Origin of the sequence: Amycolatopsis sp. NPDC051128 (genome assembly GCF_040682715.1) — a bacterium.
Lineage (GTDB): Bacteria > Actinomycetota > Actinomycetes > Mycobacteriales > Pseudonocardiaceae > Amycolatopsis.
The window spans coordinates 175,197-232,867 of sequence record NZ_JBFBBN010000003.1 but is presented as its reverse complement, the minus strand read 5'-3'; the positions used below and the strand labels follow the sequence as shown (position 1 = coordinate 232,867).

Here is a 57,671-nt window from a genome sequence, read left to right as displayed (position 1 = left end):
CCACGGGCGGTCGGGGGACCGCCCGCCGGAACGGGATCGGGCAGCCGGTCGGCGATCGTGTCCAGCAGGCGGCGGGTGACGGTCGGCGCGACGACGGCGTCGCCGCGGGCGACCGCGCGGATCGCCGTCAGCAGGTCGTCGGGTGGCACGTTCTTCAGCAGGAACCCGCTGGCTCCCGCCTTCAGGCCGGGGAAGGCGTACTCGTCGATGTCGAACGTGGTCAGGATCAGCACTCGCGAGCGGGGCGAGTCGCGCACGATCTCGCGGGTCGCGGCGATCCCGTCCACGCCGGGCATCCGGACGTCCATCAGCACGACGTCGGGGTCGAGCTCGGCCGTGCGGGTCACGGCCGTCGCGCCGTCGGCGGCCTCGCCGATCACCTTCAGGTCCGGCTGGGACTCCAGGACCAGCCGGAAACCCAGGCGCAGCAACGGTTCGTCGTCGACCAGCAGGATGGTGATCACGCGCCGCTCCCGAATTTCCCCAGCACCCGCCAGCCGCCGCCGGGCCGTGGCCCGGCTTCGACGTCGCCTCCGGCCACGCCGGCTCGTTCGCGCATGCCGCTGAGCCCGTGCCCGCCGCTGGTGACCGGGACCGGCGCCGGGCGCCCGTCGTCGAGCACCTCGAGGGTCACCAGCGGCTCGTCGTAGGTGAGGTGGATCTTCGCCGACGTCGGCGCCGCCGCGTGCTTGAGCACGTTGGTGAGCGCCTCCTGGGCGACCCGGTAGACCGCCAGCTCGACGGTCGGCGGCAGCGGGAACCGGCGGCCGGTCACCGTCCACGTCGCGGGCAGCCCGGTGGCCCGGACCTGGTTGACCAGTTCGTCGAGGGCGGCGATACCGGGCTGCGGCGCGCGCGGGCTGTCGTCGCCGTTGCTCCGCAGCACGGTGAGCAGCCGGTGCATTTCGTCGAGCGCCTGGCGTCCGGTGGCGGAGACGTGCTTCGCGGCCGACTCCGCCTGGGCGCCGTCCGTGCGGGCGGCGAACGCGGCACCGTCGGCGAGCGCGATCATGACCGACAGGTTGTGCGCGATGATGTCGTGCATCTCGCGGGCGATGCGGGCCCGTTCCCGCGCGGCCGCGATCTGGCTCTCCTGGTCGCGTTCCCGTTCGGCTCGCACCGCCCGGTCGTGCAGCGACGCCAGGTACGCCCGCCGGGTCCGCACGTTCACCCCGAGCGCGAAGGCCGCGGTGACGATCGCGGCCGCGAACACCAGGCGTGCGACGAAAGTCCCGAACCCGGTGTCCTCGCCGATCCCCACCGCGGTGAGCGCGACGACCGTCGACACCGCCGCCGCGACGCGATACCGCTCGCGGTACGCGGCGACGGTGTAGACGGCGATCAGCACGGCGGCCGTCGTCGGCGGGAACTGCGGGCCCAGCAGGTCCTGGACCACGCCGAGCGCGGCCGTGAACACGAGGACGGTCAGCGGGAACCGCCGCCGGAACCCCAGCGCCGCGACCAGGGCGAGCGACGAGTGCGACGGCGACGTAGCCGCAGAACCACGCGAAGCCGGTCCAGGGCGCGAGGCTGAGCGTCGACGGCCGTACCGTGATCAGCGCCTGTCCGGCGTTGCTGGGCAGGTAGGGCACGACGTGGGGGACCCAGCTCTCCGGCAGCACGCCCGCCAGTCCCGGGACGACCATGACCAGGGCGACCAGTGCCGCGATGGCGCCGGCGGTGTGGCGGACCAGCCAGCCGAGCGCGACCCCGAGCAGCCCGATGCCGGTCAGGTAGAGCCCGGCACCGGCCACGGCGCGGAAGACGCCGGGTTCGGCCAGGCTCGTCTCGATGTCCTGGGAGGACAGGAAAGCCTGGCCGCCGAGGAACGCCGCGAACGCGGCGACCTCGCCGACCACGAACGTCACCGCGGCGAACACGGCCGCCTTCGCCGCCAGCACCGGCGTGCGGGCGGGGACCGCGGAGAACGTGGAGCGGATCTGCCCGGTGGTGTACTCCCCGGAGACCACGAGCACGCCGAGCACCCCGAAGGCGAGCTGGACCAGGACGTAGCCCTGGAGGCTGAGCGCGGTCGGTTCGAGGCGCGCCCGGCTCTGCGCGGTCATCACCGGCCAGCGGCTTGCGTAGAGCGCGCAGGTGAGCCAGCCGAGACCGATCATGCCGGCGAGGGCCGCGGTGACCGTGATCGGCGTGGACTGCAGGGAGCGGAACTTGACCCACTCCGAACTCGCCACGCGGGGGAAGGTGACGCCGGTCGTCATGCGGGGTGTCCTTCGGTTTCGTGGACGCGGTACTCCAGCGCGTCGTCGGTGAGCTCCATGAACGCCTCTTCGAGCGACGCCTGGACCGGCGCGAGCTCCTCGAGCGGGATGGCGTGGCGGCAGGCGAGGAGGCCGACCTCGGCGCTGCCGACGCCGTGCACTTCCAGGAGCCCGGGCTCGGTGCTGGTGACGTCGATCCCGGGGCCGGTGAGCAGCTCGCGCAGTTCGGTGGCGCGCGGGGTGCGGACCCGGACGACGTCGGCCGAGGCGCGCTCGATGAACTCGCGCACCGACGTCTCGGCGATGACCCGGCCGCGCCCGATCACCACGAGGTGGTCGGCGGTCAGTGCCATCTCGCTCATCAGGTGCGAGGAGACGAACACGGTGCGCCCTTCGGCGGCGAGCCGTCGCAGCAGGGTGCGGATCCACCGGATGCCCTGCGGGTCCAGGCCGTTGACGGGTTCGTCGAGGATCAGCGTGGCCGGGTCGCCGAGCAGTGCGGCGGCCACGCCGAGCCGTTGTCCCATGCCGAGGGAGTATCCGCCCGCCCGGTGGTGCGCGACGCCGGTCAGGCCGACGAGGTCGAGCACCTCCTCGACGCGCCGCCGCGGGATCCCCGTCGTGAGCGCCAACGCCAGCAGGTGGTGGTAGGCCGACCGGCCCGGGTGGATGGCCTTGGCCTCGAGCAGCGCGCCCACTTCCCGCAGGGGCGCCGCATGATCGGCGTACGCCTTGCCGTTGACCGTCACCGAGCCCGAGGTGGGCGCGTCCAGGCCCATGATCATCCGGATCGTGGTGGACTTCCCGGCCCCGTTCGGGCCGAGGAACCCGGTCACCGCACCGGGGACGACGGTGAACGTCGCCCCGTCCACCGCGGTCCGCCCGCCGTAGCGCTTGGACACCGCACGTGCCTCGATCATCTGTCTCCTTTCGTCGCGGCCGAAAGGTAGGCCCGCGCGACGGCCGGATCGACCGGCTGGCGGGCGATCTTGACGCGGGGGAGGGTCCGACTCGCGGCGTAGGCGCTACGCCGGAGGTCGTACGCGCCCGGCCGTTGACCCCGCGTCCACGAGCGAGCTATTCTCGATATACGAAAGAATGATTCCGGATAGTGAAATTTGAGGTCTCGATGACCGAAGACCGGCACTCCCTGCCGTACGTCGCCAACCTGTCGATCCTGTTCAAGGAGGTCCCGCTCCTCGAACGGGCGGCGGCCGCGCGGGCGGCGGGCTTCACCGACGTCGAGTACTGGTGGCCGTTCGAGTCCGCGGTACCCCCGCGGGACGAGGTGGACGCCTTCGTGAAGAGCCTCGACGGGGTGCGCCTGCGCGGGCTGAACTTCTACGGCGGCGACCTGGCCGCGGGGGAGCGGGGCCTGGTCTCCTGGATCGGCCGCGAGTCCGAGTTCGCCGACAGCCTGGTCGTCGCCCTCGCGATCGCCGAACGCACCGGTTGCCGCAGCTTCAACGCGCTCTACGGCAACCGGCTCGACGGCGAAGACCCGGCCAAGCAGGACGACCTGGCGCTGGTCCACCTCGCGACCGCCGCCGAGGCCGCCGCGAAGATCGGCGCGCAGCTGGTCGTCGAACCGCTCTCCGGCGTGGCCCGCTATCCGCTCAAGACCGCCGCGGACGTCGTGGCCGTGCTCGACGCCCTCGGGCGCGACAACGTGCGGCTGCTGGCCGACCTGTACCACCTGGCCGTCAACGGGGACGACCTCGACGCGCTGGCGACCGGCCACATCGCCCGGATCGGGCACGTCCAGATCGCCGACGCGCCCGGGCGCCACCAGCCCGGCACCGGGTCCCTCGACCTCGACGGCCATCTCGCGAGGCTGCAGCAAGCCGGCTACGCGGGGTTCGTCGGGATCGAGTACGTCCCCGAGCCGGACACCGTCACGTCGCTGGACTGGCTGCCGATCACCCGAAGGGGACGAGCATGAAACCGGAGGTGTGACATGCCCGGAATCCCCGCGATGCAAGCGGTCGTCGACGTCCTGGAGAGCGAAGGCGTCGACACCGTCTTCGGCTGTCCGGGCGCCGGGATCCTCCCGCTGTATAACGCCCTACACGGCCGAACGGCAACGTCGGCGTCGCGATCGGCACGTCCGGCGGCCTTTCCGCGCGCACGGACGCGGTTGTCGGAAAGCACAAACCGGGGCCGTGAATTCACCCGTCTTTCAGGGGTTTTGCCGTGGTCACGGCGACACCCCAGCGTGTGTACTTCAGGCCGAAGCAGCCCGAAAGGACGTCCATGACCACGTCGATTTCCGCCGAACAGGAATGGCTGGACGAAGCCGTCCGCATCGCGGAGACCAACGTCGCGAACGGCGGCGGCCCCTTCGGCGCGCTGATCGTGAAGGACGGCGAGATCGTTTCGACCGGCGTCAACCGCGTCACCGCCAATCTCGACCCGACCGCGCACGCCGAGGTCGTCGCGATCCGCGCGGCCTGCCAGGCGCTCGGCACGTTCAAGCTCGACGGCTGTGTGCTCGTCTCCAGCTGCGAGCCGTGCCCGATGTGCCTGTCCTCGGCGCTGTGGGCTCGCGTGGACAAGGTGATCTACGCCGCCGACCGCGACGACGCGGCCAAGGCCGGCTTCGACGACCGGGCCTTCTACGAGCTGTTCGACCGTCCCCGGGAGACCTGGACGGTTCCCGTGTCGCGACTGTCCGCAAAGGACGGTTTCGCGCCGTTCGCGGCGTGGCTCGGCAAGAGCGACCGCACCGACTACTGACCCTTTTCGCTGTCCAGGTGGTCCAGCTGGGCGGTGGCGTACCGGCCGCCCGCCGCGGCGCCGGCCGGAACCGCGGCCTCGACCTCGGCCAGGTCGGCGGCCGTCAGCTCGACATCGGCGGCGCCCAGGGACTCGGCCGGCCGTCGAGGGCGGCGTGGACCGTCGCGACCGATTCGGCCTCGTCGGCCGGGCCGTACATGTCGGACGAGTGCTACCCGCGTTTTGTTATCATCGGAACCATGGCGACGAAGACGGCGGTGGACACCCGCGAGCGGATCCTGGAGGCGGCGGCCGCGCTGCTCGCGGCGGAGGGGCGCGACGGCCTCTCGACCCGCGCGGTGAGTGCGGCCGCGGGTGTCCAGCCTCCGGCGTTGTACCGCCTCTTCGGCGACAAGGACGGCCTGCTCGACGCGGTCGCCGCGTACGGATTCGACGAGTACCTGGTGAGCAAGCGCGCGATGGGCTCGACCGGTGACCCGGTCGAGGACCTCCGGCGCGGCTGGGACACCCACGTGGAGTTCGGCCTGTCGCGTCCGGAGTTCTACGTACTCATGTACGGCGACGCCCGCCCGGGTCGCCAGTCGCCCGCGGCGCGGGAAGCGGAAGCGATGCTGAGGAGCATCGTTTCGCGGGTCGCGGAGGCGGGGCGCCTGCGGGTGAGCGTGGAACGCGCGGCGCGGCTGGTGCACGCGACCGGCATGGGTGTGGTGCTGTCGCTGATCGCGACGCCGGAGGACGAGCGCGACCCGGAGCTGTCGGAGACCGCTCGTGAGACGGTGCTGGCCCGGATCCTCACCGGTGAGACGGAGCCGGCCGGGTCCGACCTCCCGGAACGCGCGATCGCGCTGCGCGCCGGGCTCGACGGGGCGACGGCGCTCACCGGGGCTGAGCGCGTGCTGCTGGGGGAGTGGCTGGACCGCATCGCCGACGCCTGAGCCGGACTCGGACTGGATCGGTCAAGCCCGATCGGACATCGTCTGTCATCATCCCGGCGCGCAATATATTGCGGCTCGCAACATATTGACGACGACGTCGGAGGGTCCCGATGATCAGGTGGAAAGCAGTACTGGCCTGCGCCGGAGCGGGAATTCTGCTGGCCGGGGCACTCCACGGCACGGCACTGGCCGCCGGCACCGCGACCGACTGCTGCGGCGGCGGGGCCTCGTGGGCGACGGGCGACAAGTCCGCGCTCGGCACGTCGGCCACCACCGGGAGCCCCGTCTGGTTCACCGTCGCCGACGGCGTCACTTCCGAGGTGTTCTACCCCCGCGCCGACGTGCCCAACATGCAGGACATGCAGTTCGTCGTCACCGACGGGGCGAGCTTCGTCGACCTGGAACGCGACGCCACGAACCACGTCGTCTCGATGCCCGACGAGAAGGCGCTGCAGTACACGGTCACCAACACCGCCAAGAGCGGCAAGTACCGGATCACCACCGGCTACGTCACCGACCCGGCCCGCGCGACCCTCGTCACGAACACGCGCTTCCAGTCCCTCGACGGCGGAAGCTACCGCCTCTACCTTCTGGCCAACCCCTCGATGGCCGGCGGCGGCGCGAACGACAACGCCTGGTGGGACGCGGGCGCCGGAGCGCTGATGGCGAGCGGCACCGAAACGCTGTTCGGCGGGGCGGCCACCACGGTCGTCTCCGCCCTGCGCGTCTCGACCGGGTTCACCGCGCACGACAACGGCTACAGCGGCGCGGCCAGCGACTGCCTGACCGACCTGCGCGCCGACAGGAACCTGAACAACCAGTTCGACACCATCTCGGGCACCGGCAACGTCGTCCAGTGTGGACAGATCCCGGTCGGCGCCGACACGATGTTCACCGTCGCCCTCGGTTACGGCGGCACCGCGGCGTCGGCCGCGTCGGCCGCGAGCGCGTCACTCGGCAGCGGGTTCGCGAGCGTGTCGGCGTCCTACCGCGGCGGCTGGAACTCCTACGTCGGCGGCCTGAAACCCGCCCCGGCCAGCGTGTCGGGAGACACGCAACGGCGTCGCGCCTACTACGTCGCGGCGATGGCGCTCAAGACCGCCGAGGACAAACAGCACCCGGGCGCGAGCGTCGCGGGCCTGGCCACGCCGTGGGGCAACTACACCAACGGCGACCAGCTCAACGACGGCTACCACCGCGTCTGGGGCCGTGACCTCTACCAGCAGGCGACCGGCCTGCTGGCCGCCGGGGACGGCGCCCAGGCCAAGCGGATGGCCCGGTTCCTCTGGAACTCGCAGTGGGTCGGCAGTCCCACGGCGGGCGACGGCACGACGTACCCGGCGGGGTCGTTCCCGCGCTACAGCCCGGTTTCCGGCGTCGCCGGGGCGAGTGCGCAGCAGCTCGGCTGCTGCGAACAGCTCGACCAGGACGCCGACGCGATCCTGCTGGCCTGGCTGACCGGCCTCACCGACGCTTCGACCTACGCCAAGGTCAAGACGACGGCGAACCACATCGTCTCGTCCGGCCCCGACACCACCGAACGATGGGAAGAGCAGTACGGCAAGTCGCCGTCGTCGGTGGCGGCCGAGATCGCCGGTCTGGTCGCGGCCGGTGCCCTGGCCCGGGCGAACGGCGACACCGCGAGTGCGACGGCGTGGGAGTCCACAGCGGACTCCTGGCGGAACTCGCTGGCCGGCTGGACCGTCACGACGTCGGGCTACTGGGGCGGGCACACCTACTACGAACGGCTCGACCGCGCCGGGAACCCGAACGACGGTGCCACGATCTGCTTCGACGAGGGCTGCTTCTACGAGCACGACGTCACCGACTTCGGGTTCCTCGACCTGGTGCGGCTCGGGATCCGGCCGGCAGGCGACGCCACGATCGCGAACTCGGTCGCGCCGACGGCCGCCGCCTCCGACGGCAACTCGGCGGTACAGGTGACGCTGCCGAACGGCGACGTCTACTTCCACCGCTACCCGCACGACAACTACGGCGAGAGCACGGCGAACTGCGGTGGCTGGCCGGCGGGCGGCGGTCAGCGGTTCGGGCGGCTGTGGCCGGTGCTGTCGGGGGAGCGCGGCCAGTACGAGCTGGCCAACGGCCGCTCGGCGGCGGTGTACCTCAAGTCCATGGCGGACTCGGCCAACGACGGGTACTTCGTGCCGGAGCAGGTCTGGGACCGCGCGGACGTCGGCTGCTTCGGACTGGGCCGGCCGACCGGCAGCGCGGGCCCGCTGATGTGGGCCGAAGGCCAGTACCTGCGGCTGGCCCAGAGCATGGACGCGGGCCACAACCTCGACACGCCGTCGATCGTCAAGGCCCGCTACGGCACCTGAGCCGCACGGGCCCGGCCTCCTGGAGCTCACGGGCCGCACGACGACCCGCGACGGCGGCCTAGCTCTACCGGCGGGGCAAGGCGGAGCTGCTGTACCCGCCCATGCTGCGGGGCTGACGGCGCGCCTCCGGACCCCCCCAGCTCGCCGAACGCCCCAATGTGGCATTGGGTGCGTTGGACGCAACCAACGCCACATTGGGGCGCTTGTCTTCGCGGGTCAGGCGGCGCAGGCGGGAACCAGGCGGCGCGCGGCGGTGACCATCGGCAGCAGCCGCGTGCCGAGGTTGCGGGCGGCCAGGCCGCCGCGGGTGGCCGGGATCAGCAGGGCCGCGGCCGTGGAAACGTTGCGCAGCTTGGGATCCACGAGCTTCCGGTGCGTGGTTTCGTAGCGCCGGAACGCCGCGGCGGCGTCGTCCGGGGTGCGGCCCAGTTCTTCGGCGAGGGTGAAGGCGCCGGTCATGGCCAGCGTCGAGCCGTCACCGAAGAGCGACACGCACGACGCCGCGTCGCCGGCGAGGACGATCCGGCCGGCGGCCCAGGTGTCCATGCGCACCCGGCTCACGGAGTCGAGGTAGAGGTCGTCCGCCTCGCGCACCTGCTCGAGCAGTTCGGGCACGCGCCAGCCGGCGCCCGCGTACGCCTCGGCGAGCATCCGCCGGTGCAGCCCGGTGTCGCGGTGGTCGAAGCCCGGCAGCGCATCGCCGCGGAACATGAAGGCTGCGATGCCGCGGCCGCGGGACGGGTGCACGGCGACGGCGCGGCCGGGGGAGTTGTACATGACGACTTCGGTGCGGTCCGCCGTCGGTCCGGCCAGCGGCAGCGTCGCGATGTAGACACCCATGTGCTCGACGAACTCGCGTTCGGGGCCGAACGCGAGCCGCCGCACCGCGGAGTGCAGGCCGTCGGCGCCGATCACGAGGTCGAAGCGCCGCGGGGCACCCCGGTCGAACGTGACGTCGACGCCACCGTCGTCCTGGCGGAGCCCGGTGATCGAGTCGTGGAAGACGAACTCGGCGTGGTCGCGGGCGGCGTCGTGCAGGATCGCTGCGAGGTCGGTGCGCGGGATCTCGATGTCGCCGCCGCTGTTCATGGCCACTCGCCCGGTCCGGCGGCCCTTGCCGTCGACGAACCTGATCGCGGTGGCGTCGGTGCTCGCCTCGCGCAGCTTCTCGGTGATGCCCATCCGGTCCGCGACGCGCGCGGCCGGCCCGCGGACGTCGACCGGGCTGCCGCTGGAGCGCAGCCCGGCGGCGCGTTCCACCACGGTGGGCCGGAAGCCCGCGCGGGCCAGCCAGTAGGCGAGCGTCGGTCCGGCGACCCCGGCGCCGGAGATCAGTACGGTCTGCTCGGTCATGGCGTACCCCCATCAACGGTTCCTGACCATCGGTCAGTCGCGACCGTACACGCCTGTCCGCCGGTCAGGCAACCGGCTAGGCTCGCGTGATGACGGACGACACCCGCGCGCGGATCCTGCGCGCCGCGCTGGAGGAGTTCGCGGCGCGCGGCTACCACGCGACTTCGGTGCGGGAGCTGGCCGAACGCGTCGGCGTGACCAAGACCGCGGTGCTCTACCACTTCCCCGGCAAGGCCGACATCGTCACGGCGCTGGCCGAGCCGATGCTGGCCGAGTTCGAAACGGCGCTGGCGAAGGCGGCGGAGGCCGCCGACGCCCGGCGCGCGGCGATCGAAGGGTTGCTGGACGTCTGGCTGGCGCACCGGTACCTGCTGCGGATGAACCTGCGTGACCTCGGCCTGACCGCGTCGGCCGAGGCGTTCGAACGGTTCCGCGACGGCATGCTCCAGGCCAACGCCCTGGTGGCCGGGCCGGACGCGGACTTCGCGGGCCGGGTTCGCGCGGCGCAGGCGATCGCGATGCTCAGCGACCCGGTCGTGCTGTTCGCCGACGCCGCGGTCGGCGAGCTCCGCGCCGCGGTCCTCGATGGCGTCGCCCGGCTGTTCTCCGCCGCCGGATCCGAGGGCAAGGCCCGCGGCCGCCGCGGCAGGCCGTCCGTGATGAGCCCGGAGACGATCGAGGCGGCCCAGCGCCTCCACGACGCCGGCCGCGCGCCCGCGGACATCGCGGCCGAGCTCGGCGTCTCCCGCGCGACGATCTACCGTCACCTGCCGGGCGCGGAATAATGAGACGCTTTATGAGACATATTGAGACGGCGGCTCCGGAGGGCCCCGGCGGTCTCAGTTCGCGACACCACCCGCCACGGGCCGGAACCACAGCGTGAACTCGGTCTTCTGCGGCACGAGGCGGTACGCCGGCAGCACCCCGGGCCCGCAGGACGCCGACCCGAGCCCGTGCCGGGCCGCGTCCAGCGTCAGGTGCACCAGGTTCCCCGGCACGAGATCGCGCGTGTGCCGGGCTTCCTCCAAGGCCTCGGTCGTCCAGCGGCGGGCCGTGAAGGCGAACTCCGGGTCGCCGTCGACGCGGAGACCGGTTCCGTCCGGCGCCGTGAACAGCGCCCAGCGAACTCCCGCGCGGCTGCCGTTCTCCTGCGGGAAGACGTATGGCGTCTGCAGGCCGTCGACGCTGCTCGAAAACCGGCCGATCCGGGCCGCCTGGCGGCTGTCCGGGTACGCCTCGCCGGGGCCGCCGCCGAACCACTCGGCCGAGCCGAGCGCGCCCGGGACCGCCATCGCCAGGCCGAGCCGGGGGAGCGTGCCCGGCAGCGAACCGTCCGGCGTCACCTCCACCCGGAGCCGCAGGCGGTCGGCGAACGCCGTCCACGTGTAGTCCGCGAACAGGCCGAACGGCTGCGCCGGCGGGGCGACGCGGGTGCGGACCACGAGTTCGTCGCCGTCGGCGTCGACCTCGATGACCCGGTGCTGCATCCGGTGCAGGCCCGCCTCGCGCCATCGCGAAGCCTCGGGCGGGCCCGGGAACGCGCCGCGGTCGTTGTCGGTCGTCGCGCGCCAGACGTCCAGACGGGGGCCTTCCACGTCCTGACCGCCCAGCGCGGTCAGGCGGCCCGAGAACGGGTCGAACTCGCCGATGCCCAGCAACAGCCGTCCGGCGGTGCGGAACACCGGACCGCGCGCCGTGGGCGACGGCCGGGCCGGAGCAGCCGACACCGGCACCTGCCCCCACCCGACGACGTGCGCGGCCGGCGCCCACGAAGCCGCGGCGGTCAACGACGCCGAGACGGTCAGCCACGACTCACCCGTGGCCGGCGGCAGCGACGGGAACGGCACCGAAACACTCTGTCCGGAGTGGACGACCGGAACGTCGAGAGTGCCCTGGGCGACGGTGAGTCCTTCGACCTCGAGGACCCAGCCGAACGTCAGGTGCTCGGTGGTCAGGAAGTCGTAGTGGTTCGACACCTCGATACCGGACGAGCCGGACGAGATCCGGACCGGCTCGATGATCTTCGCGTACTCGGTCAGCGCCGGCGACGGCGTCCGGTCCGGGAAGACCAGGCCGTCGATGACGAAGTTGCCGTCGTGGATCTGTTCGCCGAAGTCACCGCCGTAGGCGAAACCGTCCGGAGTGGACAGACCGTGGTCGATCCACTCCCAGATGAACCCGCCCTGGCAGTTCGGGTAGCGCTCGAACAGCTCCCGGTATTCGACCAGGCCGCCCGGGCCGTTGCCCATCGCGTGCCCGTACTCGCACAGCACGAACGGCAGGTCCCGGCGGCGCGCGTTGCCATCCTCCCGGCGGCCGATCCGCTCGACCTCCTCGTGGGACGCGTACATCCGGCTGTGGACGTCCACATAGGAGCACTCTTGGTCGCCCTCGTAGTGCACCGGCCGGGTCGGGTCGCGGTGGCGCACCCACTCCGCCATCCGCGCCAGGTTCTCCCCGGTGTGGCTCTCGTTGCCGAGCGACCAGAGGATGACGCTGGGCCGGTTCTTGTCCCGCTCCACGGTGCGCCGCATCCGGTCGAGGTAGGCCTCGGCCCACATCGGCTCGGAGCTCGGGTTCCGCTCCCAGCCGAGCGGCCCGAAGCCGTGGGTCTCCAGGTCGCACTCGTCGATCACCCACAGGCCGTACTCGTCGCACAGCTCCAGGAACGCCGGGTCGGGCGGGTAGTGGCTGGTCCGGACGGCGTTGACGTTGTGCCGCTTCATGAGCAGGACGTCGGCGAGCGCGGTCTCCCGCGACACCGCGCGGCCGGTGCGCGGGTCGTGCTCGTGGCGGTTCACCCCGCGCAGCAGGAGCCGGCGGCCGTTGACCTTGAGCTGCCCGTCCTCGATCGTCACAGTCCGGAAGCCGATCCGCACCGGCACCCGTTCGGCCACAGTGGACAGCGTGCCCGCGTACAGCCGCGGCGATTCCGCGCTCCACGGCTCGACCGGCAGGGTCAGCGCCTCCCCGGCCGGGTGCCCGGCGACGCCCAGCTCGGGGATGTCCAGCACGACGCCGGGACCGGTCTCGACCTGGATCGTGCCCAGCCCCGCCTGGTGGTCGTAGTCCGCGCGGACCCAGTAGTCGCCGATGCCGCCGGACGGCCGGGCGAGCAGGGTGACGGCGCGGAAGATCCCGGACAGCCACCACATGTCCTGGTCCTCGAGGTAACTGCCCGCCGACCACTGGTGCACGCGCACGGCGAGGACGTTGTCCGCCGGCCGCAGCAGCGCCCCCACCTCGAACTCCGACGGCAGCCTGCTCCCCTTCGTGACGCCGAGCTCGGTGCCGTTGAGCCAGATCCGCGCGCACGAGTCGATCCCGTCGAAGCGGAGCACGGCGGGCCCGGCCGGCCAGCCGGCGGGCAGGGCGAACCGCAGCCGGTGGTCGCCGGTCGGGTTGTCCGACGGCACGTGCGGCGGATCGACCGGGAACGGGTAGTCCACGTTCGTGTAGGCGGGCCGGCCGTGGCCGTGCAGCTGCCACAGCGACGGCACCGGCAGCTCGTCCCACGCCGAGTCGTCGAAGTCGTCGCGTTCGACGCCCTCGGGAGCGGCGGCGACGCCCGGCGAGAGCCGGAACCGCCAGGTGCCGTTCAGCGACAGTGACGGCGCGTCGGAGCTGAAGGCCGCGCGCGGGGGCACCGAACCGTGGCCGGGGGCCGGGTCTTCGACGTACGACATGGGGGTCCCTTTCCGCCCGTGCGGGCCCTACCGTGACCGCGGCCGTGAACGTTCCCGTGAACGTTCACGGACCGTCCGGCAGTGTGCTTGGCGGCGTGCGCGGGTGTCAAGCGATCAGGCGGATTCCCGCAGGTGGAGCCCGGCGCGGACGATCAGCTCGGCGGGTTCGAGGGGCGTGGCCCCGGTCACGAGCCGCGCCGCCTGCTCGACGGCCAGCGCGCCGAGCGCGCGGGTGTCGAGCGCGACGCTGGAGAGCTCCGGTTCGACCAGGGTGCCCAGCGCCAGCCCGTCGAACCCGATCACCGCGAGGTCGGCGGGCACGCGCAGGCCGAACCGGCGGGCCTCGCGCAGGGCGCCGATGGCGATCACGTCGTTGAAGGCGAACACGGCGGTGACGTCCGGGTGGGCGGCGAGCAGGGTGGCCAGCGCCGCGCCGCCGCCGTCGACGGTCTGGGCGGCGCCGACGATCCAGCCGGGGTGCACCGCGACCCCGCACTCGGCGGCGGCCCGGCGGAACCACACCTGGCGGACGCTCGGCTCGGAGCGGCCGCTGTAGTCGAGCATCCCGATCCGCCGGTGCCCGCGGGAGACCAGGTGGGCGACGGCTTCGCGGACGCCGTCCTCGCCGTCGATCCCGATGCCGCTGAACCGCGGGGTGCGCGGCTCGCGGCCGATCAGCACCACCGGGATGCCCGGGGTCAGGCGGTCGAGGTCTTCGTCGGACCGGCTGAAGTAGCCGACGACCGCGTCGACCTGGGCGCCGATCACCCGCAGCGTGGCGAGCTCCTGCTCGGCGTCGCCGGCGGTGTCGTAGACGACCACGTGCCAGCCGCGGGCCCGGGCCGCCTCCAGCGCGCCGGAGGCGACCTCGGTGAAGAACGGGTTGAGCAGGTCCGGCACCACCAAGCCGATCGTCGTGGTCTCCGGCCGGACCAGGCCGCGGGCGAAGCGGCTCGGGCGGTACCCGAGCTCGCGGGCGGCGTCGAGGACGCGCTGCTTGGTCGAGCCGTCGATCTCGGCCTTGTCGTTCAGCGCCCGCGACACGGTCTGCCGGGAGACGCCGGCCGAGCGGGCGACGTCGTGGATCGTCACCCGCCGCGGTTCCGTGCTCGAAGACACCGCCCACCTCCTCCGCCGCCGAGGTCGAGTATGCCCGCCCGCGGCCGCCGCGCTACCCGGCCGGGATGCGTTCGCGACGAACCGCCGGCACCACCACCGGCACCGGGATCGAGGAGAAGGCGACACCGAGGACGTGAGTCAGCGCAGGTAGTTGTAGACGCTGGCGCGGGAGATCCCGAGCAGGTCGGTCAGCGCCGGCACCGCGTTCTTCAGCTCCAGGAACCCCCGCTCCTTCAACGACCGCACGAGGTCCTTCTTCCCGGCCGGCGGCAGGCTGCGCGGGGTGTGGCCGCGCTCGGTCGCGTAGTCCTCGACCAGCGCGCGCAGTTCGTCGCCGGTGCGGGCGCGCAGCGTCTCGGCCAGGGGAGCCGGTTCGTCGGTGCGGACCAGGCGGGTCAGGGCGCCGGCCGCCGAGCCGAGCAGGGAGACGTCGAGGTTGAGGCACAAGGCCGCGACGTACTCGCCGTCCGAGTTGCGGATGCCGATCGACGTGCTCTTCGCCGGCCGGCCGTCGGGGAAGCGGTTCGGGTAGTTCTGCAGCACGTCCGGGAACCCGGGATCGGCGATCCGGGCCAGGCCCAGCTCGGTCGCGGGGTCGCCGACGGCGCGCCCGGACAGCCCGCCTTCGATCGCCCGCACGGCGTGGGCCGGGTCGCGCAGGTCGTGCAGCACGACCTCGCACAGGCCGGGGAACATCCGGCCGACGGCGTGGGCGATCTTCTCGGCTTCGCGCAGCAGCAGCTCGTCCTCGGTCATCCGACCAGCTCCCGCAGCCGGTCGGGCGCCTTGAGCCCGGAGCCGGTGAGCACGACGATGGTGGTCTCGCCCGGCCGGATCGCGCCGCGGTCGCGGAACACGTCGATGGCCGCGGCGGCGGTCGCGCTGGTCGGCTCCGCGTAGAGGCCGAGGGACGCCAGGCGGCGGGCGGCCGCGGCGATGGCGTCTTCGCCGATCGCGACCGTGTCGCCACCTGATCGCCGGATCGCCGCGACGACCTCCGGCAGCCGGACCGGCCGGCGGATCGCCGTCCCCTCGGCGACCGTCGGGGCGAACGGCGGTGGCGGCCGGTCGTGGAAGGCCGCGTCGAGGGGGGAGCAGTTCCGCGGTTGCGCGACGAGCAGGCGCGGGCGCCGCGTGATCGACCCGGCGGCCAGCAGCTCGCCGAACCCGAGGTCGCAGCCCAGCACGATGCTGCCCGCGCCGGCCACCGTGACGACGGCGTCCGGCGCGCGGAAGCCGAGGTCCTCCCACAGCTCGTAGGCGAGGGTTTTGGTGCCCTGCAGGAAGAACGGGTGCCAGTTGTGGCTCGCGTAGGTCGTGCGGGCCGAGCGCCGGACGGCTTCGGCGGCGGTGTCGTCACGCGTGCCGGGCACCAGCTCGACGGCCGCACCGTACGCGCGGGTCTGCAGGACCTTCGCGGGCGACGTTCCCTCGGGCGCCAGGACGGTCGCCGCGATCCCGGCCGCGGCGCTGTAGGCCGCGACCGACGAGCCGCCGTTGCCGGAGCTGTCCTCCAGGAGGTGCCGCACACCGGCGCCGGCCAGCGCGGAGATCATGACGCTGGAGCCGCGGTCCTTGAAGCTGCCGGTCGGGCTGAACCACTCCAGCTTGAACCGGACCTCGGCGTCGCCCCAGGTCCGGGGGACCAGCGGGGTGCAGCCCTCGCCGAGCGAAACCGGACGCAGGTCGCCGGGCAGGGCGGCCCGGTACCGCCAGAGCGACCGGACGCCGGTGTCGACGTCGCCGGGGCCCAGCCCGGCCAGTGCGGCGACGGTCACCGGGGCGCCGTCGTCGCCGCGCCACCGCAACGGATCACCCGGGTAGCGCGTTCCCGAGCGCTCGTCGCTGTACCAGTACTCCACGCCCACCTCCGCCATCACTGGACAGTCAGTCGAAGCTTAGACGATGTGTCCAGGCTACTCGCAAGTACGCGAAACGCGTTCAGCTTCTTCTCAGCAAAGTCCGTAACGCCACGGGGGAAGATTTCGATCACCGTCACCTGATGGTGGGTCGGCAACCGACCGATGGTGTCCGTCCGAATACCGGTTGTCGTCGCCGGTCCGGCGTGGTGTGGGCGGTCCGCCGGACGCCGGACCTTCTCGGTGGTGGTCGTGTGAGCACGGAGAACACCGGCCGCCGCCGAATCCACAGTGGACCTCCGGGCCGGGCGCGGCCGGACCGGACGTTTCCGGCCCCATTCTTCGGGGCTTCTGAAAATTGCGGAGAAACTGTCGTCATGAACGGGTGGAAGGATATCCGAAAATCGTTCACGGATGGCCGATGGCGGTGCGGCCGGTTTACCGCCGGGACACGCCGTCGTGGCCCGCGGGAAACGAGGGCCCGCCGTTCGGCGTGGGCCGGCGTGGCCAACCGCACTGCGTCCACCGGGCGGGATGGCTTGCGCCGTCCGGTGGCGCGAGGCGGGTGGACCACCGGGCCACATCGGTCAGGCGGTGATCATCCGTCCGGACGGCAATCCACGCGCCATCCCGTCGTGCGGAACGTGACGCCGGCGTTAAATTCTTGCGTCCCCGGGCTGGTCGATCCCGATTTTTCTGAACCTCCGCTATGAAATCGTGTCGGGTTGTTGACGGCATGGAAGGAACCCGCTTAAGTACTCCCGTTGCCCATCACCCTTTCGTGCGTAGCGGGAGTTCCCATGCGTGTCTCGAAAGACGACCGCGTATCGGCCGCGCTCGTCGTTGCCGTGTCGCCACTCCGGTGGCCGTCGGCGCGCGGAGTCGCGGCCGCGGCCCGCGGGGGCGGGCTCGGCGTGCTCGACCTGACCGGCCCGGGCACCGCGGCCACGGACGAGCTCGCGCTGCTGGGGGAATGGGGCGTGCCGGCGTTCGGCGTCCGGCTCACGCGTCCGGTCACGGCCGCGGAGCTGCCCGAAAGCGCGACCACCGTCCTGCTGACCGAAGACTCCCCGTGCACGGCGCGGGACTTCCCGGGACGGCGCGTGCTGGCCGAGGTCACCAGCCGCGCGGGAGCAGCGCGGGCGGTCGACGGCGGCGCCAACGGCCTGATCGCGCGCGGTCACGAATGCGGTGGCCGGACAGGTGAACTGAGCACGTTCGTCTTGCTGCAGGCCCTGCTCGCCGACGAAGCCCTGGACGTCCCGGTGTGGGCGGCCGGCGGGATCGGGCCGCACACCGCAGCGGCCGCGGTCGCGGGCGGGGCGGCCGGGGTCGTCGTCGACACCCAGCTCGCCCTGCTGCCGGAGGCCGAGCTGCCGTCGGCGCTCACCGGCGCCCTCACCGGCCTCGACGGTTCGGAAACGATCGTCGCCGACGGTGTCCGCGTCCTGGCGCGGCGCGGTTCGGAGCCGCTCGAAGCCGGCCAGGACGTCTTCCTCGCCACCCGCTTCCGCGACCGCTGGGGCACGGTGACCGCGGCGGTGCGTGGTCTTCGCGAGGCCGTCGGCGAGGCGCTGCGCACGGAAATCCCGGTGCTGGGCCCCGGCAGCGCGGGCAGCCGCGCGCTCGGCACGACGCTGCCGATCGCCCAGGGACCGATGACGCGGGTCAGCGACCAGCCCGCGTTCGCCGCCGAAGTCGCCGCGGGCGGGGCGCTGCCGTTCGTCGCGCTGGCCCTGTCCGGCCCGGAGCAGACCCGCGAACTCCTGGAGCGCACCCGCGAAGCCGTCGGTGGCGCGCCCTGGGGTGTCGGCGTCCTCGGCTTCGCCGCCGACGACGTCAAGTCCGCGCAGCTCGAAGTGATCCGCGAACTGCGGCCCACCCACGCGATCATCGCCGGCGGCCGCCCGGCCCAGGCCGCGGCCCTCGAGGACGCCGGCATCGCGACCTTCCTCCACGTGCCCTCGCCCGGGCTGCTCAAGCAGTTCCTGCAGGCCGGTGCCCGCAAGTTCGTCTTCGAAGGGTCGGAGTGCGGCGGCCACGTCGGGCCCCGCACCAGCTTCCCGTTGTGGGAGGCCCAGCTCGGCGTCCTCGCCGATTTCCTCGCGGCGGCCCCGGATGCCGCAGCGGACCTGCGGCTGCTGTTCGCGGGCGGGATCCACGACGAGCGCTCGGCCGCGATGGTGGCCGCCCTCGCCGCGCCGGTGGCCGCGCGCGGCGCGGCGATCGGGGTGCTGATGGGCACCGCCTACCTCTTCACCCGCGAGGCCGTCGACGCGGGCGCCGTGCTCCCGCTGTTCCAGCGCCGCCTGCTCGGCGCCGAGCACACCGATCTCCTCGAAACCGCGCCGGGCCACGCCACCCGCTGCGTCCGCAGCCCGTTCACCGAGGAGTACGCGGCGATCAAGGCGGACCTCGCCGAGCGGGGCGTACCCAGCCGGGACGCCTGGGAGCAGCTCGAAACCCTGAACGTCGGCCGCCTCCGCCTGGCGAGCAAGGGCATCGAGCGCGTCGGCGCCGAACTGCGCGACGTCGGCGAGGACCGGCAGCTCGCCGAAGGCATGTTCATGGCGGGCGAAGTCGCGGTGCTGCGCTCGGCCGTCACGACGATCGCCGACCTGCACCACGCGGTGGGTGAAGGCGCGAACGAATTCCTGCGCGCCCGGGCCGCCGGACTCGGCGTCGCGACGCCGGAACCGCCCGCGCCCGCGCCACTGGACATCGCGATCGTCGGGATGGCCTGCATGTTCCCGCAGGCGCCCGACCTGGCCACGTTCTGGGCGAACGTGCTGGCCGGCGCCGACGCCGTCACCGAAGTCCCGCCGCAGCGCTGGGACACCGAGCTGTACTACGACGCGGACGGCCAGGGCGAGCGCACACCGTCGCGCTGGGGCGGATTCCTGCCGGAGATCGGGTTCGACCCGCTGCGCTACGGCATCCCGCCGTCGTCGCTGGCCAGCATCGAACCGGTGCAGCTGCTGGCGCTGGAGGCCGCGCGCCGCGCGCTGGCCGACGCGGGCTACGCCGACCGCGCCTTCGACCGGGCCCGGACGTCGGTGGTGTTCGGCGCCGAGGCGGGCAGCGACCTGTCGAACGCGATGACGCTGCGCACCGTGCTGCCGTCCTACCTGGGCGAACTGCCGCCCGCGCTCGACGAGCGGCTGCCGCGGATCACCGACGACTCCTTCCCCGGCGTGCTGGCGAACGTCATCGCCGGGCGGATCGCCAACCGGCTCGACCTGGGCGGCGCGAACTACACCGTCGACGCCGCCTGCGCGTCGTCGCTGACCGCGGTCGACGTCGCCTGCAAGGAGCTGACCGCCGGCACCAGCGACCTCGTCCTCTGCGGCGGCGCGGACCTGCACAACGGCATCAACGACTACCTCCTGTTCGCTTCCGCGCACGCCCTCTCGCCGACCGGCCGGTCCGCGACGTTCGACAGCGCCGCGGACGGCATCGCGCTCGGCGAAGGTGTCGGCTGCGTCGCGCTGAAGCGCCTGGCCGACGCCGAACGCGACGGCGACCGGGTCTACGCGGTGATCAAGGGCGTCGGCGCGGCATCGGACGGCCGCGCGCTCGGCCTCACCGCGCCCCGGCCGGAGGGCCAGCACACCGCGCTGACCCGCGCCTACCGCAACGCCGGCGTCTCGCCCGCGCGCGTCGGGCTGGTCGAGGCGCACGGCACCGGCACCGTCGTCGGCGACCGGACCGAGCTGGGCACGCTGACGAAGGTGTTCACCGAGGCCGGCGCCGCGCCGGGCGGGTGCACGATCGGCTCGGTGAAGTCGCAGATCGGGCACACCAAGTGCGCCGCGGGACTGGCCGGGCTGATCAAGACCGCGCTCGCGCTGCACACCGGCGTCAAACCGCCGACACTGCACCTTTCTTCGCCGAACCCCGCGTGGGATCCCGGCACCAGCCCCTTCGTGTTCCAGTCGGCGGCGCAGCCGTGGGCCGCGCCGCCCGCCGAACGGTTCGCCGGGGTCAGCGCGTTCGGCTTCGGCGGCACGAACTTCCACGTCGTGCTCGGCGCGCACGACAGTGTCCCGCCGGCGCAGGCGGCCGACGAGTGGCCGGCCGAGCTGTTCCTCTTCGCCACCGACGCGGCCGCCCGCGACCTGCTGGCGCTGGCCGAAGACGTGCCCGCCGGGCACCGGCCGTGGCGGCTGCGCGACCTGGCGCTGAGCGCGTCGCGGCGAGCCGAGGGCCGGCCGGTCCGGCTCGCCGTCGTCGCGTCCACTGTGGACGAGCTGACCGGGCTGCTGCGCCGGGCACTGGACGGGCGAGATGTGCCCGGGGTGTACCGCGCCGGCCCGGCCGAACCGGGCGAGGTCGCGGTGCTGTTCCCCGGCCAGGGCAGCCAGCGGCCGGGCATGTTCGCCGAGCTGTTCGTCACCTTCCCCGAGCTGCAGCGGTACCTGCGGCTGGACCCGCCGACCGCCGACGTCGTGTTCGGCCCGGCGGCGTTCGGGGAGCAGGCCCGGCAGAACGCCGCCGACCGCGTCACCGACACCCGCGTCGCCCAGCCCGCGCTCGGCCTCGCCGGGCTGGCCGCGTTCCGGCTGCTGACCCGCGCCGGGGTGCGGCCCGGGATGGTCGGCGGGCACAGCTACGGCGAACTGACGGCGCTGGCCGCGGCCGGCGCGCTCACCCCCGAAGCACTGCTGCACGCCAGTCACGCCCGCGCCGGGGCGATCGTCGACGCCGTCCCGGACGGGGATCCGGGCGCGATGGCCGCGGTCTCGGCGGGCGCGGCCGAGACCGGCAAGGTCCTCGCCGACGCCGGGCTCGCCGCCGTCGTCCTGGCCAACCACAACTCGCCGGAACAGACGGTGATCTCCGGGCCGACCGCCGACGTCGAAGCCGCCGTCGGGCAGCTGCGCGCCGCCGGGCTCGGCGCGAAGCGGATCCGGGTCGCGTGCGCGTTCCACAGTCCCCTGGTGGCTCCGGCGGGGGAGGCGTTCGGCCGCGCCCTCGGCGCGATCGGCGTCGTGCGCCCCGCCGTCCCGGTCTACGGCAACCGGACCGCCGGCCCCTACCCGGCGGATCCCGACGAGATCCGCGGCGAGCTGGCCGCGCAACTGGGCGCGCCCGTCCGGTTCGTCGAGCAGGTCGAGGCGATGTACGCGGCCGGCGCGCGGGTGTTCGTCGAGGCCGGGCCGGGTGCGGTGCTGGCCAGGCAGGTCGGCGCGATCCTCGGCGACCGGCCACACCGGACGGTCGGCTTCGAGCAGCCGGGCCGCCGCGGCCTCCCGGGCTTCCTCGGCGCGCTCGCCCAGCTGGCGGTGGCCGGGGTGGCCGTCGAGACGGGCTGGCTGTTCCGCGGCCGCGACGCGGTCGACGCGGCGGCCACCCCGCGTCCGAAGTGTCCCGGGTGGACGGTCGACGGCCACCTGCTCCGCACCGCGGACGGCACGATCCCGGCCGGCGCCCTGCGCCCGGCCGAGCGGCTCTCACTCGGCTTGGCCGCCCCGGCGCCCGAGGCGGCGACGGGGTCGGCGTCGGAGGCGCTGGTCGCCGACTTCCTCCGCACGAGCCGGGAAATGATCGCCGCCCAGCGCGACGTGCTCCTCGGCTTCCTCGGCAGCGACGCCCCGGTTCGGGCCGTGTCCGAGCGCCCCAATGTGGCGTTGGTTGCGCTGGACGCACCGAACGCCACTTTGGGTGCGCTGGACGCACCGAACGCCACATTGGGGCGCTCGGTGCTGGAGACGATCGTCGAGGTGATCGGGGAGCGGACGGGCTATCCGGTGGAGATGATCGAGCCGGATCTCGATCTGGAAGCCGACCTGAGCATCGACTCGATCAAGCGCGCGGAGATCGCGGGCGAGCTCGCGTCCCGGCTGGGGCTCGCCGGCGGTGACGTCGAGGAGTTCGCCAAGGCCCGGACGGCGGCGGCGATCGCGGAGCTGATCGGTGACCAGCGCCCCAATGTGGCGTTGGTTGCGTCCAACGCACCGAACGCCACATTGGGTGCGTTGGACGCACCGAACGCCACATTGGGGCGCTCTGTCCTGGAGACGATCGTCGAGGTGATCGGGGAGCGGACCGGCTATCCGGTGGAGATGATCGAGCCGGATCTCGATCTGGAAGCCGACCTGAGCATCGACTCGATCAAGCGGGCCGAGATCGCCGGGGAACTGGCTACCCGGCTGAACCTGGACACCGGTAGTGACGTCGAGGAACTGGCCAAGGCCCGCACGGCCGCGGCGATCGCGGACCTCCTCGACGCGGGATCCGCGAAGCCGGAAGTCGCAACGTCCGAACCCGCGCCGGAAGCCGGGCCCACGCCGGTCATCGTCGCGCCGAAACGCCTGGTCATGGCCGAGGTCGACCTGGCACCCGCCGGGACGCCCGAGGTCGCCGGCCGGAAGTTCCTCGTCCTCGGCTCCGGCCCGCTGGCCGAAGCCGTCCGGACCCGGCTCACCGGTCTGGGCGCGACGGCCGAGATCGCCGACGACGTCCGCGCCGGGTTCGACGGGGTGATCGACCTCCCGGCGGCCGGGCCGGTGCTGCCGGCCGCCTTCCCCCGTTACCGTGCCGCCCTCGCCGGGGACCCGGCCTGGTTGCTGACCGCCGGACCCGGCGACGGCCTGCGCGGGTTCCACCGCAGCATCGCCCGCGAGTACCCGGACACCCTGGCCAGAGTGGTCGAGCTGCCGCCGGGCGCCACCACCGACGAAAGCGCGGCCGCGCTCGTCGCCGAGTTGTCCACTGTGGACCGCGAACCCGTCGTGGTCCGCGAAGGCGGGGCCCGCAGGGGCTTCCGGATGACCGAGCGGGAACTCGGCCCGCTCGCCACCAGCGGCGCGGGCCCGGCGGGCGACGGCGCCGCCGAGGCGGCCGCGATCGGCCTGGACCGCGACTCCGTCGTCCTGCTCGTCGGCGGCGCCAAGGGCATCACCGCCCGGTTCGCCGCCACCCTGGCCGCGGCGGCCCGCTGCCGCGTCGAACTCCTCGGCCGGACGCCGGTCCCGGCCGCCGGCGACGAGTTCCCGCGGGCGAAGGACGCCAAGGAACTGCGCGCCGCCCTGATTGCGAGCGGGCTGAACAGTCCCGCCGAGATCGAACGGACTGTGCGCCGGATCGAGGGCGAACGCGAAGTCCGCCGGACGCTGCGCGAGCTCGAAGCCCTCGGCAGCCCGGTGCGCTACCAGTCCGTCGACATGCTCGACGCCGAAGCCGTGCACCGCGCGGTCAAGGAGATCCACGCCGAGCACGGCCGCCTCGACGGCATCGTCTACGCGGCCGGGGTGATCGAGGACAAGCTGGTCGCCGAGAAGACCCCGGAGTCGTTCAACCGCGTGTACGGCACGAAGGTCGACGGCGCCCGGACCCTGCTGGAGGCGACGGCCGACCTGCCGGACGAGCCGAAGTTCGTGGTGCTGTTCGGCAGCATCGCCGCGACGCTCGGCAACCGCGGCCAGTCGGACTACGCCGCCGCCAACGACGCGCTGGAGGCACTCGGCAGGCGGTGGCCAGCCGGACGCGCGGTGACCGTCCACTGGGGACCGTGGGCGCCGACCGGTGACCACGACGGCATGGTGACGCCCGCGCTGATGCGCGACTACGCCCGCCGCGGCATCGCGCTGATCGACCCGGAGGAGGGCGCCCTCGGCCTGCTCCGCGAGCTGGCGTGGGGCCGCCAGGACACCGCCGCCGTCGTCCACACCGCTTCGGGCTGGTGACGCGGATGCCGGACCCCGTGGCCATCGTCGGGATGTCGGTGCTGCTGCCCGGCGCGCCGGACCTGGCGACGTACTGGCGCAATCTCGCCGGCGGCGTCGACGCCATCACCGAAGTGCCGCCGGAGAAGTGGGACGGCGCGCATTACGCACCGGACGCGGAGCGGCGGGCCGATCGGGTCTACTGCCGGCGCGGCGGGTTCGTCGACGAACTGGCCGAAGTGGACGTCACCGGGTTCGGGATCATGCCGAACTCGGTGTCCGCCACCGAACCCGACCAGCTGATCGCGCTGCGGGTCGCGGCGCAGGCCGTCGCGGACGCGGGCGGCCAGGACCGGCTGCCCGCCGACCGCGGCCGGATCGGCGTCGTGCTCGGCCGCGGCGGCTACCTGACACCCGGGCTGGTCCGCCTCGACCAGCGCGTCCGCACCGCCAGCCAGCTCGTCCGCACGCTCGGCGAGCTGCTGCCCGACCTCGACCCCGCGCGCCTCGACGCCGTCCGGCAGGCCTTCACCGACCAGCTCGGCCCGGAGGCGCCGGAATCCGCGATCGGCCTGGTGCCCAACCTGGCCGCGTCACGGCTGGCCAACCGCCTCGACCTGCGGGGCCCCGCGTACACGGTGGACGCCGCCTGCGCGTCTTCGCTGATCGCCGTCGACCACGCCGTGCGGGAACTCGCCACCGGCCGCTGCGACGTCGTGCTCGCCGGCGGGGTGCACCACTGCCACGACATCACCCTCTGGAGCGTGTTCAACCAGCTCGGCGCGCTGTCGCCGTCCGAGCGCATCCGCCCGTTCCACCGCGACGCCGACGGCGTGCTGATCGGCGAGGGCACCGGCGTCGTCGTGCTGAAACGCCTCGCCGACGCCGAGCGGGACGGCGACCGCGTCTACGCCGTGATCACCGGCACCGGCGTCGCCTCCGACGGCCGGACCGCCAGCCTGGCCAGCCCGGACTCCGGCGGCCAGGTCCGGGCGGTCCGCCAGGCGTGGGCCGCGGCGGGCCTCGACCCCGCCGCCCCGGATTCGATCGGGCTCCTGGAGGCCCACGGCACCGCGACCCCGGCCGGCGACGCGGCCGAACTGGCCACCCTGGAAGCGGTGTTCGGCCCGGCGGGCAGCGCGGTGCTCGGTTCGGTCAAGTCGATGATCGGCCACACGATGCCGGCGGCCGGTGTCGCCGGGCTGGTCAAGGCGGCCTTGGCCGTGCACCACGGCGTCCTGCTGCCCACCCTGCACTGCGACGACCCGCATCCGGCGCTGGCGAAGACCCGCTTCTCCACTTTGGACACCGCGGCGCCGTGGGACGCCGCGGTGCGCCGCGCCGGGGTCAACGCGTTCGGCTTCGGCGGGATCAACGCCCACGTCGTGCTGGAACAGGCGCCGGACCGGGCGGTGCCGGCCGTCGTGGTGCGTGAGCCCGAACGCGTGCTGAGGCTCGCCGCCCCGACCGTCGAGGCGCTGCGTGACCTGTTCGACCGCCCCGGACCCCAGGAGACCGGCGACGGGCCGGTCCGGCTCGGCATCGTCGACCCGACGGAGAAGCGGCTGGCCCTGGCCAGGAAGGCACTGGCGCGGGGCCGGGCCTGGCGCGGCCGCAACGACGTGTGGTTCGCCGACCGCCCTCTGCTCGGGCCGGGCGGCGGCAAGGTCGCGTTCGTCTTCCCCGGCCTGGAGTCGGAGCTGACGCTGAACTGCGGCGACGTCGCCCGCCACTTCGGCCTGCCCTGGAAGCACGGCGACGTCGAGGTCGGTGACGTCGGCCGCCAGGGCGCCGCGGTGTTCGAGCTGGGCAGGCTGCTGCACGCCGCCCTCGGGCGGATCGGCGTCACCCCGGACGCCGTCGCCGGGCACAGCCTGGGTGAATGGACGGCGATGGCCGTGGCCGGCGTGCACGCCGAAGCGGAGGTCGATGCCTTTCTCGCCGGGTTCGACCCGGACGCCCTCGTCGTCCCGGGGCTCACCTTCGCCGCGGTCGGCGCACCCGCGCCCCGGGTGCTCGAGGAGCTGGCCGGGCGCACGGACGTCGTGCTCTCCCACGACAACTCGCCCAACCAGGCCATGATCTGCGGTCCGGCGGCGGCGGTCGGCACGCTCGTCAGCCGGTTCCGGACCGCGGGGATCGTCGCGCAGGTGCTGCCGTTCCGGTCCGGCTTCCACACCCCGATGCTGCGGCCGTACCTGGACCCGATCCGCGAGGCGGCCGCACGGTTCACCCTGCACCCGCCGGACGTGCCGCTCTGGTCGGCGACCACGGTGTCGGAGTACCCGGCCGCCGAAGCGGAGGTCCGCGAGCTGTTCGTCCGGCACCTGCTGGAACCGGTCCGGTTCCGCCCGCTCGTCCGGGCGCTGCACGCCGCCGGGTTCCGGGCGTTCGTCCAGCTCGGCGCGGGACAGCTCGGTTCCCTGGTCGGCGACACCCTGCACGGGGAAGAGCACTTGGTCGTGGCGGCGCACTCGGCGCACCGCCCCGGCCTCGCGCAGCTGCGCCGGGTCGCGACCGCGCTGTGGGCTGACGGCCTCGACGTCGACTTCGCCCGCCTGCCCGGCGGCGGTGGCCGCCCGGCCGCGCACCGGCTGGTCAAACTGGACCTGGGCGGCCACCTGATCTCCCTGGACGAAGAGGTCCGCGCGCGGATCGCGCTGCCGGCCACCCACCGGTCCACGGTGGGCGACCTGGCCGGAAAGGGACCGCTGGCCGCGGAGTTCGCCCGGCTGCTGGAGGACACCGCCGAGCTGGCGTCCACGGTGCTCGCCGGGCCGGCACGCCGCCTTCCGGCGCCAAAGCCGCTGGACACCACACTCAGCGTCTCGGTCGAAGCGATGCCGTACCTGCTCGACCACTGCTTCTTCAAGCAGCCACCGCAGGCCGATCCGGGCGACCGATGGCCGGTGGTGCCGGCTACCACGGTGATCGACCACCTGATGGGTTTCGCCGAGCAGGCCGCGCCCGGCCGCCGCGCGGTCGCGGTGCACGACGTCCGGCTCAGCCAGTGGATCACGGCGGTCCCGGCCGTCACGGTGCCGGTCCGGGTCCGGCCCCACGGCGCCGACCGGGTGCTCGCGGCCCTGGAGGGCTACTCCCAGGCGGTCGTGGAACTCGCCACCGCCTACCCCGCGGACGCCCCCGCGCCGTGGCGGTTCCCGGCGTCGGCGGAGCAGGTGCCGGAGATGACGGCGGCCCAGTTGTACGGCGACCGCTGGATGTTCCACGGCCCGCGCTTCCAGGGTGTCACCGAGCTGACGGCCGTCGGCGACCGGCACGTGCGGGCCGTGCTGACCACGCCGGCCGCGCCGGGCGCGCTGCTCGACAACGTCGGCCAGGTGCTCGGCTACTGGATCATGTCCCGGCAGCCCGAACGCACGACCGTCTTCCCGGTCGCCATGCGCGAAATCCGGTTCCACGGCCCGCACCCGGCGCCGGGGGAGCGGCTGGAGTGCCTGGTCCGGATCACCGCGCTGACCGACGAGTTCCTCGACGCCGACATGCAGATCGTCCACAACGGACAGGTCTGGGCCGAGTTCACCGGCTGGCGCGACCGGCGGTTCGACAGCACCCCGCACATCCGCCAGGCCGACCGGACCCCCGAGCGCTCGACGCTGTCGGTCGAGCAGCCGGGCGGCTGGGCACTCGTGCACGAGCAGTGGCCGGACCTGGCCACCCGCGAGCTGATCATGCGCAACTACCTCGCCGGCCCCGAACGCGGCGCCTACGAACGCCGTCCGCCGCGCGGGCGGCGGCAGTGGCTGCTCGGCCGGATCGCGGCGAAGGACGCGGTGCGCCAGTTCCTCTGGGCCCGGGGCGAGTCGGAGATGTTCCCGGCCGAACTGCGGATCGGCAACGACGACACCGGCCGTCCGTTCGCGACCGGCGCCTACGGCCGGGAGCTGCCGCCCTTGACGATTTCGGTGGCGCACCGGGCCGAGGCGGGGGTGGCGATCGCCCGGTTCGGGCTGTGCGGCATCGACGTCGAAGAGGTCGTGCCGCGTGCGGAGTCCACTGTGGACGCGGCACTCGGCGCGGCGGAGCTGGCTCTGTACGCGAGCCTTCCCGGCGATCCGGACCGCTGGTTCGCCCGGTTCTGGACCGCGAAGGAAGCCGTCGCGAAGCTGCGCGGCACCGGCCTTCGCGGCGAACCCCGGGACTTCGCGGTCGTCGCGGCCGCGCCGGACGAACTCGTCGTCCGCGTCGCCGGGCGCGACCACCACGTGTGCTGCGCCGACAGCGAGAACCCGCCCGGCGCGCCGCCGCGCCGCTACGTCGTCGCCTGGACCGAAGAGACGAAGGAGACTGCGGAATGAGCATCGAAACCACGGCTGTCCAGGGGGCGACCGACGAGGTGGCCGTCCTGGCTCAGCTCGGCGAAATGCTGCGGGCGCTGCTGGAAGAGTACGGCCTCGACGAGGACGACACCGGCGAAATCACCATGGACACGACCTTCCACGACGACCTCGAACTGGAGAGCGTCGACCTGGTGGCGCTGTCCGGGCAGCTGCGCGAGCACTACGGCGACCGCGTCAACTTCGCGACGTTCATCGCCGAGCGCGACCTCGAGGAGATCATCGCGCTGACCGTGGGCGAGCTCGTCCGGTACATCGTCGCCTCGCTGCGGGCGACGGCGTGAGCCGCGTCCGGGCGGGCGAGCTGGACGTGCACGTCCAACGGCTCGCCCCGGAAGTGCCGCTCGACGGGGACGCGCCGATCGTCGTGTGCGTCCACGGCCTGCTGACCGACAGCCTCGCCAGCTACTACTTCACGCTCGGCCCGGCCTTCGCCGCGCGCGGGCTCGACGTGCTGATGTACGACCTGCGCGGGCACGGCCGCACGACCCGGCCGGAGTCCGGGTACCGCCTGGAGCAGTTCGTCGACGACCTCGTCGCCGTCCTGGACGCCTGCGGTGTCACGCGGCTGGTGCATGTGGTGGGCAACTCCTTCGGCAGCTCGGTGGCCTTCGGGCTCGCCGCCGCCCGGCCCGACCGCGTCGCGAGCGTCGTCGTGATCGAAGGCGAACCACCGACCGAGGAGTGGACGCGGCACATGGCCGACGGTCTCGCCGACGCGAAGACCCGGCTGGCCATCGACGAGGTGATCGGCTGGATCGAAGACAACCACGGCGCGCACACCGCCCGGCTGTCGAAGGCGGCGAACCGGATCCTCCAGACCACCACGATCGCCGAGGACATCCCGCGCAGCGCGACCATCGCGGCCGACCTCTCGGCGGTGCGCTGCCCGGTGTTCGCCATCTTCGGCGGCGACTCGGGACTCGCCGCGCAGGTGCCGCACTTCGAGGCGCACCTGGAGCGGTGCCGCACCGTCGTGCTGCCCGACCAGGGCCACTCGGTGCTGGTCGAGCGGACCGACGAGACCATCGAGCTGATCTTCGAGTGGGTCCGTGACACCTCGCGCGTCGCGGCGCGGGTGCGCTAGTGGGCCGGTTCCTGTTCGTCGTCCCGCCGCTGGTCGGGCACGTCAACCCGGCCGCGGGCGTCGCGGCCGAGCTCACCGCGCGCGGGCACGAGGTCGCCTGGGCCGGGCACGCCGAGCTGCTGTGGCAGCTGGCCGGCCCGGACGCGCTCGTGTTCTCGTGCGCCCTCCCCGCCGGCGTGGCCGAACGACCGCCGGGGCTCAAGGGACCCGCCGCGCTGCGGTTCCTCTGGCAGGACTTCCTCGTCCCGCTGGCCGACGCGATGGCGCCCGGGGTGGACGCGGCGATCGACGCGTTCGGACCGCACGTCGTCGTCGCCGACCAGCAGGCCCTCGCCGGTGGCCTGCTCGCCGAAGCCCGCGGCCTGCCGTGGGTCACCTCGGCGACGACGTCGGCCGAGCTGACCGACCCGCTCGCCGGGATGCCGAAGGTCGCGGAGTGGGTCGGCGAGCTGCTGGCCGGCCTGCGCGCGCGGGTCGCCGGCGGCCGCGGCTCGGCGGATCCCCGGTTCTCGCCCCACGGCGTGCTCGCCTTCACCACCAGCGAGCTGCTCGGCTCGGCCGAGCTGCCCCCGCGCACCCGGCTCGTCGGGCCCGCGCTCGGCTCGCGTCCGTCCACAACGGACTTCCCGTGGGAGTGGCTCGACCCGCTCTGCCCGACGGTGCTGGTCTCCCTCGGCACGGCCAACACCGGCGCGGGCGCGGAGTTCCTGACCGCGACGGCGGAGGCGTTCGCCGGGCTGGCCGCGCGCGCGGTGATCGCCGACCCAGGCGGCGTGCTCGGCGAGGTCCCGCCGAACGTCCTGGTGTGCCCGCGGGTCCCGCAGCTGCCGTTGCTGCCGCGGGTGGACGCGGTGCTGTGCCACGCGGGCCACAACACCGTCTGCGAGACGCTGTGGCACGGCCTGCCGCTCGTGGTGGCCCCGATCCGCGACGACCAGCCGATCGTCGCCGCCCAGGTGGTCGCGGCGGGCGCCGGGATCCGGCTGCGCTTCGGCCGCGCGGACGCGCCCCGCATCGCGGCGGCGGTCACTGAGGTGCTCACGGAGCCGTCGTACCGCCGGGCGGCGGAAACCGTGGCGGCTTCGTTCCACGCGGCGGGCGGAAGTGCCGCGGCCGCCGGGCATCTGGAACAGCTCGCGTTGGAAAGCCTGGCGCGGCTGCGCCCGTGAAAGTCGAAATTTACTTCGAAAAAACACCGCGTTACGGTGCCTGACATGACCGTTTCCGTATGTGGCATCGAGGATGTTCCGGAACTGGTGAAGTCGGTCGCGGGGCTGTTCGCCGAAGACGCCGGGCGCCGTGACCCGTTCATGGACACCGGCTGGCCGGCCCGCGAAGGCGCGGCCTACTACGCGGGTCTCGTCGACGACCCGGCCTGCCTGTGCCTGCTCGCCGGCGACGGCGCGGGTCATCTGGTCGGCCGCCTGCGTCCACCCGATCCGCTCCGGCCCGGCGTGACCAGGGCGGTGCTCGAGAGCATGCGGGTGGCGCCGGAACACCGCCGGTCCGGTGTGGGCGGATCGCTCGTCGACGCCTTCGTGAAGTGGGCTCACGAGCGCGGGGCGAACGAGCTGACCGTGCAGGCGTACGCGCAGAACGAAAGTGCAGTCGCTTTCTACGCGACGTACGGTTTCCGGCCGTTCCTGGTGACCTTGACGCGCCCCTGATCTCCCGGGTCACACTGGTGACCATGGGCATCCTGGACGCTCTGACCACCGGGGATCAGCGGCGCCAGAAGTCGTGCGGGGTGCGGCCGGGCCGGAAGCCGCACGACTCGACCATGGCGGCCGCCTCGGCGAAGCCGTGGCCGACCAGACCGGGCTCGTGGGCGTCACTGCCGAAGGCGACCGCGTCACCGCCGACGTCGAACCACCAGCGGACCACATCGCCCGGCAGCGGCACCTTCGTGTTGACCTCCAGCGCGCGTCCGCTCGAAGCGAGGGCGCGCAGGACCGTGCGGAATTCCTCTTCGAAGTCCGCTGCCACGAACGGCGGACCTTCGGCCGGCCACGACCGCAGCGCGTAGTCGATGTGCGCGAGCACCGCGAAATCGGCCGTCGACTCGACGAGTCCCAGCACTTCGGCGAGGTAGGCCCGCAGGAGCTCACCCGGCGGGCGGCCGGAGATCACGGTGAGCTCGTGGTGGTGGCCGTCGCCGCCCGGCAGGGAGTGCACCGAGCCCAGCACCCGGTCGAAGTCGTGGGCCGCGAGCAGCGCGTCGGCGCGCGGGCGGTGCCAGTGCGGCTCGCTCAGCTCCACCCCCGACAGGATCCGCAGCGACGGAAACCGTGAGCGGCATTCCTCGACGCACGCCAGGTACCCCGAGACGTCCAGGTCCGGCGGCTCCAGGACGCCGTCCGGGCGCAGCCTGACCCGGAAGTGGTCCGGCAGCAGCGGCCGGGTCGGCTCGGGCATCAACCACGGCGTGAGGTCCGCGTGCTCGGTGAACGCCACCGACGGCAGCCCCAGCTCGAGCGCCCGTTCGCACGAGCCGAGCATCGACCCGGTGACCGTGTCCCAGGACCATTCGGTGTGGACATGACCGTCCGGCGGCAAGCTCACCAGCCCCACCGTAGCGCCGGTTTGGGCTAGCGTCTCACGCATGGCGCAGAAGTCGGCGGCGGTCGAGCTCGAGGTAGGGCACCGGACCGTGCGGATCTCCAACCCGGACCGGGTCTACTTCCCGGCCCGCGGCGAGACGAAGCTCGACCTGGTCAACTACTACCTTTCGGTCGGTGACGGCATCGTCAACGCGCTGCGCGAGCGGCCCTGCATGCTGCACCGCTTCCCGTCCGGCGTGGCGGGGGAGAAGGTGCACCAGAAGCGCGTCCCGAACGGCGCGCCGCCGTGGCTGGAGACGGTCCGGGTCGAGTTCCCCCGCTACGGGCGGCACGCGCACGAGCTGTGCGTCACCGAGTTGGCGCACGTCGCGTGGGCGGTGCAGATGTCCACAGTGGAGTTCCACCCGTGGAACTCGCGGCGCGCCGACACCGAGAAGCCGGACGAGTGGCGCATCGACCTGGATCCGATGCCCGACTGCGGCTTCGACCGCGTCCGCCGGGTCGCGCACGTGGCGCACGAAGTCCTCGACGAACTCGGCGCGGTCGGCTGGCCGAAGACCTCCGGTGGCCGCGGCCTGCACATCTACGTCCGGATCGAACCCCGCTGGGGCTTCACCGACGTCCGCCGGGCGGCGCTCGCCTTCGCCCACGAGGTCGAGCGCCGCGCCCCGGACGACGTCACCACGAGCTGGTGGCGCAAGGACCGGGACCCGCGCCTGCTCTTCGTCGACTACAACCAGAACGCGCGCGACCACACGATCGCCGGCGCCTACTCGGTCCGCGGGAACCCCGAGGGCACGGTGTCGACGCCGATCCGCTGGACGGAGATCGACGACGTCGAGCCCGGCGACTTCACGATCGCCACCGTCCCGGCCCGGTTCGCCGAGCTGGGCGACCTCCACGCGGGCATCGACGACGCCGTGTTCTCGCTGGACCCGCTGCTGGAATGGGCCGACCGCGACGGTGTCGAGGAACCACCCGACCCCGGCTGACGTATTTCAGGGTGGCCGGCGGCCCTGGCGCGTCAGTGCAGGCGTTCGATGATCGTCGCGTTGGCGAGGCCGCCCGCTTCGCACATCGTCTGCAGGCCGTAGCGGCCGCCGGTCTGCTCCAGCACCGACAGCAACGTGGTCATGAGCCGGGCGCCGCTGCCGCCGAGCGGGTGGCCGATGGCGATCGCGCCGCCGTTGACGTTGACCTTCGCGAGGTCGGCGCCGATCTCGGCCTGCCAGGCGAGGACGACGCTGGCGAACGCCTCGTTGACCTCGAAGGCGTCGATGTCCGACACGCTCAAGCCCGCCCGGTCCAGGACCTTCCGCGTCGCCGGGATGATGCCGGTCAGCATGAACAGCGGGTCGTCGCCGGCGACGGCGAAGCTGTGGATCCGGGCCCGCGGCCGCAGGCCGAGGGCCTTCGCCGTCTCGCCGCTGGTGATCAGCAGGCCCGCGGCGCCGTCGTTGATCGGCGAGGAGTTGCCCGCGGTCACGTGCCAGCCCAGGCCGGGGAACCGCTGCTCCCAGACGTCGGCGCGGAACGCGGGCTTCAGCCCGGCGAGGATTTCCGGCGTGGTGCCCGGTCGCACGGTCTCGTCGGTCGTGACGTCACGCAGGGCGCCGTCGGGCCCGGGCGCCTTGAGCGGGGCGACTTCGCGCGCGAACTTCCCGTCGGCCCACGCCTTCGCGGCCCGCTGGTGGCTTTCGGCGGAGAACTCATCCAGCTGGGCCCGGCTGAAGCCCCACTTGGCGGCGATGAGCTCCGCGCTGATGCCCTGCGGGACGAGGCCGTCCGGGTAACGGGCGGCGATCTGCGGGCCGAACGGGTCGCGCCCGGCCACCTGGCTGCCCATCGGCACCCGGCTCATCGACTCGACGCCGGAGGCGATCACGACGTCGTAGGCGCCGGCGATGACGCCCTGCGCGGCGAAGTGGACGGCCTGCTGGCTGCTGCCGCACTGGCGGTCGACGGTCACCGCGGGGACCGACTCCGGCAGGCCGGCGGCGAGCGCGGCCCAGCGGGCGGTGTTCATGCTCTGCTCGCCGATCTGGCCGACGGCGCCGCTGATCACGTCGTCGATCCGGGCCGGGTCGACGCCGGTGCGCTCCACCAGCGACCGCAGCGCGTGGGCATGCAGGTCGACCGGGTGCACCCCGGCCAGTGCGCCGGTGGGCTTGCCCTTGCCGATCGGGGTCCGTACCGCGTCGACGATCACCGCGTCCGTCATGACGTCTGCCTCCTCGCAGATCGGGATGACATCGGTATAGCCGGGTCAGTTGGATTCCACAACTGAGCTGTTCCTCAGGTCACATGCGATTGACGTGCTAGGTTGGATTTTCAACCCCATGGAGGTGGCATGGTCCGGCGTGGTCGCGAGTGCTCGGTCACCGAGGCCCTCGAGGTCGTCGGCGAGCGGTGGAGCCTGCTGGCCCTGCGCGAGATCATGCTGGGGGAGCGGCGGTTCAACCAGATCGCCGAGAACACCGGCGCCAGCCGGGACATCCTGGCCGCGCGGCTGCGCAAGCTCGTCGACGCGGGCGTGCTCGAGAAGGTCCAGTACGAGGCCCACCCGCCCCGCCACGAGTACCACCCGACGGAAGCCGGCCGCGCGCTCCAGCCGATCTTGCTCGGCCTGATGGCCTGGGGCGACCAGTACGTCCACCAGGGTGAACCGCCGACGCTGTGGCGGCACGCCTGCGGCGAGGAGCTGAGGCCGGTCAGCGTCTGCGCGCACTGCGGGGAGCCGGTCAACGCGCCGGGCACCCACGCGATCCGCCTCGGCGCCGTGCGCTGACGACCGCCTGACTCCCGGGACGTCGCGCCGTGCCAGGATGGCGGCGAGGCGGCTTTCGCGGACGGAGGTGGGCTCGTGCGGATCCTGGTCACGGGTGGGACCGGCCAGCTGGGCGGCGCGGTGGTGGCGCGGCTGCGCGCGGCGGAGGACGACGAGGTCCGCGTGCTGAGCCGGCGGGCCGGCCCGGACGTCGTCCGGGGTGATCTGCGGACCGGGCGCGGCATCGACAGCGCGGTGTCCGGGGTGGACGTGGTCGTCCACTGCGCCACCGACTTCCGGCACGAGACGGCGATCGCGCGCACGCTGATCGAGGCCGCGCGCTGGGCCGGCGGCCCGCACCTGCTCTACGTCTCGATCGTCGGCGTGGACCGCGTCCCGCTCGGCTACTACCGCACCAAGCACGAGACCGAGCAGGTCCTCGCCGCGTCGGGGCTGCCGGTCACGATCCTGCGGGCCACCCAGTTCCACGCGCTGGTCCGGACGCTCTTCGCGGGCGCGTCCCGGCTGCCGGTGCTGCCCGTGCCGCGCTTTTCGTTCCAGCCGGTGGACGTCCGGGACGTCGCGGAGCGGCTCGCGGACCTCGCGCTGGGCGACCCGGCCGGCCGCGTCGACGACTTCGGCGGTCCGGAGATCCTTTCGGCGGCGGAACTCGCCCAGGCGGTCGCCGAGGCGAGCGGACGGCCGCGGCGGATCGTGCCGCTGAGCGTGCCGGGGGAGATCTTCCGGGCGTACGCGGGAGGCGGCCACCTGGCGCCGGACCACCGCGACGGCAAGATCACCTTCGCGCGGTACCTGGCGGAACTGGCCGATCCGGGCGTGCTGCGCTACCGGAAGCGCTAGACCGGCTTTAGCCCGGGTAGCTGCCCGGAGACTTCGCTGCCCTGGCCGATCACTGCCTGGCGCAGCTTTCGCGGTCCTCGGCGCGCTCGGGCTGAGCCTGCGCCCGGGACGACCGGACGGCAGTCTGGCGGTGGGGCCGAGAGCCGGCCGACCGAATCGGGGGTGCGCGATGATCCGCTGGGTGACGTTCGACTGCTTCGGCACGCTCGTGGACTGGCGCCACGGCATCGGGACCGGCCTCGAGCTGCTGTTCCCCGGCCGCGGTGCCGAGCTGCTCGAGGTGTACAACCGATTCGAACCGCAGGTCCAGGCCGAGGTGCCGGTGCGGCGGTACCGGGAGGTCCTCGCGGAGTCGCTCCGCCGGACCGCGGCCGAGGCCGGCCTCGAGCTGGTCGCCGACGACGCGTCCGTGCTCGGGACCGGCCTGCCGTACTGGCCGGTCTTCCCGGACACCCGGCCGGCGCTGACCGCGTTGCGCGAAGCGGGCTGGCGGCTCGCCTTGCTGACCAACTGCGACCGCGACCTCATCGGGGAGACCCAACGACGGCTCGTGGTGCCGATCGACGCGATCGTGACGGCCGAGGACGCCGGCGGGTACAAGCCCGGCCACGGCCACTTCAAGCGGTTCGCGGCTTCCTTCGACGCCACCGCCGGGAACTGGGTGCACGTGGCCCAGAGCCACTTCCACGACATGGTGCCGGCCCGGGCGCTGGGCATCCCGCGGGTGTGGATCAACCGGCACGGCGACCCGCACGACCCGGCGGTGGCCGACGCGGTGCTGCCCGGCCTGGCCGGTCTCGTCCCGGCGGTCGAGCGCGTCCACGCGGCTCGTTAGCCGGGTGGCCGGCGGCGCGGCGACCGCCTGGTCGCAGGACACGACGGTGACGCCGTCGAGGGGCAGGCAAGGCCTGGCGGCATCCTGCCAGCCGGGTCCGCCGGCACGGTCGGGCCGGGTTTGCTGGAGTTTCGGGCAAAACGGTTGACCGTCCCCGGGCGGCCTCGCACGCTGAACCGGATCAGCGGACCCCAGCGACCGAACGAGGTACCCGATGGGCAGGGTGCGGGGGATGCCCCGGCAGGCCGACATCGCGCGGGTCGCCGGCGTCTCGCAGGCGACGGTGTCGGTGGTGCTGGGCGGCAACCGCACCGGCGTCCGGCTGTCGGAGCGGACGCGGCTGCGCGTGCTGGAGGCCGCCGAACGGCTGGGCTACGTGCCCGACCCGGTGGCGAAGCGGCTGGCCTCGTCGCGGGACAACCTCCTCGGCGTCTACACCTCGACCCCGGCGTTCGCCGGCTCCGGCGCCCCGATCCTGGCCGGCGTCGAGGCCGAGGCGGCCGCGCTCGGCAAGGACCTGATCATGTTCACCGCGTCCGGCGCGGCGCCCGACCACGCGCGGATCCGCCGAACGCGGCTCGCCGACGGCTGCCTGTTCCTCGGCGGGCACGTGCCGGCCGACGCGCTCGGCGAGCTGCTCACCGCCGGGTTCCCGATCGTCTCCATCGGACGCCGCGCGGAGCTGGGCGGCCGCGTTCCCCATGTGGGCGCGGACTACGTGGCCGCATCGGCGGAGGTGATCACCCGGCTGGCGCGCGCGGGGCACCGGCGCGTCCGCTACCTGCGCGAGCCGGCCGACGCCCCGTCGTCGGGCGACCGTGAGCGCGGGACGCGCGCCGCGGCGGCCGACGGCGGCCTGTCGGTGGTGGTGACCCGCACCGACGGCGCCGACCTCGGCGCGCCGGCGATCCGCCGTTGGCTCGACGACGGCGTGACGGCGCTGGTGGTCGAGGAGACCGAAACGGGCGCGGTGTTCCACGCGACGCGGCGAGCCCTGCGCGAGGCCGGGGTTTCGGTGCCGGGCGACGTCTCGCTGGCGGTGCTGGGCCGGCCACCGGGTGGCACGCCGGGCCCCGAGATCAGCGGCTTCGAGGTACCGGGGCGGGCACTGGGGCGTGCGGCGGTCCGGCTGCTGGTGTCCCTGGTGGACCCGGGCGCGGGCGAGCCCGCGCCGCACCGCCTGCTGAGCTGCCCACCGGTGATGGGGGAGACGATCGCGACGGTTTCCTGACAGCGCGGCTGACCGGACGTTCACTCCCCGGCGGGCGCGGGCTCTTCGGTGGCGGCCGTCGACGGCTGCTTCCACTTGAGCTTCACTTCGAACTGGCCCTCCAAACCGGTTTTCGCGATCACCGCACCGGCTTCGGCCGAGAGCTTCACGCCGAACTTGATCTCCACCTCGTCCGGTTTGCGGGTCATCGCCTGGAACTGGCCGAGGGCGGCGGACGCCGCGTCCTTCACCGCGCCCAGCGCCCGCTCGAACGACACCTTCGCGTCGAGCACGAGATCGTCGCGGCGGGACACCCGGGCGGTCGCCGGTCCGGTGTCGACCTCGACCACCACGTCGCCGCCCTGCTGCAGCTCGAACCGCGCCAGCTCCGTCACGCCTGCTCCTTCACTGTCCACACGGGATGTCCAGCCACTCGCCGGCCGGCACTCTCAGGCGGACGATGTCCAGGCCCTTCAGCAACTCGCCCAGCCGCGAGGGGTCGCTGAGGAACTCCAGCACCGCCCGGTAGAACGCCCCGGTCATCGTGGCCGGCATCAGGTCGGAGGCGTCGAAGCACAGCCGCTGCTGCGGCGACGTCAGTGTCGAGGAGACCTGGCGGCTCACCACGTCGTCGTAGACGCCTCCGACGTTCCGGTCGACCGAGAACACGCTGCCCCGGTGGATGCCGGGCCAGATGCGCTGCGCCTCGTCCGAGGCGAGGTACTTCATCAGCTCGCGCGCCTGCGGGGTGTCGTGGAACATCGCGGCGAGGTCGGCGGACACCTCCGACACCTCGGGCCCGGGGAAGGGGAAGAACGCGAACCCGCTGCCGGGCCGGGGCGTGCTGCCGTCGGCGCGCTTCATGCCGAGGTAACGGGCCATGACGAACGAAGCCTGGTGCTCCAGCACGCACCCGGCCGGCCGGGTGAACAGTCCCCGCCCGGCGTCGCCGAAGTCCGTCAGCAACGCCGCGGGTGCCCCGTCGCGGACCGCACCCGGCGCGGCGACCAGCGCGCCCCAGTCCTGCCACGCCTGGCGCACCTGCGGTGAATCCCACGGCAGCTTGCCCGCCGCCCACCGCCGGTAGGTGTCGGGGCCGGCCGAGTGCAGCAGGATGTCCTCGATCCAGTCCGTCCCGGGCCAGCCGGAGGTCGCCGTCGCGCCCATGCCGAGGCACCACGGCGTGCGGCCGTCGACGGTCAGCTGCCGGCTGAGCGCGAGCAGGGCGTCCCACGTGCCCGGCCGGGCACCGCGAAGGTTGGTGACGTCGTACCAGATTGCGCTCTTCAGGTCGGCCTTGACGGCGACGGCGTACTGCTGCCCGGTGCCGGCCTTCTCCAGCTCCAGCCACTGCTTGCCGAAGCCCGGCTGCGGGCCGAGCAGGGCGTCGAGCGGCTTGAGCTTCCCACGCCGGGCGTAGGTGGCCAGCGATCCCGGGTTCGGCAGCACCGCGACGTCGGGGGCGGTGCCGCGCTGGACGTCGGAGGCGAGCACCTGGTCGAGGGCGCGGGTGCCCTGGTAGTCGACCTCGATGCCGGTGTCGGCGGTGAACGCCCGGAGCACCGTGCGGAAGTCGTCCTCCTCGGCGCCGGTCCACGACGCCAGCACGGCGACCCGGCCGGCGCCACCCGTCCCGCAGGCGCTCGCGCCGAGCAACAGCACGACGAGCGCGAGCAGCCGCAGTTTCGTCCACAGTGGATTCTTCATGCGCGGTACCGGTATTCGTCGATGCGGCGCGACATGCCCCACGCGATCAGCCCGAGCGCGGCGATCGAGAACGCCGGGGCGAGGTACTCGATCCCGCCGGAGTCGGCCGCGTCGCGGGCGGCGGCGGCGACGCCCGTCGCGCCCTCGGCGACCTTGCGCTCGTGGGCGGCGGTCGCGGCGAACCGGGGCTGGGCCGTGAAGTCCGCGACTGTGCTGCCGCAGCCGGCCGCCGGGTCGCAGTAGCGGGTCAGCAGCGCCACCAGCCCGGTCCGCCCGGAGGTGTCGGCCACGGCGATCCCGGTCTGCCGGTCGGCGAGCACCGTGTCGGTCCGGGCCCGGACGTCGTCGAGCCGCAGCTGCAGTCCCAGCGCGACGGCGAGAGTGACGCCGACGCCGACGGTCAGCGCGGTGGCCCCCACCAGCGGCAGGTTGAACCGGCGGCGGAACCGGCGCCACAGGTACCACTGGGTGCCCACCAGCAGCGCGGCCGCCGCGGCCGGGGCGAGCAGCCACACCGGCAGCAGGCCCGGGCTCATCCCGTCGTCGAGCTGGTCGTCGAGCTCCGCCCGCTGCAGCCCCTGCAACGCCGTCAGCTGCGCGAGCACGCCGTCCGGGCCGTGCAGCAGCCGCGAGGCGTACCACAGGTCGGCCGCGCCCAGCACCTCGCTGGGCCGTGGCTTTTCGCCCGGTTGCGGGAGGTGCGCGTCCGGCGTCCCGACCGCCCGGAAGTGTGCGTCCGCCTGCCCGACGGCACCGGAGTAGGCCGCGACCAGTCCCTCCACCACCTGCAGGATGCCGGTGCCGGCGGCCCCGGCCTGGTTGGCCTCGGCGACCTTGGCGAGGCTCTGGCTGGCGCTGGCGAGGTTGTTCGCGTAGTCCTGGCCAGGACCGGTGAGCGTCGCGTGCGTGCGGAAAGCTTCGATCGCGGCCTGGTCGGCTTCGCTCAGCGCGGCGCGGGCCGCCGCCACCTCCAGCACCGCCTCGGTCGTGTGGTCGCGCACCGTCCGGGCGGCGTCGAGGACGCTGAGCACCGCCCCCAGCGACACCGCGAGCATCACCAGCGTCGTGGCGAGCAGCAGCACGAGCAGGCGGACCAGCCGGACCCGCGTGCGGGTCGGGCGGAGGGCCGGTGCCCCGGCGGGCGCGGTCACGCCGTCGCCTCGGCCAGCGGGGCCCGGCAGCCCGTGCAGAACCGCGCTCCCGCAGGGGAGAGCTTCCGGCACTTCGGGCAGGCGACCGGCGGCTGGCCCGGGGCAGGCTCCGGCTCACCGGCCGTCGGCTCCGGCCCGATCCGGGACACACGGGAGATCACCACGTTGAGGATCGCGCTGCGCCCGGCGTCGGGGCGCAGCCGGACCCGGCCGGCCCCGGCGTCGAGAACGTCGACCACCCGGCGCAGCCGGGCGAGGATCTCTTCGTTGCCCTGCTCGGTGGCGAGCCGGACCGCGGTGCCCCACGCCCGTTCGGCGTCTTCGGCCCGGTTCGCGGCCAGGGCGTTCCCGCCCGCGGTGAGCGCCTCCGCGAGTTCGGCCTGCGCGGTGTACTGCAGCACCATCGGATGCACGAGAGTGGGCTGCACCCGGTCGTGCGTCCACCGGCCGACCACCACGGCCTCGTCGTCCGCTCGCACGCCGGCCACCGGCTCGAAGGCGGCCCAGGCGAGCTGACGGTCCTCCTCGTAGCTGGGCTCCAGGGCCGGGTCGAGGTCGACGCGGACGTGGTAGTCCCGGGACTCCGCGCCGGAGAAGGAACCCAGCGACAGCACCACCTCGCCGTCGCCGGCCGGGCGGCAGCGGTCGGTGAGGTCGTACTCGTGGGGCCGCACCTGCTTGACGAACCGCAGCGAGCTGTAGCCCATCGTGCCGATCCGCAGCCGGACCTCGGGCAGCACCTTCGTGAGCGCCGCGCCGATCAGCTCCCGGAAGTCCCCGGTCAGCTTCCGGTCCTCGACGACCGAATCGGCGCCACCCCGCAGGACCTTCACGATCTCGGCGAGTTCGTCGGGCACCCAGCCGTCCCCGACCCCGCGGGCGTCGCAGACGAACCGCCCTTCGCACGAGTTGAGGGTGCTGACCAGTTCTTCGCGCGTCTCCGACTGGTTCTTGCCGTCGGTGAGCAGGATCGCGTGGCAGACCGCGCCGGCGTGGCCGGCGAACAGCCTTCTCGCGAGGTCGAGCCACCGGCCCATCGCGGTGCCGCCGTAGGCGCCCAGGTGCGCGACCTCCCGCCGCGCCGTGCGCCGGGTTTCCTCCGACGCCGCGACGAGGTGTTCGTCGTGCGGGTAGACCATGGTCGCGATCTCGGTGCCCCGCACCACGGCGAACAGCACGCCGTCGGGCAGGACGTCGATCGCGGCCGCGGCCGCGCGCTTGGCCTCCTCGATCTTCGTGTGCGGATGACGCATCGAGCTGGAACAGTCGACCAGCAGCACCTCCGCGGCCGTGGCGGGCGGCCGGGCGGGGCCGCCGCGCGCGGTCACCGACAGGATCGCGTGCATCGCGGTGTCCCCCTCGGCCAGGAACTTCTGCTGGTGCACGTCGATGCTCAGCTCCGCCCCGCTCATCGCCGCCGGCTCCCCTCGTGTCCGCTCGCTCAGATCCAGCTCGCCGGCCTGGTCGCGTTGGCCAGGTCGGTCAGCACGTCGTGCGCGTGCCTGCTGCCGGGCGCCCGCCACGCCAGGCCGCGCAGCGCCGCCGACAGCCCGGCGCGCAGCCCCTTCCGGGTCGGTTCCGCGCCGCAGAGCGGCTCCGCGAGCTCGCCGTGGCATTCGAGCGCCGTCTGCAGCAGGAGCGCCCGCAGCCGGATGGTGGCCGCTTCGCCGAGTTGCTGTTCCATGCCGGACAGCCGTTCGTCGGCTTCGTGGAGCCGGCGTTCGGACGGCGCGGCGCCCGGCAGCTTCCCCGCCAGCACCCGGATCCCGGCGATCCGGGCCGCCTCGTCGTGCCGCGAGAACTCCGGGACCTCGTCGAGCACGCGCACCGCGGCCGCCCGGTCGCCACGCGCCAGCGCCACCCTGGCCAGCCCGAACGCGGCGTTCACCGGCCCGCGGTGCACCCACTGGACGTCTTCGTCGTCGCGCCTCCGGGGCACCCACAGGGCGTCGTAGAAGGGTTCCGGGTCCGCTCTGGTGTGCTCCGCGCACAGGCCCAGCGCCAGTTTCGGCGTCTCCTCGCCGGGGATGTCGCGGTAGGCCGCCTCGAAGTGCTCGGCCGCGGTCTCGGCGTCCCCGCGGGCCAGCGCGATCAGGCCGTGGTGCCACGAGACGCGCCAGTCGTGCCCGGCGCGGCCGGCGAGCACGCGCTCGGCGGCCGCCAGGCGCTGGGCGGCGGCGTCCACAGTGGCATCGCCCGCGACGGCCAGTTCCAGCAACGCCCGCAGCCGCCGGAATTCGACCTCGGGCGACGACGCCATCCGCTCCAGCTTCTTCAGCAGCCGTCCGGCGTCCGGGGCGCGGACGCTGCGCAGGAACGCGATCTGCTCGTCGTGCGGGTCTTCCCGGGGCACCGGGAGCCCGAGCGCGATGTCGGGCGGAGACGGCCGCGCACCCAGCGAAAGCTCGATGCCCGCGGTCCAGTGCTCCAGGGGCGGTGGCTGGCCGAGGCCCGCGTCCAGCAGCACGGTGGGTTCGGCGAACAGGGTCGAGACGGCCGGCCGGGGCCTGCGGTCGCGCAGCGACAGGATCTCGTTGAGCACGCCGTCCAGCTGCACGAGCATTTCGCGCGCACTGGCGAACCGTTGCTCGTACGGCGCCGTCGCGCGCGCGAGCACGTGCCGGAAGCTGCGGATGCCGAAGGCGATCTCGCTGTTCTCCGCGCCCGGCAGCGCCCCGTCGCCGGCTTCGAACAGTTCCCGCAGCGTCTTGCCGACGGTGTGGACGTCGGAGCGGACGGTCAGCCGGTGCCGGCGCAGTTCCTCCTCCGGCGCCTCGTAGTGCTTCGTGCCGACCCGCGGGCTTTCGTGGTCGTCGATCCGCCGGATCCCGCCGAAGTCGATCACCTTGATCCGCTGCTCGCCGTGGATCACGTTGTCCGGCTTCATGTCGCAGTACAGCAGGTCCTGGTCGTGCAGGTAGGCCAGCGCGGTGAGGATCTCCCGGCCGTAGACGACGACGTGCTCGGTCAGCAGCCTGCCCTCCGCCGCGTCCAGGATCGCCCGGCTCCGGTTCTTCACCTCGCGCAGCGAGAGCCCGTCGACGTACTCCATCACGATGTAGCGGGAGTCGCCGTGGGTCACCACGTCGAAGATCCGCACGATGTTCGGGTGCTCGAGGGCGACGAGCACCTCGCTTTCGTTTTCCGCGAGCCGGATCGCCGCGGTGTTGTTGACGTCGATCAGGCCTTTCAGCGCGACGTGCCGGCGGAGCCGGTCGTCGGTCGCGAGGTAGACGAAGCCTTGCCCGCCGCGGGCGATGCAGCCTTCGACGTCGTAGCGGTCCGCCACCCGGTCGCCGGGCCGCAGCCGGGGAACGAAGGAGAACGGGCTGCCGCAGTAGGGGCAGAAGCCCTCCTCGGGCGCCGGTTGCCCGGCCACCCGGCGGCCGACCGGCTTGCCGCAGCCGCGTTTCCCGCAGAACCTGTCGTCTTCGGGCACCTCCGGCTGGGTGAGCAGCCGCTCGGATCGGTCGGGCAGGCGGACCACCGGCAGCGGGGCCTCGTCGTCCCCGGTGGTCTGCAGCGGCCGGGTGGCGGCCGTGGGGGTGACCCGGGTGTCGGCGTCCGGCGGCGGGCTCACCGTCGTCGTTTGGTCAGTGCCGGTCAGGTCGGTCAGGTGGTCGGTGTCGGTCGGGGCGGTCGGGGCCGGCGGCTGGAAACCGCATTTCCTGCAGTACCCCTTCCGGCCGAGCGTGCCGGTGCACGCCTCTCTCGGGCACGCCGTCACGGGCGGCTCCAGATCCTGCGTCGCACCGCGGCCGCGTAGGTCTTCAGGGCCCGCTCGGCCGCGTCGAGATCACCGGGGGCCACCCACAGCGCGTTCCACGCCAGGCCGTACGTCCGATCGAGCTCGGGGTCCTCGACCAGGCCGTGGTTGCGGGCCATCTCGGAGTAGCCGTCCAGCCGTGCCCGCAGTTCCGCTCGCCGCGCGAGCAGGCGGTCGAGGACCGCGCGCCGCTCGCGGCCGTCCTCGACCGCCAGGGCCACCTTCCGCTCACATTCGCCGAGATGGCGCGCGACCCAGTCGAGGTCACCCTCGGCCTCGGCCGCGCGCAGCAGGTTGGCCCCGGCACGCAGCCGGTTCGCGCGCGGGCGCACCGGCTCGGCCCCGGTGAAGCGGTTCGCCACGGTGGCCTGGAACTCTTCGATCGCGGCGAGTTCGTCGAGGTCTTTGGTGAGGACGTCGAGGCGCCCGCTCAGATCGTCCTCGGCCGGCCGGGACACATCGGGGATGGAGCGGACGACGGTCACGCCCGGCGACGACTCCCGGCGGAACGCCAGCACCAGCCGGAGGCCGAGCCGGTCCGCCCGGCCGATCAGCGGGGCGAGCACCTCGCGCACCAGCCGGTCCGGCTCGGCGGCGTCGTCGATGCCGTCGACGACCAGGGTGCGGTCGCGCCTGGGGCGGGTGGCGGCGTCGACGCCACCGAACCGGTCCTCGATGCGGCCGCTGACTTCGTCGGCGGTCTTGCCAGAGGCGTCCACGGCCAGGTCGACCGCACCCGCCGGGGGCGGATCGCCGGCGTCGGCGGGTGGCCTCGGGGCGCCGAACGAGCGTTCCCGGTCGGCGTGCACCACGCCCAGCCGAAGGGCGTTGGCGGTCGCCGACTCCTCGCCGCCGGTGACGACCACCCAGACCGCGCCGGAGCCGGGGTCGGACAGCCAGTTCCGCAGCCGCCGCACGAACGACACGTCCACGGCGCCGTCCGGCCGGACGAAGCTCTCGTCGACGGCGGGCTCGCCGGTGGACCACTCCCGCAGCCGCGGCAGGTGGCCGAGCATGGTCTCGACCGGGATCATCCACGCGACCCGGCCGCCCTCGCCGGTGTACCTGCCGACGATCATGCCGACGACGACCCCGGTGGCCTCGTCGAGCACGGCGGTGCCGCTGAACCCCGGCTCGATCGGCTCGGCCTCGGCGGTCTTGTTCAGCTGGATCCACTCGCAGCCGGGGCCGCCTTCGCCGACGAGCCTGCCGAACGTCCACAGCCCGGCGTCCGCACCGGCCGGGAACCCGTAGGCGCGCACCAGCTGGTGGTCGCGCAGGGACATCCGGTGCAGCGGCGCGCCGGACACGCCGGCCGCCGGTTCGTCGAGGCGCAGCAGGGCGATGTCCCCGCGCTCGTCGTCGGTTTCCGGCACCCAGCCGTCCGCCACCACGGTGGCGTGGCCGGAGCCGGTGCCGGGCAGGCCGACGAAGTCGACGGCGATCCGCGCTTCCGGGCCACCGCACTGTTCGACGACGTGGGCGCAGGTCAGCAGGTGCCGTTCGTCGAGCATCGTGCCGGCGCCGTGGATGCGGCCCGGATCGTCGCGCAGCCGGACCCGCCACCGGCGTCGCTCGCCCTCCAGCCCCATTGCCCGGACCCTACGCCGACGACGGTCCGGGTGGCGTGACTCCGCCGAACTGAGCCATCCTGGACCATCGAACTCACCCGGATGGAGCGCCCGAAAGAGCTGATCCTCATCGGCGAGCTCGTGGATTCGAAGGCCAAGGGGTGCTCGAGGAAACGGAGCGATCATGACCGACCCGCTGGGCCCGCCTCCGCACGAACGACACTGGGTCGACACCGCCCGCGAGCTCGCCGCCCGGTTCGCCGTCACCGCCACCGATCGCGACAAGACCGCCGAACTGCCGATTGAGAATCTCCGGGCGTTGCACGCCTCCGGTCTCGACGCGGCGTTTCTGCCCGTGGAGTACGGCGGCCAGGACCTCAGCTACCGCAGCTACGGCCGGATCACCCGGTTGCTGAGCGCGGCCTGCCCCTCGACGGCGTGCATCTGGGTCATGCACATCGGAGCCGCCGCCGGGCTGGTCGCGATGTCCGCTCCGGACGTCGCCCGGTTCTACGCCGAGGAGCTGGCCGGCGGGCGACGGTTCGCCAACGCCCTGTCCGAACCCAGCGGCGGCAACCTTTTCCTCACGCCGCGGCAGCACGCCACCCGAGCCGACGGTGGCTATCGGCTGACCGGCGCGAAGCGGTTCTGCTCCGGCTGCGAGGTCGCCGATCACTTCCTGGTCAACGCCCTCGTCGACGGTGTGCCGACGTTCTTCGGGGTCGCCGCCGACGAGTCGATGAAGTTCGTGCCGATCTGGGACACGATGGGACTGCGGGCCAGCCGCAGCCAGCTCGTCGACTTTCAGGACACCCTGCTGCGCGACGACCGGCGCTGCCCGCCGCCGCGCGAGCGCCGCCCGAACCACATCGGCGCCGGCCTGGCGTTCCTGAGCCTCGGCATCGCCGACGCGGCGATCGACGCTCTCGTCAGCCACGCCAAAGGCCGTGAGATCCCGACGACCGGCCGACCGCTGGCGGCCGAGCAGTGGTTGCGGTTCCGGCTCGCCGAGGTGCACACCGATCTCGTCGCGGCCGAAGCCGTCAGCCGGGAGATGTGCCGGCTGGCCGACGTCAACGACGCCGGTTTCCTCCCCGCGACGATCCGCGCCAAGCTGCTGGCCAACCGGGTCGCCAAGGACGCCGCCCAGCTGGGCATCGAGGCCGGCGGCGGCTCCGCCTACCTGAAGACCGCACCGATCGAGCGAATCTTCCGCGACGCGCAGGCCGGGCACCTGATGGCCTTCTCCGCCGAGGTGTGCAAGAGCATGATCGCCGGGATGCTGCTGGACACCCCGGACGGCACCGCATAGCCGGCCGCTGCGTCCGCTTCCGGCACTGCGCCGCCGGTCCGCTCAGTAGGGATTGCCGGGCACGTTGAGGCGCGTCTGGTAGAGGCCGAACCCGCCACCGGAAACACCGGAGGTGATGTAGAGGGTCCGTCCGTCCGGTCCGCCGAACGCCGCGTTGGTGGTGTTGCGACCGGCGGAGATGGTGCCGAGCCGCGCGCCGGAGGGGGAGAAGACGTAAACGAGCCCTTCGTCGTAGGAGGCCCAGTACAGGTTGCCCGCGCAGTCGACGGTCGCGCCGTCGGGCGTCCGGATGCTCGCGAACGTCGTGCGGTTGCCGGTGGTGCCGTCGGCGAAGACGGTGTACTTCATGATGGCGTTGCTACCGGTGGCCCCCACGTAGAGCGTCCGGCCGTCGGGCGACAGGACGGCGCCGTTCGGCTGCCGCAACGTGTCGTCGACGAGGCTGACCACACCGTCGCGGACGCGGAAGACGCCGGTCCGGCCGCCCTGCTCGTCGGCGCGGTTGCCACGCTGGAAGTTGGGGTCGGTGAAGTAGGTGGTGCCGTCCTTGCCGATGGTCAGGTCGTTCGGCGAGTTGAACGCGCGGCCGAGGTAGTTGGCCGCGACGGTCGCCCGGGTGCGGTCGGTCAGGCTGTAGGAGGAGACGGTGCGGTTGTCGTGAGTGGCGGCGAGCACCCGCCCGCCGTCGGCGGTGATCGCCAGCCCGTTGCTGCCGGCGTCGGCGATGAACGTCTCGAAGGTGGCCGGTGGCGTGTACCGGAGCACGGCCGACGGTTGCACGCCCTGTGGGCCCGTGGGGTTCTGCATGTTCGACAGCAGCAGGGTGCCCGTTCGCTGGTCCCAGGTGGGTCCTTCGAGAAAGTTGAACCCTCCCCGGATGAGCTGGGACGCCACCGCCCGCGTCGGCAACGGCTGCCCGTAGGTCGTTCCCGGTGTGCACGGTGAGGCCGTCGTGGCGCCGGACGCCGCGGGCGCCACGGCGCCCGCGATGGCGATCGCCACCGCCGTCAGCGTCCACATGCGACGGTGACGCGATGTCCTGAAGTGAGTCATGGCGGCTCCCTTTCGTGATCGGAAGGCCGCGGGACGGGCGTCCCGGCCCGCGGCCGGTTCACCGTCCGAGCTCGACCTTGAGGATGCTTTCGTTGCTGTTGTTCGGAACGCTGTCCTTGTCGCCGCGGGTGCTGGTGGTCAGCCACAAGCCGCCGTCGGCGGACGGTTCCACGGTGCGCAGCCGTCCGTACGTGCCGTTGAGGTACTGCTGGACGTTGGTCAGGCCGTCACCGGAGATTTCGGCCCGGTACAGCCGCGCTCCGCGCAGGCAGGCGATGTAGAGGGCGTCGCGGACCACGGCGATGCCGCTGCACGAACCCTCGGCGACGGGGTAGGTGTGCTTGGGCGCGACGAAGCCGGGTTCGCCGCAGCTGCCCGTGGTGCCTTCGCAGCGCGGCCAGCCGTAGTTGCCGCCGCGGACGATCAGGTTGGTCTCGTCCATGACGTTGTTGCCGAACTCCTGTTCCCACAGCCGGCCCTGGGAGTCGAAGGCCAGGCCCTGGGGATTGCGGTGGCCGTAACTCCACACCGGGGTGCCGAAGGGGTTGTCCGAGGGGACGCTGCCGTCGCGGTTGATGCGCAGGACCTTGCCGGCGAGGTTGGCGCGGTCCTGAGCCCAGGCGCTGTTCTGCCCGTCGCCGGTCGCGATGTAGAGCTTGCCGTCCGGCCCGAAACGCAGCCGGCCGCCGTTGTGGTACTTGTTGCGCGGGATGCCGGTGAGCAGCACCTCCGGGGTGCCCGTGAGCACGCCGCCGGTGTAGCGGACGCGCACCACCCGGTTGTCGGCCGCACTGGTGTGCATGACGTACAGCCACGGGTCGGTCGTGAAGTCGGCGGCCACGGCGATGCCCAGGACCCCGCCCTCGCCGTCGGTTCCCGCCGCGTTCGGTATCCGTCCGGCCACGGTCTTCGTGCCGGTGGCGGGGTCGAGGCGGACGAGTTCGAAGGTGTCGCGGCGGCCGTAGAGCACCTGTCCGTCGGGCAGGGTGGCCAGGCCCCACGGCAGGTCGGTTTCGGTGGCGACCCTGGTGACCGAGCACAGCGCCGTGCCGCAGGCGGTGCCGGTGGTGACCGCGACCGGTGTGCTCGGGGCCGAGCGGTTGGCCTGTGCGTCGCGCGACCGCACCTGGTACTGGTAGCGGGTGTTCGCGGCCAGGCCGCTGTCGGTGAACGAGGTCGTGGTGGCGCCGCTGGTCGAGCCGACCGCGGTGCCGTCGCGGAGCACCTCGTAGCCCGTGACACCGACGTTGTCGGTGGCCGGCCCCCAGCGCACGGTGACCGTGGTGCCCGACGCCGTCGCCGTCACGCCGGTGGGGGTGGTGGGCGGCTCGGTGTCGGCCTGGCAGTGCGGCACGGTGACGGTGACCGTGGGACTGGCCTGGGAGACGTTGCCCGCGGCGTCGCGGGCGTTGACGTACAGGCCCCAGGTGGCGCCCGGCACGACGGTCAGGCCGGTCGACCGGGTCGTGCCCCGCACCGATGTCATGAGCTGTCCGTCGTGGTAGACGTCGTAGAACGCCACGCCGACGTCATCGAACGACGCCGACCACGAGAACGTCACCCGGGTGCACGTCAGGTTCGAGGTCCGCGGGTTGGCCGGCGCGGTCGGCGGCGTGGTGTCGGCCTCGGCGGCCACGGCGACGGGTGCCGGAAGCGCGGCGCCGAGGCCCAGCAGGACGACTGTCCACACCGCTCGGAGACCGGAACGGGGGACCATGCTCTTCCTTGTCACGGAGGTATCCCGCATGGTGTTCCTCTCGCACGGAATGCAAGGCGGCTCGCCTTGTCATCGCTGACAGAAGTGGTGGGCACCATGCCCGTCGGCGTGCACCGAAGTGAAGGCGTTCCCTAGCCGCGCCGGGCGGCGCCGCCAGCGGGGCCTGCGCCGGTTCTTGGGTGGAGCAATGCTGATCCAGGTGACGTTCGCGCACGTAGAGCCATGCTTCGCCTCCTTGCGAGCAGGATGCGTACTGGTCGCCGCCAGGTGCCGAGCCGGCGCGTCTGGGAGCGTTCCCAGACACCGTAGCGCAAGCTGTTTGCCGTCGACAAGACCAGTGAGCATATATCCAACTGAATGAACGGCCGTCCTTACTTGACGGGTGCCCCGGCCGCGGCCGGGGTGCGGGAACCGAGGCCGTCCGAACCGATCGGCTCTACGGATTCACGGATTCACCGTGGAATCTGTCAGAGCCGTTTCGTGGTGAACAGGGTGGTTCCGTGGACCGCGTCGACTTCCTTCCGCCCGGCCTCGGTGAACCCGAGCTTGGCCAGCACACGGCGAGAAGCGGTGTTCCACTCCCGGACCGTGGCCCACAGGCGCTCGTATCCGGACGATCTGGCCCAGTCCAGGATCGCCATCGAGGCCTCGGTCGCGTACCCCCGATGCCAGGTCCGGCGCAGCAGCTCGAACGCCAGTTCCGGTTCCCCCTCGAACCCTCGTCCGCCGTCGATCAGCCCGCAGTAGCCGATGACGTCACCGGCGGCCTTCCGCTCGACCGCCGGCAAGCCGGTCGACGACGGCCGGCCGGCGCGGATCGCGTCCTCGAGCTCCGCGACCGTGGGGCGCCCGTCCGCGTCGATCCGGCGGTGCGGCGGCACCCGTGGATCCCGTTCGGTCCACAGCTCACGCTGGACGACAGCCTCGGCCACCCGCCAAGGTCTGAGCAGCAGGCGATCCGTCTCGAGCACGACCTCACGCCCCGCCGGGATTCGAGCTGCCATGACAACGACTCTCCCACGGGAACGTCCTGTCATGGCTGCCCTTTATACCGGCGTTCGGCCGCCGGCATCTCGGCTCAGTTCTCGTCATGGTCTCGCGTTCGCAGGTGCGTGTCCCGCTCTTCGGCGAGGATCCGGTCGATCCGCGTCGCGGCCGAGACCAGCCGATCGCGGGCGAGCGACGCCAAGATCGCCAGCGCGGCCAGTGCGGCCAGCGCGACCAGGATGACCGTCGCGGCGTTGGTGCCTGTGATGACGAACGCGACGGTCGTCGCCAGCAGGAGCGACGGCAGGAGCGCCGGACGGAGCGCCGGCAGAGGCCACCGCACGCCGGACCGAGCATGGCGTGGCCGGTACGCGAAGCGGCCGAGCGCGAACCGACGTGGGCTCATCACACCTCCGTTGGTTCGGACGCTCTGCGCGCCTACTTGAGGAGTCGTAGGGTTCTGACCTGGAGTTACTCAGACGGCCGATTAGTCCCTGTTCGTGTGTTGATGGTCCACATCTGCCGTAATTTCACTCGAAAAGCGCACTGTGCGTAACCGCCGTTGGTACGGTCCTGAGTCCGTCGCGAACGCCACTGGCGGGGGAGTAGCAATGCCTCGTTCGGCGAGAACACCATCTACGACGGCTGAGCGGTTTCTCCATTGCCGCCGGTGAGGAACGTTGTGCCCGGCGGGAACCGGCGGCGCCGGAGCGGCCGGACCCGGACGGGGCGTTCGTGGTGCGCAACCGGGATGCCGCGGCCTGGCCCGAGGTGGCCGTCGACGGCGTCGGCTGGGTCGCGCTCGATCCGGCCGCGGGAGCGGCCCGCAGCGGCACCGGACCCGCCGGTGTCGCCGCCGCGGTCGCGCGGGCGCGGGCGGAACTGCCGCCGGACCCCAGCCGCGGAATCCGGGGCTACCGATACGGCGTCCACTGTGGACTCCCCGGCGCCCGGCGGGGGGCTGGCTCGGCCTGGCGATCGTGGTGGCGGAGCTGCTGCCGGCCGCGGCGGCGGCCGGGGTTCCGGGCCGCGATCGGCGTCCGCGCCTGTCGTAGACCTCTCGCCAGTCCGTCAGCCGCAGGTCGACCGGACGGCGCGAGATCGAGGCGCCGGCCGGCCGGAACCCGGCGAGGTTCGCGTGTCCAGCCTGGTGGCAGGTCGGCCGGACGCGCGCCCCCGCAGGCTACTTGAGGTAGCCCGCGAGGCCGATCTTCTGGTCGCGCAGTGCCTTGGCCACGACTCGCGCGATCTGGTCCGCGCCGGCGGCTTCGAAGTGCGTGTGGTCGTTGCAGAAGAACGCGCCCACGGCCCCCTTGCTGTAGTCGCCGTTGTTGGGACACAGCTTGAGCGTGTTGTAGAGGGTGTAGCTCAGCTTGTGCAGGTCGATCACGGGTGTCCCGGTGGCGGCGCCCGCTGCCGTTGTCGGGGAAAGGAATCCCCGGTTTCCGACCGCGGTGCTTCCGCTGCACGTGATGGCCGCGACCGGGGTCAGCAGGACCGGGTGGGCACCTCGGCTCTTCGCCGCGTCGACCATCGTGGTGAGCAGGCTCTGGTAGCGGGCCGTGCCGACGTGTCGTGGGCACTTCGAGTCGCCGTCGTTGATGCCGAACTGGATGAACAGATAGTCGCCCGGTTGCATCCCTTTCGCGGGATCGAGCATGTCCAGCCAGCGTTGGGCGTAGGTGTTCGGGCTCACCACGCATTCACCGGCGGAGTTCTTGGTGCCGGTCACGTTCGACTCGTAGAGCCACGTCTGGATGCTGCGGCCTGACACGGCTTTGTTGACCACGGTCACCTGGTCGTTGAACAGCGGGTCGAACCTGTTGCCCCAGCCGACCGGGCAGGAGGACTTCGGATCCGCCATGGTCGAGTCACCGGCGAGCCACACCTTGACCGTGGAAGCCGCCGTCGCGTTCGATCCTGCCGGACGCGCCGCGCAACTCGGTGCGGCAGTTTCGTGGAGCGAAGCGACTGCCGGATCGGCGCCCGTCAACATCGGCGCCGCGATCACTGTCGCGATCATGAGAATGAGTTTTCGCAAGGCGGTCTCCGTTCTGTTGGTAGCTGGGGTCGTTCCCCGGGAACAGCAGGCCGGGGATTCAGCGATGCCTGCGGTCAGCGCAGGAACGCGGCGGCGGGCACCTGGCTGCGCGCGGTGAGATCGATCAGTGGCACGTGCAGCTTGGCGGGCAGGTCGACGCCGAGGTTGTTGACGATCAGGCCGGTCGGCGTGAGCTTCCCGTTCGTGCCGAACTGGTGCCGCACCGGCGGGGTGACCAGGACAGGCGACCCGCCACGCTGGCGGACGCCTTCGACGAGCTTGCCGAGGTTGGCCCGGAAGGTGTTCTCCGGTGTGGTCTTGTCGTGGTGCGCCAGCTGGATCAGCACTTCGTCGCCGGGCTGGATCAACGGCTTCACGGTGGCGAACAGCCGGGGGGTGCTCAGCCAGCTCCCGGTGCTCTCACCCGAGTCGGCGTAGTTGGCGACCACGATTCCCGGTCGTAGCAACTGGGGCAGTTCCTGCGCCCAGCCCCGCTTCGGGCCCTTGAGCCAGTCCGACGCGGTGGAGTCGCTCACCACGAACAGCCGCGGCCGGCGGGTCGCGGGGACCACGGACACGTTCGCCGCGACCTGCGGACGTTCACCGCCAGTACTTCCCGGCGGAACTCGCCGGCGCGGGTGCTCACGGGCGCGAGCATGGTGCGGCGTGCCTCCACCTGGACTCCGGTCCGCGCGGCCTGGCTCGCACTGCCCAAGGTCAGCGCGACCTCGTAGTCGCCGGGCGGAACGAACACTGACGGCGGGGACGAGCATCGTGCCTCCCGATCAGAAGTGGGCGAGTAGCCCCTCGGGCTCCCCGTAGAAGAGGCCCTCTCCGTCCGTGCCGCGGCCATCGATACGTCAGAGTTGCGATGAGCAGTCTTCCGCCATGAACCCGTTCCGTACGTGGTCATCCGATCTCCCGTGATCGACGACGAAAGCGCGGGGCCAGGCTGGGAACGTACACAACCGACTACGTGCGGTTCTGGTAAATATGGAACCTCAAGTTGGAGATTGCCGCAAGGCTTGATGCCGAACTTCTGTGAACGTGCACAGTCGCCGGTCCGCGTCCGAATCTCCCGGCGAAACAATCGATTCGATGCAATTTCGACGCGCGGGAAATTGGGTACCTCGTCCGTGGCAACGTCTTCAGTGACGAGGACGTCACGTTCCCGGAGGGCAGTCCGGTGGTGACTGTTTCCCGGGTCGAACGCGCGTCGAGACGTGATGCTCGATGAGCCGCTTCATCGACGTCCGGATCTCAGGCGATCCGGCTCGGCGTGTTGGTGCTCGTCCGATGCGGGGTGACCGGCTGGGGGTTCGGATCGGTTCCCGCGCAGCCTCGTGCGGTACGCGGCGACAGCGCAGGTCGCGGCCGCCGCGGTCAGCGCACTTGCCACCCACGGCGCCCAAGGCGCCCCGGTCGACGAGGCCAGGAAAGCCTGGACCGACGCCGTGGCCGAAAAGACGACTGCCAGCACGATCCACACCAGCTGGTGCGGGCTGAGTTGCACCACACGCTGAGGCATGTCTTCAATGTCGTCTGGGCTGACGACACGTTACACCGCCTCAGACCCCGTCCCCCTGACCTGGCGGAGGGTGGGTCCCGCGGCCGTCGATCAGCGTCCGGGACGAGCTGGCGTGGCGCTCGAGGGTGCCTGCTGCTTGATCAGCGCCGCGTCCGCGGCGTGGGACAGGTCGGCGCGCGAGGCGATCTGGCGATGGCTGCCGCCGAGTGCCTTGGCCTCCGCCACGAGGCGGTCTCGTTCGCTCAGCCATCCGGCGGCTTGTTCGGCAGCGTGCTCGATGTCCTGCAGCACTCGCGCCAGCTGCGCCGTATTGTCTTCGTTCGGGTTCGACACCGGCAGATGGTAACCGGCTCGCACATCGCGGGCCCGGTCGAACGGGCGTAGGGCCTGGCGACGGATGTCACGGGTTTCGGGCCCGCCCCTCCGGGGCCGCCGGTGCTGGGAGCGGGTGATCGTCGACGAACAGCAGGTGACCGCACCCCCTTGCTTATGGCGAAGCGAGTGGTTCTGCCTGGTAGGCCTCGTGCAGAACGTCCAGAAAGGACGGTGCTTCGGGCAAGGGCACGGATCCGATCCGCCGGACCGCCACACCCGGGGTCCACGAGTTCATGACCACCCCGCCGGCCAGCGCCGGCAGATCGTCGAGCGTGATCTCCTGGACCCGCTGGGGGACACCGAGGCGCGCCAGTCGCCTGTGCAGGACGCCCATCGTGGTGCCGGTGAGGACCTCGGCTTCGGGCCACACCACCACGGCACCGTCCCAGAAGGCCAGATTCCAGATCGTGCCTTCGCTCAGCCGCCCTCGGCGGTCGACGAAGGCGGCGTCGTCGGCGCCTTGGGCGGTCGCCTGGCGCAGGAAGTACGTCTTGGCGACCTCGCCGACGTGTTTCACGGCCGGGAGGACGCGCTCGTACTCGACCGCCGTCAGCGTCAGCGGTCCCGCCGGGCCGGCAGCCGGCTCACTGGTGCGGACCAGGATCTCGAGCTCCGCCGCGGGCTCGGCCGCCGTGAATTCCCCGCTCGGCGAATACACGGTCGCGGTCAGCGACAGGTCACCCGGACCGGTTTCCAGCGCCGATCGCAGGCAGGACAGCACTTGCTCCTCGGGGAGGGCGCGGCCGAACAGCTCCAGCGACGCCGACCGCAGCCGCCCGAGATGCAGATCGAGGCCACGCACCCGGCCTCCGCGGACTTGCATGGCGGTGAAGTGGGCGTAGCCCGTGAAAGCGAGCGGCGCCAGCTCCTCGGCTGTCGCCGCCTGCCCGTTGCGTTGCACTGCGAAGTAGGACATATCGGCACCGTAGAATCTGACATCGATGTGAACTTCAAGCGCGCATGAGGGAGATCACATGAAGATCGGGGAGTTGTCACGCGAGACCGGCGTCAATCCGCGCCTGCTGCGCTATTACGAGGAGCAGGGGCTGCTCGTTTCGCGTCGTGTCGGGCGCGGTCACCGCCGGTACGCCGACGACGCCCCGATGGTGGTCGCTCACATCAGGGCCCTGCTCGCCGCCGGTTTGCCCACGAGTGTCATCCGCGAGGTGCTGCCTTGTGTCGAAGGCCCGGGTCCGGCACTGGAGCACTGTGCGGGGCCGGCACTTCGGGAGCGACTCGACGGCATCGACGACAAGATCGCCACACTGCGGACCGCGCGGACCGCGCTCGCCGGCCTCCTCGCCACCACCGAGCGTTCGCCATGACGAGCGATCGCTGCGGCGGGAGCTTCTGGAACCGAACGCCGCCATCTTGGCCGGCAGGCGCATCCCGTGCCAGGGCACGGTACTGACCTCGGGCAGCTGGTCGCGCACGGACATCGCGACCCGGTCGCCGCAGCCAGCGCACCCGGTGGTCCGGGTGATAGGAATGGCCGGTGACCGAACCGAACCTGATCGAAGCCGCCGCGGCCGAGGCCGTCACGCTGACCAGCGAGCTCATCCGCATCGACACGACCAACACCGGTGACCCCGACACGCTGGTCGGCGAGCGGGCGGCGGCCGAGTACGTCGCGGAGAAGCTGACCGACGCCGGCTATGAGATCACCTACGTCGAGTCGGGCGGGAAGAACCGGCACAACGTGATCGTCCGGCTCGCAGGGGCCGACCCGTCCCGGGGCGCGCTGCTGATCCACGGCCACCTCGACGCCGTGCCCGCCGACCCGTCCGAATGGTCGGTCCACCCGTTCTCCGGCGCGATCCAGGACGACTACGTCTGGGGCCGCGGCGCGGTCGACATGAAGGACATGTGCGGCATGGCGCTCGCGCTGGCCCGGCACTACAAGATGAACGGCGTCGTGCCGCCGCGCGACCTGGTGTTCGCCTTCCTCGCCGACGAGGAGGCCGGCGGCCAGTACGGCGCCCAGTGGCTGGTCGAGAACCGGCCGGAGCTGTTCGAAGGCGTCACCGAGGCGATCAGCGAGGTCGGCGGGTTCTCCATCACGCTCAAGGACGACGTCCGCGCGTACCTGATCGAGACGGCGGAGAAGGGCATCCGCTGGATGAAGCTGCGCGTGCGCGGCACCGCCGGCCACGGCTCGATGATCCACCGCGACAACGCCGTGACGAAGCTGGCCGAGGCCGTCGCGAAGCTCGGCAACCACCGGTTCCCGCTGGTGCTCACCGACTCCGTGAAGGAGTTTCTCGCCGGCGTCACCGAGATCACCGGCTGGGACTTCCCGGAGGACGACCTGGAGGGCTCGGTCGCCAAGCTGGGCAACATCTCGCGGATGATCGGCGCGACCCTGCGCGACACCGCCAATCCCACCATGCTCACCGCCGGGTACAAGGCGAACGTCATCCCGTCGGTCGCCGAGGCCGCGGTGGACTGCCGCATCCTGCCGGGCCGGCTGGCGGCGTTCGACCGCGAGCTCGACGAGCTGCTCGGCCCGGACATCGAGAAGGAGTGGATGGAGCTCCCGCCGGTCGAGACGACGTTCGACGGCGCGCTCGTGGACGCCATGACCGCCGCGGTGCTGGCCGAAGACCCGGGTGCGAAGACGCTGCCGTACATGCTGTCCGGCGGCACCGACGCGAAGGCGTTCCAGCAGCTCGGCATCCGCAACTTCGGCTTCGCGCCGCTGAAACTGCCCGCGGACCTCGACTTCTCGGCGCTGTTCCACGGCGTCGACGAGCGGGTCCCGGTCGAGGCGCTGAAGTTCGGCACCCGCGTGCTGGACCGGTTCCTGCGCACGTCCTGATGACCGGCTTCGCGCTCGCCGACGGCACGCTCCTGCAGGTGATCCGCCGG

46 protein-coding genes and 1 pseudogene (2 of these 47 cut by a window edge) are annotated in these 57,671 nt (G+C 72.7%); 22 read left to right on the top strand and 25 right to left on the bottom strand.

Features of this window, described 5'->3' with window-relative positions:
• Positions 1-464 carry the 5' portion of a response regulator transcription factor gene (locus AB0M82_RS05085; protein WP_364717815.1) on the bottom strand. The gene continues 205 nt to the left of window position 1, outside the view, so the window shows 464 of its 669 coding nt (coding positions 1-464); it begins with the start codon at positions 462-464; its stop codon lies beyond the left edge, outside the window.
• Positions 461-1,417: a histidine kinase gene (locus AB0M82_RS05080; RefSeq protein ID WP_364717814.1), complete on the bottom strand. Its 957-nt coding sequence runs from the start codon at positions 1,415-1,417 to the stop codon at positions 461-463. Before AB0M82_RS05080 ends, AB0M82_RS05085 begins: the two co-directional genes overlap by 4 nt.
• A gap of 374 nt (positions 1,418-1,791) precedes the next feature.
• On the opposite strand from AB0M82_RS05080, the gene AB0M82_RS05075 reads away from it, so the two are divergent.
• A complete protein-coding gene (locus AB0M82_RS05075) occupies positions 1,792-2,013 on the top strand; it encodes a hypothetical protein (protein ID WP_364717812.1) in 222 nt (73 codons plus the stop codon).
• Between the two features lie 205 nt (positions 2,014-2,218).
• Here the strand turns inward: AB0M82_RS05075 and AB0M82_RS05070 are convergent, their stop codons facing one another.
• Positions 2,219-3,142 carry an ABC transporter ATP-binding protein gene (locus AB0M82_RS05070; protein ID WP_364717811.1) on the bottom strand — a complete coding sequence of 308 codons (924 nt, stop codon included), beginning with the start codon at positions 3,140-3,142 and terminating at the stop codon, positions 2,219-2,221.
• Between the two features lie 209 nt (positions 3,143-3,351).
• Here AB0M82_RS05070 and AB0M82_RS05065 point away from each other — a divergent pair, with 209 nt between their 5' ends.
• From AB0M82_RS05065 to AB0M82_RS05045, 5 genes and pseudogenes are all read left to right on the top strand, one after another.
• Entirely contained in the window at positions 3,352-4,164 is an 813-nt protein-coding gene (locus AB0M82_RS05065; RefSeq protein WP_364717809.1) for a TIM barrel protein, read from the top strand.
• 33 nt (positions 4,165-4,197) lie between these two features.
• Positions 4,198-4,296, top strand: a pseudogene (locus AB0M82_RS05060) (thiamine pyrophosphate-binding protein); the annotation flags it as partial.
• A 179-nt stretch (positions 4,297-4,475) separates the two neighbouring features.
• Entirely contained in the window at positions 4,476-4,958 is a 483-nt protein-coding gene (locus AB0M82_RS05055; RefSeq protein ID WP_364717808.1) for a nucleoside deaminase, read from the top strand.
• Positions 4,959-5,197: 239 nt separating this feature from the next.
• The gene (locus AB0M82_RS05050; protein ID WP_364718024.1) at positions 5,198-5,893 is read left to right on the top strand and encodes a TetR/AcrR family transcriptional regulator; all 696 of its coding nucleotides are present in this window, start codon (positions 5,198-5,200) and stop codon (positions 5,891-5,893) included.
• A gap of 110 nt (positions 5,894-6,003) precedes the next feature.
• Positions 6,004-8,232, top strand: a complete 2,229-nt coding sequence (locus AB0M82_RS05045; protein WP_364717806.1) for a glycoside hydrolase family 15 protein — start codon at positions 6,004-6,006, stop codon at positions 8,230-8,232.
• Between the two features lie 216 nt (positions 8,233-8,448).
• On the opposite strand, the gene AB0M82_RS05040 is transcribed toward AB0M82_RS05045, so the two are convergent.
• A complete protein-coding gene (locus tag AB0M82_RS05040; protein WP_364717805.1) occupies positions 8,449-9,585 on the bottom strand; it encodes an FAD-dependent monooxygenase in 1,137 nt (378 codons plus the stop codon).
• Positions 9,586-9,674: 89 nt separating this feature from the next.
• Between AB0M82_RS05040 and AB0M82_RS05035 the strand changes: the two genes are divergently transcribed.
• On the top strand, positions 9,675-10,370 hold the full coding sequence (locus tag AB0M82_RS05035; protein ID WP_364717804.1) for a TetR family transcriptional regulator: 696 nt from the start codon (positions 9,675-9,677) through the stop codon (positions 10,368-10,370).
• A 54-nt stretch (positions 10,371-10,424) separates the two neighbouring features.
• On the opposite strand, the gene AB0M82_RS05030 is transcribed toward AB0M82_RS05035, so the two are convergent.
• From AB0M82_RS05030 to AB0M82_RS05015, 4 genes are all read right to left on the bottom strand, one after another.
• Entirely contained in the window at positions 10,425-13,271 is a 2,847-nt protein-coding gene (locus AB0M82_RS05030; protein WP_364717803.1) for a glycoside hydrolase family 2 TIM barrel-domain containing protein, read from the bottom strand.
• A 114-nt stretch (positions 13,272-13,385) separates the two neighbouring features.
• Positions 13,386-14,390, bottom strand: a complete 1,005-nt coding sequence (locus AB0M82_RS05025) for a LacI family DNA-binding transcriptional regulator (protein WP_364717802.1) — start codon at positions 14,388-14,390, stop codon at positions 13,386-13,388.
• A 138-nt stretch (positions 14,391-14,528) separates the two neighbouring features.
• Positions 14,529-15,146 (bottom strand): PAS domain-containing protein, encoded by a 618-nt coding sequence (locus AB0M82_RS05020; RefSeq protein ID WP_364717800.1) that lies wholly within the window; start codon positions 15,144-15,146, stop codon positions 14,529-14,531.
• Positions 15,143-16,267 carry a pyridoxal-phosphate dependent enzyme gene (locus AB0M82_RS05015; RefSeq protein WP_364717798.1) on the bottom strand — a complete coding sequence of 375 codons (1,125 nt, stop codon included), beginning with the start codon at positions 16,265-16,267 and terminating at the stop codon, positions 15,143-15,145. The genes AB0M82_RS05020 and AB0M82_RS05015 overlap by 4 nt, the downstream gene beginning before the upstream one ends.
• A 782-nt stretch (positions 16,268-17,049) precedes the next feature.
• Between AB0M82_RS05015 and AB0M82_RS05010 the strand changes: the two genes are divergently transcribed.
• From AB0M82_RS05010 to AB0M82_RS04985, 6 genes are read left to right on the top strand one after another with little or no spacing between them, the layout of a single operon-like run.
• A complete protein-coding gene (locus tag AB0M82_RS05010) occupies positions 17,050-23,937 on the top strand; it encodes an SDR family NAD(P)-dependent oxidoreductase (protein WP_364717796.1) in 6,888 nt (2,295 codons plus the stop codon).
• Positions 23,938-23,942: 5 nt separating this feature from the next.
• A complete protein-coding gene (locus AB0M82_RS05005) occupies positions 23,943-28,235 on the top strand; it encodes a beta-ketoacyl synthase N-terminal-like domain-containing protein (RefSeq protein ID WP_364717794.1) in 4,293 nt (1,430 codons plus the stop codon).
• Complete coding sequence (locus AB0M82_RS05000) at positions 28,232-28,558, top strand: phosphopantetheine-binding protein (protein ID WP_364717793.1); 327 nt, start codon at positions 28,232-28,234, stop codon at positions 28,556-28,558. Before AB0M82_RS05005 ends, AB0M82_RS05000 begins: the two co-directional genes overlap by 4 nt.
• The gene (locus tag AB0M82_RS04995; RefSeq protein ID WP_364717792.1) at positions 28,555-29,361 is read left to right on the top strand and encodes an alpha/beta hydrolase; all 807 of its coding nucleotides are present in this window, start codon (positions 28,555-28,557) and stop codon (positions 29,359-29,361) included. Before AB0M82_RS05000 ends, AB0M82_RS04995 begins: the two co-directional genes overlap by 4 nt.
• Entirely contained in the window at positions 29,361-30,530 is a 1,170-nt protein-coding gene (locus tag AB0M82_RS04990) for a glycosyltransferase (protein ID WP_364717791.1), read from the top strand. Before AB0M82_RS04995 ends, AB0M82_RS04990 begins: the two co-directional genes overlap by 1 nt.
• Before the next feature lie 45 nt (positions 30,531-30,575).
• Positions 30,576-31,028: a GNAT family N-acetyltransferase gene (locus AB0M82_RS04985; RefSeq protein ID WP_364717790.1), complete on the top strand. Its 453-nt coding sequence runs from the start codon at positions 30,576-30,578 to the stop codon at positions 31,026-31,028.
• A gap of 55 nt (positions 31,029-31,083) precedes the next feature.
• On the opposite strand, the gene AB0M82_RS04980 is transcribed toward AB0M82_RS04985, so the two are convergent.
• The gene (locus tag AB0M82_RS04980; RefSeq protein ID WP_364717789.1) at positions 31,084-31,923 is read right to left on the bottom strand and encodes a PHP domain-containing protein; all 840 of its coding nucleotides are present in this window, start codon (positions 31,921-31,923) and stop codon (positions 31,084-31,086) included.
• 40 nt (positions 31,924-31,963) lie between these two features.
• Here AB0M82_RS04980 and ligD point away from each other — a divergent pair, with 40 nt between their 5' ends.
• Positions 31,964-32,914, top strand: coding sequence for a non-homologous end-joining DNA ligase (gene ligD, locus AB0M82_RS04975; protein WP_364717787.1), 951 nt, complete (start codon positions 31,964-31,966; stop codon positions 32,912-32,914).
• 32 nt (positions 32,915-32,946) lie between these two features.
• Here the strand turns inward: ligD and AB0M82_RS04970 are convergent, their stop codons facing one another.
• A complete protein-coding gene (locus AB0M82_RS04970) occupies positions 32,947-34,143 on the bottom strand; it encodes a thiolase family protein (RefSeq protein ID WP_364717785.1) in 1,197 nt (398 codons plus the stop codon).
• Positions 34,144-34,272: 129 nt separating this feature from the next.
• Between AB0M82_RS04970 and AB0M82_RS04965 the strand changes: the two genes are divergently transcribed.
• From AB0M82_RS04965 to AB0M82_RS04950, 4 genes are all read left to right on the top strand, one after another.
• The gene (locus AB0M82_RS04965) at positions 34,273-34,710 is read left to right on the top strand and encodes a helix-turn-helix domain-containing protein (protein WP_364717784.1); all 438 of its coding nucleotides are present in this window, start codon (positions 34,273-34,275) and stop codon (positions 34,708-34,710) included.
• Positions 34,711-34,785: 75 nt separating this feature from the next.
• Complete coding sequence (locus AB0M82_RS04960; RefSeq protein WP_364717783.1) at positions 34,786-35,550, top strand: SDR family oxidoreductase; 765 nt, start codon at positions 34,786-34,788, stop codon at positions 35,548-35,550.
• A 169-nt stretch (positions 35,551-35,719) separates the two neighbouring features.
• Complete coding sequence (locus AB0M82_RS04955) at positions 35,720-36,385, top strand: HAD family hydrolase (RefSeq protein WP_364717781.1); 666 nt, start codon at positions 35,720-35,722, stop codon at positions 36,383-36,385.
• A 214-nt stretch (positions 36,386-36,599) separates the two neighbouring features.
• Entirely contained in the window at positions 36,600-37,616 is a 1,017-nt protein-coding gene (locus tag AB0M82_RS04950) for a LacI family DNA-binding transcriptional regulator (RefSeq protein ID WP_364717780.1), read from the top strand.
• 20 nt (positions 37,617-37,636) lie between these two features.
• On the opposite strand, the gene AB0M82_RS04945 is transcribed toward AB0M82_RS04950, so the two are convergent.
• The 6 genes from AB0M82_RS04945 to AB0M82_RS04920 are packed head-to-tail and all read right to left on the bottom strand — an operon-like array spanning position 37,637 to position 45,811.
• Positions 37,637-37,990 carry a CU044_2847 family protein gene (locus AB0M82_RS04945; RefSeq protein WP_364717778.1) on the bottom strand — a complete coding sequence of 118 codons (354 nt, stop codon included), beginning with the start codon at positions 37,988-37,990 and terminating at the stop codon, positions 37,637-37,639.
• A gap of 10 nt (positions 37,991-38,000) precedes the next feature.
• A complete protein-coding gene (locus AB0M82_RS04940) occupies positions 38,001-39,302 on the bottom strand; it encodes an ABC transporter substrate-binding protein (protein WP_364717776.1) in 1,302 nt (433 codons plus the stop codon).
• Positions 39,299-40,453: a hypothetical protein gene (locus AB0M82_RS04935; protein WP_364717775.1), complete on the bottom strand. Its 1,155-nt coding sequence runs from the start codon at positions 40,451-40,453 to the stop codon at positions 39,299-39,301. The genes AB0M82_RS04940 and AB0M82_RS04935 overlap by 4 nt, the downstream gene beginning before the upstream one ends.
• Positions 40,450-41,865 carry a VWA domain-containing protein gene (locus AB0M82_RS04930; RefSeq protein WP_364717773.1) on the bottom strand — a complete coding sequence of 472 codons (1,416 nt, stop codon included), beginning with the start codon at positions 41,863-41,865 and terminating at the stop codon, positions 40,450-40,452. Before AB0M82_RS04930 ends, AB0M82_RS04935 begins: the two co-directional genes overlap by 4 nt.
• 29 nt (positions 41,866-41,894) lie before the next feature.
• On the bottom strand, positions 41,895-44,180 hold the full coding sequence (locus AB0M82_RS04925; protein ID WP_364717772.1) for a tetratricopeptide repeat protein: 2,286 nt from the start codon (positions 44,178-44,180) through the stop codon (positions 41,895-41,897).
• Complete coding sequence (locus tag AB0M82_RS04920) at positions 44,177-45,811, bottom strand: trypsin-like peptidase domain-containing protein (protein WP_364717771.1); 1,635 nt, start codon at positions 45,809-45,811, stop codon at positions 44,177-44,179. Before AB0M82_RS04920 ends, AB0M82_RS04925 begins: the two co-directional genes overlap by 4 nt.
• A 163-nt stretch (positions 45,812-45,974) precedes the next feature.
• Between AB0M82_RS04920 and AB0M82_RS04915 the strand changes: the two genes are divergently transcribed.
• Complete coding sequence (locus AB0M82_RS04915; RefSeq protein WP_364717769.1) at positions 45,975-47,102, top strand: acyl-CoA dehydrogenase family protein; 1,128 nt, start codon at positions 45,975-45,977, stop codon at positions 47,100-47,102.
• 42 nt (positions 47,103-47,144) lie between these two features.
• Here AB0M82_RS04915 and AB0M82_RS04910 read toward each other — a convergent pair whose 3' ends face one another.
• From AB0M82_RS04910 to AB0M82_RS04870, 9 genes are all read right to left on the bottom strand, one after another.
• Positions 47,145-48,155 carry an SMP-30/gluconolactonase/LRE family protein gene (locus AB0M82_RS04910; RefSeq protein ID WP_364717767.1) on the bottom strand — a complete coding sequence of 337 codons (1,011 nt, stop codon included), beginning with the start codon at positions 48,153-48,155 and terminating at the stop codon, positions 47,145-47,147.
• Positions 48,156-48,213: 58 nt separating this feature from the next.
• Positions 48,214-49,872, bottom strand: coding sequence for a PQQ-dependent sugar dehydrogenase (locus tag AB0M82_RS04905; RefSeq protein ID WP_364717766.1), 1,659 nt, complete (start codon positions 49,870-49,872; stop codon positions 48,214-48,216).
• A 467-nt stretch (positions 49,873-50,339) separates the two neighbouring features.
• Entirely contained in the window at positions 50,340-50,876 is a 537-nt protein-coding gene (locus AB0M82_RS04900; RefSeq protein WP_364717764.1) for a GNAT family N-acetyltransferase, read from the bottom strand.
• A gap of 74 nt (positions 50,877-50,950) precedes the next feature.
• Positions 50,951-51,265, bottom strand: a complete 315-nt coding sequence (locus AB0M82_RS04895; RefSeq protein ID WP_364717763.1) for a hypothetical protein — start codon at positions 51,263-51,265, stop codon at positions 50,951-50,953.
• Positions 51,266-51,495: 230 nt separating this feature from the next.
• Positions 51,496-51,792 (bottom strand): hypothetical protein, encoded by a 297-nt coding sequence (locus tag AB0M82_RS04890; protein ID WP_364717761.1) that lies wholly within the window; start codon positions 51,790-51,792, stop codon positions 51,496-51,498.
• 250 nt (positions 51,793-52,042) lie between these two features.
• On the bottom strand, positions 52,043-52,882 hold the full coding sequence (locus AB0M82_RS04885) for a GDSL-type esterase/lipase family protein (protein ID WP_364717760.1): 840 nt from the start codon (positions 52,880-52,882) through the stop codon (positions 52,043-52,045).
• A 92-nt stretch (positions 52,883-52,974) separates the two neighbouring features.
• A complete protein-coding gene (locus AB0M82_RS04880; RefSeq protein WP_364717758.1) occupies positions 52,975-53,478 on the bottom strand; it encodes a hypothetical protein in 504 nt (167 codons plus the stop codon).
• A 1,040-nt stretch (positions 53,479-54,518) separates the two neighbouring features.
• Positions 54,519-54,761 carry a hypothetical protein gene (locus AB0M82_RS04875; protein ID WP_364717757.1) on the bottom strand — a complete coding sequence of 81 codons (243 nt, stop codon included), beginning with the start codon at positions 54,759-54,761 and terminating at the stop codon, positions 54,519-54,521.
• 154 nt (positions 54,762-54,915) lie between these two features.
• Positions 54,916-55,719, bottom strand: a complete 804-nt coding sequence (locus tag AB0M82_RS04870) for an aminotransferase class IV family protein (protein ID WP_364717756.1) — start codon at positions 55,717-55,719, stop codon at positions 54,916-54,918.
• A 58-nt stretch (positions 55,720-55,777) separates the two neighbouring features.
• On the opposite strand from AB0M82_RS04870, the gene AB0M82_RS04865 reads away from it, so the two are divergent.
• From AB0M82_RS04865 to AB0M82_RS04855, 3 genes are all read left to right on the top strand, one after another.
• Positions 55,778-56,128, top strand: a complete 351-nt coding sequence (locus AB0M82_RS04865; protein ID WP_364717755.1) for a MerR family transcriptional regulator — start codon at positions 55,778-55,780, stop codon at positions 56,126-56,128.
• Between the two features lie 170 nt (positions 56,129-56,298).
• On the top strand, positions 56,299-57,621 hold the full coding sequence (locus AB0M82_RS04860) for a M20/M25/M40 family metallo-hydrolase (protein ID WP_364717754.1): 1,323 nt from the start codon (positions 56,299-56,301) through the stop codon (positions 57,619-57,621).
• Positions 57,621-57,671, top strand: partial view of an alpha/beta hydrolase gene (locus AB0M82_RS04855; protein WP_364717753.1) — the start only. Its footprint extends 843 nt past the window's final position; the window shows 51 of its 894 coding nt (coding positions 1-51); the start codon lies at positions 57,621-57,623; its stop codon lies off the right edge, out of view. Before AB0M82_RS04860 ends, AB0M82_RS04855 begins: the two co-directional genes overlap by 1 nt.

Excerpts from the sequence above, each read along its gene's own strand:
- AB0M82_RS05075 (WP_364717812.1), top strand. The coding sequence starts at position 1,792 with ATGTCCTGGGAGGACAGGAAAGCCTGGCCGCCGAGGAACGCCGCGAAC.
- AB0M82_RS05070 (WP_364717811.1), bottom strand. The coding sequence starts at position 3,142 with ATGATCGAGGCACGTGCGGTGTCCAAGCGCTACGGCGGGCGGACCGCG.
- AB0M82_RS05065 (WP_364717809.1), top strand. The coding sequence starts at position 3,352 with ATGACCGAAGACCGGCACTCCCTGCCGTACGTCGCCAACCTGTCGATC.
- AB0M82_RS05055 (WP_364717808.1), top strand. The coding sequence starts at position 4,476 with ATGACCACGTCGATTTCCGCCGAACAGGAATGGCTGGACGAAGCCGTC.
- AB0M82_RS05050 (WP_364718024.1), top strand. The coding sequence starts at position 5,198 with ATGGCGACGAAGACGGCGGTGGACACCCGCGAGCGGATCCTGGAGGCG.
- AB0M82_RS05045 (WP_364717806.1), top strand. The coding sequence starts at position 6,004 with ATGATCAGGTGGAAAGCAGTACTGGCCTGCGCCGGAGCGGGAATTCTG.
- AB0M82_RS05040 (WP_364717805.1), bottom strand. The coding sequence starts at position 9,585 with ATGACCGAGCAGACCGTACTGATCTCCGGCGCCGGGGTCGCCGGACCG.
- AB0M82_RS05035 (WP_364717804.1), top strand. The coding sequence starts at position 9,675 with ATGACGGACGACACCCGCGCGCGGATCCTGCGCGCCGCGCTGGAGGAG.
- AB0M82_RS05030 (WP_364717803.1), bottom strand. The coding sequence starts at position 13,271 with ATGTCGTACGTCGAAGACCCGGCCCCCGGCCACGGTTCGGTGCCCCCG.
- AB0M82_RS05020 (WP_364717800.1), bottom strand. The coding sequence starts at position 15,146 with ATGACCGAGGACGAGCTGCTGCTGCGCGAAGCCGAGAAGATCGCCCAC.
- AB0M82_RS05015 (WP_364717798.1), bottom strand. The coding sequence starts at position 16,267 with ATGGCGGAGGTGGGCGTGGAGTACTGGTACAGCGACGAGCGCTCGGGA.
- AB0M82_RS05010 (WP_364717796.1), top strand. The coding sequence starts at position 17,050 with ATGCGTGTCTCGAAAGACGACCGCGTATCGGCCGCGCTCGTCGTTGCC.
- AB0M82_RS05005 (WP_364717794.1), top strand. The coding sequence starts at position 23,943 with ATGCCGGACCCCGTGGCCATCGTCGGGATGTCGGTGCTGCTGCCCGGC.
- AB0M82_RS05000 (WP_364717793.1), top strand. The coding sequence starts at position 28,232 with ATGAGCATCGAAACCACGGCTGTCCAGGGGGCGACCGACGAGGTGGCC.
- AB0M82_RS04985 (WP_364717790.1), top strand. The coding sequence starts at position 30,576 with ATGACCGTTTCCGTATGTGGCATCGAGGATGTTCCGGAACTGGTGAAG.
- ligD (WP_364717787.1), top strand. The coding sequence starts at position 31,964 with ATGGCGCAGAAGTCGGCGGCGGTCGAGCTCGAGGTAGGGCACCGGACC.
- AB0M82_RS04970 (WP_364717785.1), bottom strand. The coding sequence starts at position 34,143 with ATGACGGACGCGGTGATCGTCGACGCGGTACGGACCCCGATCGGCAAG.
- AB0M82_RS04965 (WP_364717784.1), top strand. The coding sequence starts at position 34,273 with ATGGTCCGGCGTGGTCGCGAGTGCTCGGTCACCGAGGCCCTCGAGGTC.
- AB0M82_RS04955 (WP_364717781.1), top strand. The coding sequence starts at position 35,720 with ATGATCCGCTGGGTGACGTTCGACTGCTTCGGCACGCTCGTGGACTGG.
- AB0M82_RS04950 (WP_364717780.1), top strand. The coding sequence starts at position 36,600 with ATGGGCAGGGTGCGGGGGATGCCCCGGCAGGCCGACATCGCGCGGGTC.
- AB0M82_RS04940 (WP_364717776.1), bottom strand. The coding sequence starts at position 39,302 with ATGAAGAATCCACTGTGGACGAAACTGCGGCTGCTCGCGCTCGTCGTG.
- AB0M82_RS04930 (WP_364717773.1), bottom strand. The coding sequence starts at position 41,865 with ATGAGCGGGGCGGAGCTGAGCATCGACGTGCACCAGCAGAAGTTCCTG.
- AB0M82_RS04920 (WP_364717771.1), bottom strand. The coding sequence starts at position 45,811 with ATGGGGCTGGAGGGCGAGCGACGCCGGTGGCGGGTCCGGCTGCGCGAC.
- AB0M82_RS04915 (WP_364717769.1), top strand. The coding sequence starts at position 45,975 with ATGACCGACCCGCTGGGCCCGCCTCCGCACGAACGACACTGGGTCGAC.
- AB0M82_RS04910 (WP_364717767.1), bottom strand. The coding sequence starts at position 48,155 with ATGACTCACTTCAGGACATCGCGTCACCGTCGCATGTGGACGCTGACG.
- AB0M82_RS04905 (WP_364717766.1), bottom strand. The coding sequence starts at position 49,872 with ATGGTCCCCCGTTCCGGTCTCCGAGCGGTGTGGACAGTCGTCCTGCTG.
- AB0M82_RS04900 (WP_364717764.1), bottom strand. The coding sequence starts at position 50,876 with ATGGCAGCTCGAATCCCGGCGGGGCGTGAGGTCGTGCTCGAGACGGAT.
- AB0M82_RS04895 (WP_364717763.1), bottom strand. The coding sequence starts at position 51,265 with ATGAGCCCACGTCGGTTCGCGCTCGGCCGCTTCGCGTACCGGCCACGC.
- AB0M82_RS04885 (WP_364717760.1), bottom strand. The coding sequence starts at position 52,882 with ATGATCGCGACAGTGATCGCGGCGCCGATGTTGACGGGCGCCGATCCG.
- AB0M82_RS04870 (WP_364717756.1), bottom strand. The coding sequence starts at position 55,719 with ATGTCCTACTTCGCAGTGCAACGCAACGGGCAGGCGGCGACAGCCGAG.
- AB0M82_RS04865 (WP_364717755.1), top strand. The coding sequence starts at position 55,778 with ATGAAGATCGGGGAGTTGTCACGCGAGACCGGCGTCAATCCGCGCCTG.